This window comes from Bacillus sp. FSL P4-0290 (assembly GCF_037975435.1).
Classification (GTDB): domain Bacteria; phylum Bacillota; class Bacilli; order Bacillales; family Bacillaceae; genus Bacillus; species Bacillus subtilis.
Window position 1 is genome coordinate 2,977,778 of sequence record NZ_CP150253.1, and the last position, 57,671, is coordinate 3,035,448.

The window sequence follows — 57,671 nt, forward strand, 5'->3', positions numbered from 1 at the left end:
CGGCAGAAAAGCCGGAACTTTGTTTTATATTATAGAAAAAGTGAGGGTTTTCCATGTTCCATGTCGAAAAACAATCTGGAGATAAAGAAAAAGACTATCAGCTTCTGCTAAAACAGCTCGAAGCCATGACCGAAGACGAAACAGACCAAATAGCTAACTATGCAAATGCCTCAGCACTGCTGTATCATTCGCTGCCTGAAGTCAACTGGGCGGGTTTCTATTTTGCCAAAGAAGAGGATGGACAGCTTGTGTTAGGTCCGTTCCAAGGCCTGCCGGCATGTGTTCGGATTCCTTTCGGCAGAGGGGTTTGCGGCACAGCGTACGCAAACGGAAAAGTGGAACGTGTTGAGGATGTAAACGCGTTTCCGGGACATATCGCCTGCGATGCAGCGTCTCAATCAGAAATTGTGCTTCCGATTCGTGTAGACGGAAAAATTGTCGGCGTCTTGGACATCGACAGCCCAGTGAAAAACCGTTTCGACGAAATTGATGAAAAATACTTAACTCAATTTGCCGAAACGCTAGAAAAAGCGTTAGCGCAGTAATATAAAAGCCCAAAACTGATATCGTTTTGGGCTTTTTTTATTTTATTGAGTCATGAATCATCAAGCGGTTTTTCCCGCTCCGTTTCGCGCTGTAGAGCGCTTCGTCTGCCTCATGCACAAGCTCTTTCAGCGACTTTTTTGTTTCTGTCGTCCAGCAGGAGATACCGCAGGAAATGGTTACCCCGGGTTTCGTATTTTTTCTGACTGCATAAACCAGTCGCTCGGTAATCCGTTTCCCCACTGCAACCGGCACATTTGGCAAATAAATCGCCAGCTCCTCTCCTCCCCAGCGGGCACCGACATCATGCTTTCGGATGTTGCTTTTAATCACTGAAGCGACTTGAATTAAAATCTCGTCCCCAGTCTGATGGCCGTACGTATCATTTACATTCTTAAAATTATCAATATCAACAAGAATAAAAACACCCTTTTGGTGGATTTTCATGCTGTATTGAATTTTTTCATCTAAATACGCTCGTGAATACAGTTCAGTCAGCTGATCTGTTTTCACGAGATGCTCAAGGCGGTCGCGAAGCATTGAATTGGTTACAGCCAGTGTCGCGTGATGAATCAGCGCCTGAAACAGCTTGTACATTTCAAATGTAAAAGCGTACAGCTCCTGTTTCAATAAAACCGCAAAGCCTAAAAGCCGGTCGTTTTGAATCATCGGAGCAGCCATCAGCGAGCCGTACCCCGCCTTCCCAAAAACAGACTGGCCATTCCCGATGAAAACCCCTTTTTCACCTTCATACAGCTTTTCTTTCAGCTCATTATAAAAATCTGACGGCTTCGCTTCTTTAAAAAATGCTGTGCTGCCTGGGAGCAATGTTAGGTTTTCAAAATGGTCTATATGAAAAAATCCCACTTCTTCTGCCTGAAACGATTCTGCCATTCTCACAGCCAGATCATTCATTGTATCAGTCAATGTCAGCCGCTGATTCAGGCGTCGTGATGTTTCATTAATCAATTCCAAATTTGCGATGCTTGCTTTGGATTGTTCGTAGAGCTGGGCATTTTCAAACGCTTTTCCCGCGGCGTTTGCTAACAGCGACATTTCATCAAGGCAGGCATCAGTAAGAAAGCTGTCACCCGTTCCTTCAGCCTTCAACACCCCGTATGTGCCCTGCTGTCCTTTGATCGGAATATAGGCGACAGATTCATTTTTCCGCAAAATGTCTCCGGACAAATACACTTTGAGCGCAAAGGAATCGGATTTTTCCCCTTCCATATACAGCTCTTTTGCAGGAATCCCTAAACATTGGTCTTGATCGTGCGATATAAATAAAGAAAACTCAAAAAGAGAAAATGTGCTTGTCAAGCTTTCTAAAAGCTGCTTCAGCACATCTGTCTGATCAAGCAGTGAATGGAACAGCTCTGTCATTTTGTATATCTTTTTTTGGTAGATCGTTTTGTTATAGAGCCTTTCCTGTTTCATCGACTGGTTTAAAAATGAAGCAACCACGTCCGGAAGCCCTTCAGGAATCTCTTCATCCTGCCTGCATGCAAGATGGAAACGCCTGCCGGAGCCGTCCTCAATCAGATAACATGAAGCGTTTATTTTTGAAGCGGAAAAACGCGCTTCACCATCTGCCAGCTTTGTCACAAAGTCTGATGGTGACGGTGTAAGCGAAACACACAGGGTTGAAAAATAGGTTTGAATAGCCGAAGTCAGCCATATGAAAGAGTCGGTGAATGTGACTTTTTCAGATTTGGTTAATAAAAAATCGAGCATATGATAATGAAAGGCGGATAATTGATCTTTAGTTTGTTCTACCATGTTTTTATCACCTAAAAGTTTACCACTAATTTTTGTTTATTATATCATAAACGGTAAAGCAATAATGGAGGAATGGTTGACTTCAAAACAAATAAATTATATAATGACCTTTGTGTGAAATATTGCAGCCTTTTTGTTCAGCTTCTATGTTTTCATTTTGTTCCTTATCAATAAGGTGTATCGTGTAACTCTCTGCTGCTGGAGCGAGGATACATGAAAACAAAATGTGCATGGTCGAATAGAGCAGACGGTTTTTATTTTCCACAAAAATAAAACCAAAGGAGGAGTCACATTATGGCTCGCTATACAGGTCCATCTTGGAAACTGTCCCGCCGTCTAGGAATCTCTCTTAGCGGTACAGGAAAAGAATTAGAAAAACGCCCTTACGCTCCAGGTCCACACGGCCCAGGACAACGTAAAAAATTATCAGAATACGGTTTGCAATTGCAAGAAAAGCAAAAGCTTCGTCACATGTACGGTGTAAACGAACGTCAATTCCGCACTTTGTTTGACAAAGCTGGCAAACTAGCTGGTAAACACGGTGAAAACTTCATGATTCTTTTAGATTCTCGTCTTGATAACGTTGTGTACAAGCTAGGTTTAGCACGTACTCGCCGTCAAGCTCGCCAATTGGTTAACCACGGTCACATTCTTGTAGACGGAAGCCGCGTTGACATCCCGTCTTACCTAGTGAAACCTGGTCAAACAATCGGTGTTCGCGAAAAATCAAGAAACCTTTCTATCATCAAAGAATCTGTTGAAGTGAACAACTTCGTTCCTGAATACCTTACTTTCGACGCTGAAAAGCTTGAAGGTACTTTCACTCGTCTTCCTGAGCGTTCTGAACTTGCTCCGGAAATTAACGAAGCGCTTATCGTTGAGTTCTACTCTCGTTAATCGTTTTAAAAACCCCTGCCGCTATGCGGTCGGGGTTTTTTTATCGTCTGTTTCTTCATTCGCCTCTTGTTGGCCAACACTATCTTGCGCCTGCTGATCCCAGTAATCCTGTTGCAGCCGTTCTTTTGCAATCGTACACATGAGATTCACACTTTAGCGCTCCTTTCATTTAAAAGGTGGTGATTGGTCGTGTTTGCCCTATCTAATATACTCTTTTCCTTTCATTCCTATGCGGTAAACAAAAAGATCCTTTGCCTTCAGTGGCAAAGGATCTTTTTCTTATTTATACGTCACAAGGAAATATTTTTTCTTTCCGCGACGCAGAACAGTAAATTGATTTTCAATACGGTCTTCTGCTGATAGGGTATAATTTATTTCCGTCTGGCGTTCACCGTTAATGTAAACAGCTCCGTTTTGAATGTCTTCACGCGCTTGGCGTTTAGAAGGAGATAATTTAGATTGCACCAACACATCTACAAGTGAAAGCTCTTGGGTGCTGTCAACTTCCATAGAAGGAACATCTTTAAAGCCTACTTTTACGTCTTGAGCAGAAAGCTCTTTAATATTGCCGCTGAACAGCGCTTGGGAGATGTTGATGGCTTGCTCCAGCGCCTCGCGTCCGTGAACAAGCGATGTCACTTCTTCTGCCAGGCGTTTTTGCGCTTCACGTTTTTCTGGCGCCGTTTCTGTTTTTTCAGCGTATGCTTCAATTTCCTCTTTTGAAAGGAACGTAAAGTATTTCAAGTATTTGACAACGTCACGGTCGTCTGTGTTGATCCAGAATTGATAGAATTCATATGGCGATGTTTTTTCTTTATCAAGCCAGATCGCGCCGCCTTCCGTTTTTCCGAACTTCGTGCCGTCTGCTTTTGTGACAAGCGGAATCGTTAGGCCGAACGCTTTTGCTCCTTCTTCTTCTGATTTTCTGATCAGTTCAAGACCCGCTGTGATGTTGCCCCACTGATCGCTTCCGCCGATTTGCAGTTTACAGTTTTTGTCTCTGTAAAGATTTAAGAAATCATAAGATTGAAGAATCATGTAGCTGAATTCCGTGTACGAGATGCCAGATTCAATTCTTGAGCTGACCGTATCTTTTGCCAGCATGTAATTGATGCCGAAATTTTTACCAACGTCACGAAGGAAATCGATCACATTCATTTTGCCGATCCAGTCAAAGTTGTTCGCGATGACAGCTGGGTTTTCTGCTGCTTCAAAATCTAGAAATCTGGACAGCTGGTTTTTGATTTTTTGGGACCATTCGGATACGATATCAGCAGTGTTTAATGTACGCTCTGCTTTTTTTCCGCTTGGATCACCGATGAGGCCCGTCGCGCCGCCCACAAGCGCAATCGGATGATGCCCTGCAAGCTGAAAACGGCGAAGTGTTAAAATAGGCAGCAGGTGTCCGATATGCAAGCTGTCTGCTGTCGGATCAAAGCCTGAGTACAAGTGGATTTTTTCTTCATTCAGCTGTTTATTTAACCCTTCTTCATCTGTCATTTGCTGAATCAATCCGCGGAAGGATAAGTCTTCAAGTAAGTTTGTCATAAGATAAAGCTCCTTTTTTGATTAAAATAAAAAACGCCCCTTCGTTTACACGAAGGGACGATTGATTATCGCGGTACCACCCTACTAATAAGAGAATGCAAACATTCGTCTTATCACTTTGCCTGATAACGGATCAGGTCCGTTCTTTCACTACTGAAAGCCTGGCCGGCTTTGTTTGCAAAAGCGGTTCATGAGTGTATTCGATATATCCGTCTGTGCTGATTTTCACCGGCCATCAGCTCTCTGGAACGTAAGGATATTCTACTTGTCTCAATCTTTACCTTTTCATATGAAGCTATATCATTTTTAACATAAATAAAATCCTGTGTCAACGCCGCCTTTTAATCCTCCATTGTTGACAGATCTCCAGCCGGCAGATTAAGCTCCCATGCCTTCAGCACGCGCCTCATGATCTTTCCGCTTCGGGTTTTCGGAAGCTTATCTTTAAATTCGATCTCACGCGGAGCCGCATGGGCTGCAAGACCCTGCTTTACAAATAGGCGGATCTCTTCTTTCAGTTTATCAGACGGCTCAAATCCTTCCCTGAGTGCAATAAAGGCTTTAATGATTTCTCCACGCACCGGGTCAGGCTTTCCGATTACGCCTGCTTCTGCAATAGCCGGATGTTCGACAAGCTTGCTTTCCACTTCAAATGGGCCGACGCGCTCACCGGAGGTCATGATGACGTCATCAACTCTGCCTTGGAACCAAAAGTATCCCTCTTCATCCATGTAAGCAGAATCCCCAGACACATACCAGCCGCCCGGCATGAAATACGATTCATACTTTTCAGGGTTATTCCAAATGGTATGCATCATGGAAGGCCAGCCCTTTTTGATGGCGAGATTGCCCATTCGGTACGGGGGAAGCTCGTTGCCTTGATTGTCAACGATCGCTGCCTCCACTCCTGGAATCGGCTTACCCATTGAACCCGGTTTAATATCCATGCAAGGATAGTTGCAGATGAGCTGACTGCCCGTTTCGGTCATCCACCAGGTATCATGGATTCGTTTGTTAAAAACTTTATGTCCCCATCTGATGACTTCCGGATTTAGCGGCTCACCGACACTGAGCACATGCCGGAGTGAAGTTAGATCATATTTCGCAGCCATTTCATCTCCCGCTCCCATCAGCATCCGAAAAGCTGTCGGCGCGCTGTACCAGACATTGACGCCAAGCTGTTCAATCGTTCCATACCAGCTTTCCGGGCTGAAACGTCCGCCGACGATGACATTTGTCGCTCCGTTTAGCCACGGTGCAAAAATGCCGTATACCGTACCTGTCACCCAGCCTGGATCAGCCGTGCACCAATAAATGTCTTCTTCCTTTAAATCAAGGACCCACTTTCCTGTTTGATATTGCTGAATCATCGCTTCATGGACATGCAGCACGCCCTTTGGCGTACCAGTGGAACCTGATGTATAGTGAAGCAGAAAGCCGTCTTTTTTATCCATCCATTCGATATCCAGTCTTGTGCTTTCCTGTTTCGCTGCTTCATCATAATTGATGATATTCGTGCCGCTCTCAGCCTCTCCCCCGACTACGAAGACATGCTGCAAGTGAGGCAGTTTGTCTACCGGTATTCTCTCCAGCAGCTCAGGTGTTGTGACAACAACCTTTGCCTCACTGTTTTCAAGCCGGTCTTTCACCGCTCCCTCCATAAATGCTTCGAACAGCGGCCCGGCGATGGCGCCAATTTTGATTGCGCCAAGCATAATAAAATAAAGCTCGGGTGATCTCGGCATAAAAATAAAAACGCGGTCCCCTTTTTCCACATTTCCATACCGTCTCAGCACATTCCCGGCTCTGTTTGATTCTTCCTTCATTTCTTTAAACGTGTATTTTTCATCCCTTTTTGCGTCTTTATAATAAAGCGCTACTTTGTTTTTTCGAAACGATTCGGCATGGCGGTCAATCGCTTCATACGCCGCATTCAGTTTCCCTGTCTCATGCCAAGAGAAATGTTTCTCCGCCTCGGCCCAATCAAAATGCCGGTACGTTTCTTCATAGTTTTTTAAGTTATGATCCCCCTCTATTGCTGGTAACGCTTTCAAATTCATGCCCAAACATCCCCCTTTGCTGAAGTTGTCACAATTATTATAGTATATATTCATATTCTTCTCAATTTTTAAAATATAAACCATGTTGAAAACGCTTTATAATTTGGTATTCTTAAAGAAGGCATGTATTTTTATAAGAATTGATGGGACGGTGAATTAGTGGAACATCATAAAACATACCATTCAGCAAACATCAAAACAGCAACCGGCTCTATACTGATAGAAGGGCCTGTCTCTCCAGAGGATTTGGCAGGTTATGAGTTTCATAAAGATTTAACCGCATTTCGCCCGCCTCGCGAGCAGCATGAAGCGCTAGTCGACATTGCAGGCCTTCCCGAAGGGCGCATTATTATTGCCAGAGACGGCCGAACCATTGTCGGCTATGTCACGTATTTATATCCTGACCCGCTCGAAAGATGGTCTGAAGGAAATATGGAGGATTTGATTGAGCTCGGAGCCATCGAAGTAGCGCCGGACTATCGGGGATGCGCTGTCGGAAAGACGCTCCTGACCGTCAGCATGATGGATGAACAAATGGAAAACTACATTGTGATGACGACAGAATATTACTGGCATTGGGATTTAAAAGGGATGAACAAAGATGTGTGGGAATACAGAAAGATCATGGAAAAGATGATGAATGCAGGCGGATTGGTCTGGTTTGCAACGGATGAGCCGGAGATCAGCTCCCACCCTGCAAACTGTCTGATGGCCCGCATTGGAAAAAACGTCAGCCAAGAATCAATTGAGCAATTTGACAGGCTCCGTTTTTATCATCGTTATATGTATTAACTGACACTGGCAAAGGGGAAAAAATAATGATTGTTGAGCAAATCATGAAAAGAGATGTCATTACATTAACGAAGACAGATACGCTTGAAACAGCCATATGCAAACTGAAGGAATTCCATATCAGACATCTGCCTGTTGTAGATGAAGAACGACACGTGATCGGCATGATTACAGACAGAGACATGAAACAGGCCAGCCCGAGTATTTTTGAAGAAAACAAACGAAGCCTATTTCTCACACGAAGCGTAGATTCAATTATGAAAAAGGATGTTGTCTGCGCCCATCCGTTAGATTTTGTCGAAGAAATATCAGCCGTGTTCTACGAGCATGGCATCGGCTGCCTTCCAGTGGTGCACCATCAAAAATTAATAGGCATTTTAACAAAAACCGATTTGCTGCGGACGTTTGTCAAATTGACAGGCGCTGACCAGCCGGGATCGCAAATTGAGATAAAAGTAAACGACATCACCAAAAGCCTCGCTGAGATCAGCAGTCTTTGCCAAGACCTTCAAGTGAAAATATTAAGCGTGCTTGTTTATCCGCATGACGATCCCGGTGTAAAAGTGCTTGTCTTCCGTGTAAAAACGATGAATCCGCTGCCGTTTTTGCAGGCATTACAAAGAAATGGACACCACGTCGTATGGCCGTCAGAGCAAAGGGATCTGCTATGAGAGACAGTGTATTTATCTATTCTCCATCCTACCAAACCTATATGTTTCATCAGGAGCATCCCTTTAATCAGCAGCGGGTTCTGTTAACATATGATTTGCTTAAGACGATCAATGCCTTTGATGATGGAGACATTGTCACCCCCAGACTCGCTTCAGAAGAGGAGCTTTCCCTTGTCCACACGGACGATTACATTCAGGCCGTAAAGCTTGCGGGCGCCGGAAAGCTTCCCGCTGAAGAAGGAGAAAGCTACGGGCTCGGCACTGAAGACACACCCGTCTTTGCCGGCATGCACGAAGCGGCATCACTCTTGGTCGGCGGCACTTTAACGGCCGCAGACTGGGTCATGTCAGGACAAGCCCTGCATGCGGCAAACCTTGGTGGAGGGCTTCATCATGGCTTTCGCGGGAGAGCATCAGGATTCTGCATATACAACGACAGCGCTGTGGCGATTCAATATATCCAGAAAAAATATAGCGCCAGAGTGCTTTATATTGATACGGACGCCCACCACGGGGACGGTGTGCAATTTACATTTTACGATAATCCTGACGTATGCACGCTGTCCATTCATGAAACAGGAAGGTATTTATTCCCTGGAACCGGCCAGATCCAAGAAAAAGGCAGCGGAAAAGGATATGGCTATTCCTTTAATATCCCGCTTGACGCTTTTACAGAGGATGATTCTTTTCTTGAGGCTTACCGGACAGCAGCTTCAGAAGTCGCCGCGTATTTCGAGCCTGATGTCATTATCAGCCAAAACGGCGCCGATGCCCATTACTACGACCCGCTGACGCATTTATCAGCAACAATCAATATATACGAAGAAATCCCCCGTCTTGCACACACTTTGGCTCATCAATATTGCGGAGGGAAATGGATTGCAGTCGGAGGGGGCGGATATGATATTTGGCGTGTCGTGCCCCGCGCCTGGGCCAGAATATGGCTTGAAATGAAGGGAATTGATCCGGGACACGAGATCCCGCCGGAATGGATTGCTAAATGGCAAAAACAATGCCCCGTGGCCCTTCCGTCGAGCTGGAGCGATCCGGCTGATTTATATCCTCCGATTCCCCGCAAGCCTGAAATTACAGAAAAAAATGCCCAAACTGTCAGCAAAGCATTATATGCGATACGTTCTGAACAGCAAAGAACAAAGTAAAAAACGACCTTTACGAAGAGGTCGTTTTTGATTTTTTAATCACTATTTCCACACGCCGATTTTCCTTCATGTGTTCATTTGTCTTGTTATCCTTTACTGGCTTTGTATCCGCATAACCGACAGCAATAAAGCGCTTGGAGGGAAGCTTCTCTTTAGACGTGAAGTATTGAATAACCCCACTTGCCCGTGCTGCTGATAGCTCCCAGTTCGACGGGTATCGGTATGTCGAAATGTTTCGGCTGTCTGTATGCCCCTCCACCTGAATGTCATTTGGAATGGTTTGAAGAAGAACGGCAATTTGGTGAAGAAGTGTTTCGGCATTTTTCAGCACCTTTGCCTCACCTGTATCAAACAGCACAGCCTCCTGAAGAACGAGCACGACACCGCGTTCATCCCGTTTGGCTGTCATTTGGGCCTTCAAATGATTGTCTTTTATATATGTATTTACTTTCTTGAGAAGCTGATCCTGCTGATCCTCTTGCTTCTTCGTATCAGATGGGGATGTATTCTTTTTTTCTATGGATGTTTGGTCCGGCTGAAGCCCGTTGCCTTCCTTCTGGATCGAGTCCACTGCCGCTTTAAATTTTTGCAGATCAATTTGGGACATCGAAAAGAGTAAAATAAAGAACACAAGGATCAAGGTGATCAAATCTGTAAAGGTTACCATCCAGCTGGATGAAGATTGACTGTTTTTTCCGCTTCCATTCCTTCTTTCAAAACGTTCTCTTCTAAGCTTCATGTACAGATCCCTTTTTTGTTTTTACTTGTTTTGGCTGCTTCTGCCATTCTTCCCGTGAGCTGAAAACGACCAGCTGGCTTTCAAGGTTGCGCGGGTTTTTTCCGGATTGAACACCGATAATCCCTTCCACCATTACCTGCTTGATGAAAATTTCACTTTCTGTTTTCTCTTCAAGCTTAGCCGCGATCGGGTTGAAGACCATATTTGCCAGTAATGAACCATATAAAGTCGTCAGAAGCGCAATGGCCATGTTTGGTCCGAGCATATGCGGGTCGTTTAAGTTTTTGAGCATCAGCACAAGCCCGACGAGTGTTCCGATCATTCCCCATGCCGGAGCGAATTCTCCCGCTTTTTCAAAAACTCGCCGCCCTTTTCGGTGCCGTTCCTCCATTGCTGCGATTTCTGAATCCATGACGAGCCGAATCGTTTCTTCATCCCAGCCGTCAATCGCTAAAAGCAGCCCTTTTTTCAAGAATGGATCTTTGATTTCCCGAGCCTGATCGTCCAATGATAAAAGCCCGTGTTTTCGCGCGTGATCGGAAAGGGAAACAAAGGTTTTCACAAGATCTTTCACATTGTCTTCCTGGCGGATGAATGCCTGCTTTAACACAGAGGGCACTTTTTTCAGCTCTCTTGGCGGAAAACTGATAAAAACAGCGGCGCAAAGTCCCCCTGTTACGATGAAGAAAGAGGTCAGATCAAGAAAAGAGCGGAAACCGCTTACTCCCGATCCTGAAATAATCCCGATAACAATAATAATCGTTCCTAACACAAATCCAACAGGTGTAAGATAATCAAAACGTTTCATCATTTCTCCCCATGAAAAAAGCAAGAATTCACCATAAAGGTGAAGCTTGCTCTTTGTTTTTCTTATGACTTGGTTGACTTTCTTAGCTCTATACGGTGCGGCAGTTCGACGATATGCTCTTCAACCGGCTCTTTATTCATGAGCTTCGTCAGCAATCTCATCGCAACGGCGCCAATATCATATGTCGGCTGAACAACTGTTGAAAGCTGCGGACGAACCATGAGGCTTAATCTTGTATTATCAAAGCCGATAATGTCGAGATCCTCCGGAATGGATAAGCCCTGATCCTGAGCAGCATGGATAATGCCGAGTGCCATTTCATCAGTTGCAGAAAGAATGGCTGTCGGTTTTTTATCCAGGCTCATCAGATGCTGCAGTGCTTCGAGTCCGGAATCATATGTGTAATCCCCTTCAGCTACAAATTGTTCATTAAACGGAAGGTTCGCTTCTTCAAGCGCACGTTTGTAGCCTTGGAGTTTTTTCGAACGGTTGATCGGTTCTGTCATTGGTCCGGAAACGAACGCGATGTCTGTATGTCCTTTATCAACCAAAAGCTTCACAGCATCATAAATCGCCTGTTCGTAATCGATAGCGACTGACGGTGTTTCCTCCTGCTCTTCTACAGAAGCGGCAAGTACAATCGGCACTGGGGAACGCTTAAATTCCGCCACATGCTCGTCCGTAATGTTTCCGCCCATAAACACGATGCCGTCCACTTGTTTGCCGAGCATTGTGTTTAACAAGTGCAGCTCTTTCTCCATGTTTTGGTCAGAGTTGCTCAAAATAATATTGTATTTATACATTGTCGCGATATCTTCAATTCCGCGTGCAAGCTCTGAATAGAAAATGCTTGAGATATCGGGAATGATGACACCTACAGTTGTTGTTTTTTTACTTGCCAGTCCTCTTGCCACCGCGTTTGGACGGTAACCGAGACGTTCAATGGCTTCCAAGACTTTTTTCCTCGTTGTCGGTTTTACATTCGGGTTGCCGTTCACGACACGGGAAACGGTTGCCATGCTTACATTAGCTTCTCTCGCTACATCGTAGATCGTAATATTGCTCATCCTAAAACCACTCCTTTTACTGGATACACTTATCCTTATCTATAGCATAAACACTTTATGTAGAGAAATGTCATAATGTCCGAATTTATGTCGTTTATGATTTGTAAGCGTAAGTCAGTAGTGTACATTATTTTTCATTATTCATCAAATTTAATTACTTCTCATGAAATTATACACGTTTTTATAGATGATGAAAACGTATACTTGGTTTTTATAACTAAATAAACGAGAAAGCATAAAAAAAGGCCGCAGGCGCGGCCTTTTGGATTGTTCAATTAAGCGTTGACTTTCACCATTGGCTTCAGTTCATTCAGCCATTTTTCGAATTCAGGAATCGCCATTTGCTGAGCAGAGTCAGAAAGTGCGACTGACGGATCAGGGTGAACCTCAGCCATTACGCCATCTGCACCGATCGCTAAAGCGGCTTTAGCTGTCGGAAGCAAGAGGTCACGGCGGCCTGTTGAATGCGTAACATCAACAAAGACTGGCAAATGCGTTTCTTGTTTCAAAATCGGCACAGCTGAAATATCCAGCGTGTTTCTCGTTGCTGTTTCATATGTTCTGATTCCGCGCTCACAAAGGATAATTTGGTCATTTCCTTGTGACATGATGTATTCAGCAGCATTGATGAATTCAGAGATCGTTGCAGCAAGACCGCGCTTCAGAAGCACTGGCTTTTTCACTGCGCCGGCCGCTTTCAGCAATTCGAAGTTTTGCATGTTGCGCGCTCCGATTTGAATGACATCAATGTAGTCCAGCGCTTCTTCGATATGAGCCGGAGTTACGATTTCACTGATAACCGCCAGATCAAATTCATCCGCTACACGTTTTAAAATTTGAAGGCCTTCAACACCAAGCCCTTGGAAATCGTATGGGCTCGTACGAGGCTTAAAGGCTCCACCGCGCAAAATTTTAATCCCTTGTTTTTTCGCAGCTGCAGCGACTTCAGCTACCTGCTCATAGCTCTCTACCGCACATGGGCCGACAATGAATCTTTGCTGGCCGTCTCCGATTTTTTCGCCTTTGATATCAACAATTGTATCTTCAGGTTTTTTCTTGCGGGAGACAAGCAGCGCTTTGCTGTGATCTTCTTCCTGAAGCTCTAAACCGGCTTTGAATATCTCTTTAAAAATGTGCTGGATGGTTGAATTTTCGAACGGCCCGTCATTGTTTTCAATGATATTGTTTAACATTGTGCGTTCTCTGACAGGGTCAAATCGGTTGACACCCTGTGCTTCCTTCGCTTTACCGATCTCTTTTACAACATTTCCGCGTTCGTTGATTAGTTTTAAAATTTGTAGGTTTAATTCGTCTGCTTTCTGCCTTAAAAGCTCTAACTCTGTGTTGCTCATTTTTTTCATCCTTTCCCTGCACATTCATTTTTTATTTTGTAGTTATCATGCATCTTACTATAAGTAATTCCAAATAGAAATACTGAAATACAAAAAATTTTATAAAAACTCTACTTTATTACCCAAACGCTTTTAAGTGATAAAGTAATCTATGAAGCTATCCTACATGATGTGAGGGCAATGTTCAAGGGTTTTTTACAAAAAAAGCGCCAGATGATATCTGGACGCTTTTTTCTATGACAAATGCTGCTCAATAGCGGCTTCTGTAATTTGTGAATGTGAGGTATGCCATTTCACTTCACCGTTCTGGATGATGAATATCTGAGGGCTTTCATGCTTGACCCCGTATGTTTCTGCAATGAAATTTGACAGCGGCCGGGCTTCTTGTACTTGAAGATAGTAAGCCGGCACATCCTCATGCTGATTTGCAAAGGCATCAAACTCATGAAATGCTGCCTGGCTGATCGGGCATGTGGTGCTGTGTTTAAAGAAGACGAAAGCGCCTTCCTGTTCTGCAATCCGTTTAAATTCTTCCTCAGATTGAATAAGCTGTTTAGCCATGACTCAAGCTCTTCCTTCCCTGCTCAGCGATTCAACTGCTCAGCCTGTTTTTGTGCATCTTTCAGTTCGTCTTTTACATCTTCTTTCGTCTGGAGGACTTGATCTTTTGTTTCATCGGCTGCCTGCATCGCTTCTTCCCTCATATCTTGCATTGCAGTCGATGAATCCGTTTTGTCAGATTTGGAACGGTCTCTTAAATCCTTTACCTTGTTCATGATCTGCCCAGACTGATCCGCTACAAGCTGTGTGATGTTGGAAGTTTTGTCTTTTGCGATGCTGACATATTGCGTGCCTTTTTCCTTCGCATCTGCCGTCATTTTATCAGTTTTGTCCCGTAAAGCAACAGCCTGGCTGCCGAGATCGTCGCGAAGTTCTTTGCCTGATTTAGGCGCTAGAAAAAGAGCTGTAGTGGCACCGATGATTCCCCCGATTAAAGTTCCGATTAAAAAATCTTTACTATTAATTCCATCTTTGCTCATCATTATTCCTCCTCTTAGTATTTTTTTCTCTTACAGGGCTGATTTTTTCTTTTGCTTCCATTTCTCCCAAATTTCCATTGCTGCTTGACTCCATGTGACAACTTGATTGATCTTATCTTGATTTTCTCTAACTGATGCCGATACAGACCCTGCCGCTTGTTTCATGGATGTATTGAACTGCTGTACAGAAGCTCCCACTCCTTGAACAGCATGAACGACCGTATTCAGCTTTTCTGATTTTTCCTGAATATCTTCAGCCAGGCGGTTGGTCTTATGTAAAAGCTCGGCTGTTTCAGTTGTGATGCCCTTCATTTGTCCCTCCAGCCCTTCAAGAGTGGATGCGACGTTTTTTAGTGTCAGCTGCAGTGACTTCAATGTTTTAGACAAGTAGATCACTAATACGAGAAATGCAACTGCGATGAGTGCAACGCTCAAATAAAGAATAATAATCATCTCAAACCTCCTTGCTGCAGGATATACTGCTGTTTACCCGTTTTCTTCAATCATAAACATGTGTACTGGGCTGTATACATACTATTCTCCGTTATGTAAGAAAATCCTTTAATAAGCTTTTCCATCAGATAAATAAAAAGCAGTGAGATCACTGCTTTTTATTATGCCATGACGTTTTCGTAGGCTCTCATATATTTTTGGATATCTCCTGCTCCCATGAAGATGAGAACGGCTTTATCATGAGCTTTTAAAACAGATGTGTCATCTTCTTCAATCAGCTTGGCATTATGAATTTTTCCCTGGAGATCGCCGATCGTCAGCTTTCCGGCATTCTCACGGGCTGAGCCGAAAATATCGCATAAATACACACAGTCAGCGCCGCTCAGGCTTTCTGCAAATTCGTCAAGGAACTGCTGCGTCCGTGTAAATGTATGAGGCTGGAATACCGCGACAATTTCCCGATCAGGATATTTCTGTCTTGCCGCCTCAATTGTCACTTTTATTTCTGTCGGATGATGAGCATAGTCATCGATCAGCACTTGATCCCCAAGCTGCTTCTCATTGAATCTGCGTTTGACGCCCCCAAAGGATTTGAGAGCATGCTTAATGATGCTGGAATCAATTTCTTCATAATGGCATAACGCAATGACCGCCAATGAGTTTAATACATTGTGGTGGCCGTACGCAGGAATATAAAACGTATCATAGAACGTATTGCGGACAAAGACATCAAAAGTTGTCCCTTCCGTGCTTTTTACGATGTTTCTGGCTTGAAAATCATTTTCTTCCCCCGTGCCGTAATACACAACCGGGACGTTCGCATGGATTTTCGGCAGATGCTCATCGTCTCCGCAGGCAATAATGCCTTTGTTGACTTGAAGAGCCATCTCTTGGAAAGCGTCAAATACATCGTCAATGCTTGAGAAGTAATCAGGGTGATCAAAATCAATATTCGTCATAATCGCATAATCTGGCTGATAGCTTAAGAAATGGCGGCGGTATTCGCACGCTTCAAACACAAAGTATTCGCTGTTTTCATTTCCCTGGCCTGTTCCGTCTCCGATTAAGAAAGACGTCGGTTTTGCGTTTTGGATCACGTGAGCCAGCAGACCCGTAGTCGACGTTTTGCCGTGTGCGCCCGTAACGGCAACACTCGTGAATTTTTTCATGTAGTCGCCTAAAAACTTATGATAACGTATCACCGGAATTCCCTCAGACATCGCTTTTTCTATTTCAGGATGCGTGTCTGGGAATGCGTTTCCGGCGATGACTGTCATGCCGGGTTTAATATTTTCCGCGCTAAAAGGAAGAATCGTAATATTTCTTTTTTCAAGCGCTGTTTGCGTAAAAATAAATTTTTCGATATCCGATCCTTGGACAGTATATCCATTATCATGAAGTATTTGGGCAAGCGGACTCATACCGGTCCCTTTTATTCCAACAAAATGATAAACAGTCATAATTGTACCTCCAACAAACGTCTATCTGTTCCCCAGTATATGACGCTCATTTCAATTTGCGACCGCGGCGGCTGAAAAGCCTCCCTTAGCGGCGTATTTTATATGTTTTGTTATGTTTAGTATCAGGTTATTTCTTTCCGATTAAACCCAGATATCAAGATTTGTCTATGCACAGCTGCTGTAAAGCGGCATAGCTGTTAAATGCTCTAAACACTATCATACCATGTTTGGTGTGAAAATGAACCCATATTATTCGTTTATTAAATCACTTGCTGTGATCAGCACCTCCCGAGGCTTGCTTCCTTTTGCCTCAGAGATCATGCCTTCCGCTTCCATCATGTCGATCAGCCTTGCCGCACGATTGTAACCGATTCTGAATCTTCTTTGCAGGCTTGAAGTGCTCGCACTGTTTTGCTCTACAACAAACTCACACGCTTCGTAAAACAGTTCGTCCTCTTCTTTCAGGGCAGATCCTTGTCTTACGAGCTCTTCTTGTTCAAATAAATAGGTCGGCGGCATTTGGCTTCTGACGTGGGAAACGACGCGGTCGATTTCCCGGTCTGACACAAAGTTACCTTGCAGACGAACCGGTTTTCCCGAGCCGTTTTCCAAAAAGAGCATATCCCCTTTTCCGAGAAGCTTTTCTGCACCGGCTATATCAATAATTGTTCGGGAATCAACCTGGCTTGAGACAGAAAAGGCGATTCTCGTTGGGATATTCGCCTTAATCAGACCCGTAATGACATCGACTGACGGACGCTGAGTGGCGACGAGAAGATGGATACCGCACGCTCTGGCTTTTTGGGCGATCCGCGCAATGCTTTCTTCCACATCGTTTGGAGCCACCATCATCAAATCTGCAAGCTCATCAATAATGACAACTAAATACGGCAGCTTTTCACCCATTTGGTGTTCAGCGGTTAATTGATTAAAGCGGTCAATGTCGCGGACACCTGAATGGGCAAAAAGCTCATAGCGGCGCTCCATTTCCTCAACGACCCATTTTAAAGCAGCTGTAGCCGCTTTGGCGTCAGTAATGACCGGGCTGACGAGGTGAGGAATTTTATTGTAAGGGGCCAGCTCTACCATTTTCGGATCAATCAGCAGCACCTTTACCTCACTCGGGTCAGCTTTATAAAGCAGGCTTACTAATATTGTATTGATGCATACGCTTTTTCCGGAGCCTGTAGCGCCGGCAATCAAGCCATGCGGCATTTTCTTCAAGTCGATAACAACAGGATTTCCCGAAATATCTAATCCCAGCGCAGCTGTGAGCGGTGACTTGCTTGTCCTGAAAGCTGAGCTGCGAATCATTTGGCGCAAATCAACCACCTTGCTCGTGCGGTTCGGCACTTCAATTCCGATCGTGTTTTTCCCCGGAATCGGCGCTTCAATCCGAATATCTCTCGCTGAGAGACTGAGTTTAATATCATCGGACAAGTTGGTGATTTTATTCACCTTTACACCTGGTTCAGGATGCACTTCAAATCTCGTGACAGACGGACCCTGGGTTACATGGACCACATTGGCGCGGACATTGAAGTTTTTCAAGGTTAAATCAAGAAGCTGACGCTGTTCTTCGATCCACGCAGTATCATCTTGAACCTGCGCTGGCGGGACATCAAGCAGTGCAACATTCGGAAATACATAGCTGCCGCGGCGCTCCTCTGCTTTTTGCTGTTTATGCGTATCTCTTTTCAGCATCATCACATTAAAAGGAACGGATGGTCCTTTTTGAGAAGATGCGCTTTGTTCGGTGCTTTTCTCCTGTACACCAGGCCTTTTTTTCGGCTCTTCTGAAGCTTCGCGAGGTTTGTCTGCGCGAATTCCCTGCCGGTTTTCAAGAGTTGCAGAAAACGATTTGGAACCCTGCTCCTTGTGTTCAGTTTTCCCAAGCTCTGTATGGCTGTCTGGCTGAATATCTATCTTCGTTTCCTGAGCCTCTCCCAGGATGTCATAATGATTATTTATTATGCTGTCTGATGGCTCTTCTGATTCTTTTGCCACAGTTTCTGCTTGAGCCAGAGCCTCTGATGAATACTCATGATCAGTAAATAAAGGCTCTTCCTGACGAATTTCCATTTGTTCTTCTTGAACGAACGGGGACTCAGCACCTTCTTCCGCGTTTTCATGATGATTGTATACTGGGCTGTCTGACGGCTCTTTTGCTTTTTCATCCTCAGATACTGCCTCTGTCTGAGATTCAGGAGCTGTTTGCTCTTCATCAAGTTCAGCGGAGAAAACAGGCTCTTCAAATTTCTCTGACTGCTGCTCCCTTTGTTCTTCCTCAGCCGTTGCAGGCTCTTCGCGGCCTACTTCACTGTCTGAAAGCCCTTCAGCCGCCGTATCTGTGAGCATCTCAGGCGGTGTTTGCTCTTCGGCTTGTTCAGCTGGGAAGAAAGGCTCCTCTTTTTCCGGCTGTTGAACGCCTGACTCAAATGGCACTTTGTTACCTGACGGCTCGGCTGGCCGTTTCGCCAGCGCCTCATCATGCTCCGTATCCTTTCTGTTTAAAACGCCAGAAGGCTGTTTTTCAAATTGGGTATCCGGGAAGAAAGGACTTTCTTTTTTGGAATGCGCCTGTGTGTCTGATGCAGGATAGCCGCGTTCACGTTCGATCTCTTCTGACAGCAGTGTTACCTTCTCTTTTACCGATTTATCCGGTTCGTTCAATGTTTCAGAAGGCTTTTTCGGCACATCCTTTTTAACAGATGGTTTTTGATTGAATCCATAGACAGGCGAAGGGATATTTGTCGGTTTAAACGGTTTCTTCGCCGGCTCTGCTGCTTGATATGTATGCTGCTCTTCTTCATTTCTGGGACGCTCTCTGTAAGGTGCAGCACTTGGACGAGGCGCGGATTTCGGTTCGTCCGATGGTGTGCGGCGCCTTCTCATGTCATGATTTTTGTATCCGTCAGGCACGACTGGAAAACGGAATTTGCCTTTTGGATATTCATAATATATTTTAGGATCTTCCAATCTTTTTAATTGTCCTTCAGGATGATGTACTTCTTGTTGCTGCGGAATTTGAGCGGGTTTTGTCTCCCGTTCAGCATCCTCTTCGCTTTCGCCTAAAAACAAATCAAAAAATTTATGAAGCCAACTCATAATTTATCTCTAACTCCCTTATAGTTTTCTGGGACGGTTTTTAGTATACCACTGCTGGTCGGCCCAGAAAAGATTAAGCTATCAGCAGAAACAAAGCCGCTAAACAAGGGCTTAGCGGCTTTTCACATGATTCGTTTTTTTTGGCGGATTTATGGGAGTCTAAAACTGAAATGCGTCTCCCGCCTCATAGTCTCCTTCTAACACAAGGATTCCTTTTTCAGCAGGGGCATCCGGCAAATCAAGCTCTTTCGCTGAGCAGATCATCCCGCTTGACGGAACGCCACGAAGCTCTGCATCCTTAATGACAAGTCCGCTAGGCATCACAGCACCGACTTTGGCAACGACAACTTTTTGGCCTTGGTCAACGTTAGGCGCGCCGCAGACGATCTGAAGCGTTTCTTCTCCTACGTTGACTTTACATACGCTTAATTTATCCGCATTCGGATGTTTTTCTTTTGATTCTACATAACCCACAACAAACTTCGGAGATAAATCAACGACTAATGTTTCTTCAACGCCGTTTCTGTTTAAAATCTCATTCACATCTTGCACGAATGTTTCTGAGAGCGCAACAGGGCCGTTTTCATCAATGGTCAAGTAAGAAGACGCATTGAAAATGTTGAAGCCCGTTGTTTCTTTTGTTTCGTTATTGAAAATTTTGACGACATCGCCGTGTTTTTCATAGCCTAATTGTTCGCGTGTCACATCTTGAAGAGAGATCAGGAGCGTGTCTCCCACACCTTCTTTATTATAAAAAGCGTTCATAAGTAAAAATCCTTTCTAATCCTTTTTCGGACGGCTTTTCGCCAGGATAAACACCGGTTCCAGCTTTCCTTCATTGTACAAAAATGATAGGGCGGTAATCGGGACGGTGCCGCCTGCAAAGAAGCTCATCGACATTTGTCCTAGAATATCATACCCCGATTCATTTCGGATGTCAGCAAGAATCAAAACGTCCTGATGAGGAACAGAGATCGCCAGCTCCCCTTCTGCATGCTGCTTATATTCATTTAAGATCGCTTCGTTCAAAATCCGGCTTGCGTCGTATCCGTCGTTTGCCCTGAAGAAATAAAAGTAATTGCCGGCAACCGTATCCTCTTTGACAACCGTCGGCAGGGAACGGAGATTAAATGCGGCCGTCTCTCTGATCCGCTCTTTTGTCCAGTTTTCTTTCTCAAGCATGCGCTGGTCAATTAAACGGTAGGTTTTCCCGAGATCAAGCGCGTAATAAATTCTTGTCTCTGCGGTATGATCGTCATAAATGAGCGGGATATCTTCACTGGACTTGTCCGGGAAGGAAGTCGAGCGGATGACCGGATAAATGCGAGTTTCTTTCCCGGTCATTTCCTGAGCCTTCCCTTCCATTGCCGTCATCGCTTCGGAGACATAGTACACGATCTCATCAATGGCTTCGTCTTTTTTCAGTTCCCATTTTGCAATAATCGGCGGCAAATCGAGTGTAATCCCTTTTTTAGTCGTTTGATCCTCAACACGGAGGGTGTCTTTTTCTCTGTCAAACAGAAAGGAGCGATTCTCGTGCTGAAGGCGCTGTTTCAGTATATCTGACAGCTTCCTTGAGGTCATTTTCAAACCGATGTCCTCCTTTACGCTTTAGCGAGAGAGTCTGTTAAAAACTGTTCAATTTCTTCTTTTGTTTTGCGGTCTTTGCTCACAAAACGATTTACTTCTTTTCCTTCATTAAACACCACAAAGCTTGGGATTCCGTAAATTTCCCACTCTGCACATGTATCAATGAATTTGTCACGGTCTACGTAGTAGTAGGTGAATTCAGGGAAATTCGCTTCCAGTTCAGGCAGGAAAGGCTCTACAAAACGGCAATCCGGGCACCAATCGGCTGAAAACATAAATACAGACCAATCATCCTTTACCGCTTTTTCCAGCTCTTGAGTTGCTTCAATTTTTTTCATTTCATATCCCTCCAGTTGTTTATGTTCTTACATGTTTTTTATCGATACTCGTCCATTTGGATCATACCAAACTGCTTGAGGCAAAACCACTTATATGCAACGAATGAATATGTAAGATTGGCTTTCCCATTATCATTATCATATTTTATTTGCATTATCAAGCTCGTTTCGTTTAACATCGTGTACATGAGGGTAAAATTTACAGATGGACATACATAAGGAGGGATTTTTATATGGAGTTTATCGTCTATTTAGCAGGAGAAATCCACAGCAATTGGCGCGAGGAAATTAAAGAGAAAACAAAATCACTGAAGCTCCCGATTACGTTTGTTGGCCCGATGGAGAATCATGACCGCTCAGACAATATTGGTGAAGAAATTATGGGCGTACAGCCAAATGCCGTTTTAAAGGATGACAAAGCCTCTGACATCAACAACTTCAGAACCGCCGTCCTGATGAATAAAGCAGACTTTGTGATCGCCCTGTTTGGCGAAAAGTACAAACAGTGGAACACGGCAATGGATGCATCATATGCGATCGCAAAAGGAAAACCCCTGATTATCATCCGGCCGGAATCGCTCCACCATCCTTTAAAAGAGCTTTCCAATAAAGCGAATATTACGGTTGAAACCGTTAACCAAGCCATTAAGGCCCTTTCCTATCTATTTGAAACAGAATAAGAAAAAAGCTTGTCGATCCGGGCTTACTGCTCGTTCAACAAGCTTTTATGAAACCTACATATTTTCTTTAATCGCATCCACCGTCTGCTTATCGCAGGCTGTTACAAGTTTGATGAGCATTTCTTTAGCAGCAGCATAATCATCAATATGAATGATAGAAGCGTTTGTATGAATATAGCGGGAACATATTCCGATAACCGCTGACGGCACACCGCTGTTCGAAATATGAACCTTGCCTGCGTCTGTTCCCCCGCCGGATACAAAATATTGATATGGAATATCATGCGTTTCAGCCATATCAAGAACGAATTCCCTCATTCCGCGATGCATGACTGTCGTTCTGTCAAGAATGCGCAGCAAAAAGCCTTTTCCAAGCTGGCCGAATTCATTTTTGTCTCCGCTCATATCGTTTGCCGGGCTGGCGTCAAGGGCGAAAAACAAGTCCGGTTTAATCATATGAGAAGCCGTCTGCGCGCCCCTTAGCCCTACTTCTTCCTGAACCGTTGCACCCGCATAGAGTGTATTCGGAAGCTCTTTACCGTGTAATTCCTTCAGAAGTTCAATGCTTAAGCCGCATCCATATCTGTTATCCCATGCTTTTGATAAAATTTTCTTTTCATTCGCCATCGTCGTAAACGGACAAACAGGCACGATCTGCTGTCCCGGTCTAATGCCGATTTTGATGGCGTCTTCCTTATCATCCGCTCCAATGTCGATCATCATGTTTTTGATATCCATCGGTCGGTTTCGCTGCGCATCTGTCAATAAATGCGGCGGTATGCTTGAAATCACACCCGGAACCGGCCCGTTATCTGTTTGAATTTCAACCCGCTGCGCAAGCAAAACCTGGCTCCACCAGCCTCCGAGCGTCTGGAATCTGAGCAGCCCGTTGTCTGTAATGGATGTCACCATGAAGCCGACTTCGTCCATGTGCCCGGCTACCATAATTCTCGGTGCGTCCTCTGCGCCTCGTCTGACTCCGAAAACACTTCCCAGTCTGTCCTGAACGATGTCATCGGCATATTTGGCTAGCTCCTGCTTCATAAAAGCACGAACCTGATGCTCATTGCCCGGCGCGCCGGGAAGCTGCGTCAGTGTTTGGAAAAGCGCTTTCGTTTCTTGATTCATGTTTTCCCCTCATTTCTATGTAGTCCTTTTATTTTATTAGAAACAATGAAGTTTTCCAAGCACCCTGACCCAATCTGCTCGATCAGCCGCGTATTGCTTAACAGGATTTGGCTGTTTCTGTATAATGAAAAGTACGATCAACCAGGAGGTGCTTTATTTTGAAATTGCGTCATCTTCTTTTAGGAGCAGGACTTGGAATTTGTACGGCTGTCGTTGTGAAACAATATGTGATGAAGCCTTATATTTCTTCAGAAAAAGCGCTTCGAATTGTAAAATCTGCTTTTAAGCAGCGGGGCCCGATTGACGGATCATGGATTTACACCCAGCCGGAGCCTTACAATATTAACGGAGAAACGGTACAGGTATACAAAACCGGCATTACACGATCAGCTTTCGGAGAATTAGAACAGTATGAAGTCATGGTGGATGCGAAAACGGGAGAAATTGTTGATGTCATTGATACGATCGCCTCTTAACACCGGACAAGCAAAAAATAGAAGCCGCTGCCCACGCAGCGGCTCTTTTTTATTATATCGCGCGAATCGGTTTGTATACCGGATACCACATCGCATCCTGCACTGCCTGTATAATGTCTTCAGGCTCTTCCGTAGCGACGCCTTCCTTCATTGCGGTTTTTGCAACTTCAACAGCAACGGTTGCCGAAACAGTGCGCAAATCTTCAACTTTTGGAAGCATCGGCGCGCCAGGCACCCCGACATTGACCATACCTGCGATTGCCCGGGCACATGCTTCAAACATGCCGTCGGTAATTAATTTTGATTTGGTAACAATCGTTCCAAGACCGAGACCAGGGAAGACAAGCGCGTTGTTTGCCTGCCCGATATGATACGTAACTCCGTTATATTCAACTGGCGGGAACGGGCTTCCTGTCGTGATCAGCGCACGGCCTTCTGTCCATTCGATTAAATCCTCCGGCTTTGCTTCAGAAAGAGTTGTCGGATTTGACATTGGCAAAATCGCCGGCCGTTTCACATGTGACGCCATTTCTTTTACAATTTCTTCAGTGAAAGCGCCGGAAACCGTAGATGTGCCGATCAGGATCGTCGGTTTCGCCTGCCGGACCACTTCAAGAAGATCAATGCCTCCGCCGTCTCCGTTCCGCTGATAATCCTTCACTTCATCAGCCGAACGGGCATACGGCTTTTGGAAATCAAGAAGCTGATCCATATCATCTGTTAACAGCCCGTTTCTGTCTATGCACCAGAAGCGCTTGTATGATTCTTCTTCACTCAGTCCCTCGCGCACCAATGCTTCCCGCAGCTGTTCGGCAATTCCGATTCCTGCCGTTCCCGCTCCGAATATAACAACTCTGTGATCTCTCAGCGGAACTTTAGACGCTTTTGCACAGGATAAGACTGCGGCCAAAGAAACAGCGCCAGTTCCTTGGATATCATCATTGAAGGTACACACTTTATCTTTATAGCGTTTCAAAATGCTTCGCGCGTTTTTCGCCCCGAAATCCTCCCAATGCAGCAATGCATTCGGAAATGTTTCTCTCGCCAGCGCAACGTAGTCGTCAATAAATTGGTCATAGCGTTCCCCGCGCACTCTGGAATGCTGGTTGCCGACATAAAGCGGGTCGTTCAAGAGGCTCTCCTGATTTGTCCCCGCATCTAAAACAACAGCCAACACTCTGCTCGGATCAATGCCTGCAGCCGCTGTATAAACCGCCAGCTTGCCAATAGAAATCGCGATTCCTCCGACGCCCCAGTCACCGATTCCTAAAATTCCTTCCGCATCAGTTGCAACAATTAAATCAATCGTATCACTTTGATCTTTATACTGTTTAAATGCTTCTTTCATACCGTCCGGGTCATCGATTGACAGATAGAGCCCTCGTGGTTTTCTGTATTCATGGCTGTATCTCTGGATTGCCGTTCCGACTGTCGGTGTGTAGACAATCGGGAGCATTTCCCCTAAATGGTCATTTAACAGGCGATAAAACAGCGTTTCATTCCGATCGTGCAGCGCCGTTAAATAGACATTTTTGCTCAAATCGTCAGGCTGTGCGGAATATTGTTCATACGCTCTTTTCGCCTGATCATCAATTGTTAATACCTTGGGCGGCAGAAAGCCTTTTAAACCAAGTTCTTTTCTTTCTTCCTCAGTAAAAGCAACACCTTTGTTCAAAAAAGGAACAGAGAGCACTTCAAGGCCTCTTAATGTTGTTTGAATGTCTCCTTCGTTTGTTACTCTGAATTGTTTCACCCTGCCTCTTCCTTTCTGAGCATAATTAGTACTAGGTTTGCATTATTAGCCGGAAAACATGCAGGGTAAACATAAAAATATGCTATCGCTTCATTCGCTTAACTGACTTTTTGATGCTTCCGTCCTCCTCCCATTGAAGGGCGCGATACTCGGCATCATGGTAAAAAATAAACCAAGCATCTTTTTCTGCTGCGAACGCCTGCCATTTCTGCTTTTGCGGGATAGAGGTCATCGGATAATCATCGTAAGCCAGCACCCATAGCGGATTGCGGTGGGCATGTGTCGGCATCAGATCTGCCATATGTACGGCAGTTTCACCCGCATCCTCGCATATCAGGACACTGTGTCCGTCGCTATGGCCTCCGGTGTGATGCATTGTAATACCCTCTGTGATCGTTAAGGTGTCTTCAAAGGTTTTGACTTGGCCAGCTACAGCCTCCCAATTTTCTTTCCAATACGTATTTTTCGACCTGATATTCGGATGGCGCATTTCGTCCCATTCAACAGCTGATGTATAAATCACTGCATTCGGAAAGACAGAGACGAGCCGTTCACCTTCATATTCCGTTAAACCGCATGCATGATCAAAATGAAGGTGTGTCATTGCGATCACATCTATATCGGCAACCGTTAATCCGAGTGCTGCTAACGATGGTTTCACATTCGACTCTTGTGTCACGCCATAGTTTCGTTTTTGTTTATCAGTCAGCTTGCCGTACCCAATTCCGGCGTCAACGATGATATTGAGCCCATCCTTTTGAATCAAAATAGGGTCTGTTCTTAGTTCAATCTGGTTTTTTTCATTGACTGGATATTTTTTAGACCAAAGCGGCTTTGGCACAACGCCGAACATGGCGCCTCCGTCCATATGCGTCACGCCTCCGTCAAGCCAGGTCAACGTGATGTTTCCAATTTTCATTGTTTCCATTTTCATCCCCCCTGTCATCATGGTAGCAAACGGCCCATAAAAAAAACAGACTCCTGTCAGAGTCTGTCTTTACGTTCTCCATTCAACCTCAGCCCGATAGATCGGCTGGCCGAGTGCAGAGAATTTTTCTTCATATTCTGTCATAATATTGCCTTCCAGATTGCTGTTATGCAAATCGAGACTGACGTATGTCAGCAGGAGGCCGTACTCAGAGAAGCTCTTCAAAGAGTACTCAAATAAACCTCGGTTGTCCGTTTTAAAATGAATCGATCCGCCTTTGCCCATTACTTCTTCATATTTTTTGAGGAAGTGGGAATATGTCAGGCGGCGTTTTTCATGCCGTTTCTTCGGCCAAGGATCAGAAAAGTTCAAGTAGACCCGTTTCACTTCCCCCGGCTCAAACACATCCGTCAGCGTGTCCGCATCTATATTCAGAAGCTTTACATTCTGCGCTTCGCTGTCTTTTACTTTTTGGACGGCTGTCACGATGACGCTTTTAAATAACTCAATACCAATATAATTGATGTCGGGATTTTGTTTGGCCATACCAGAAATAAATTGGCCTTTTCCTGTACCAACCTCGATATGGATCGGATTGTCGTTACCAAACACTGTGTTCCATTTCCCTTTATAATCAGCAGGATTGCTGATGGCAATATCTGCGTTTTCAGCCAAAAAGTCATCAGCCCAAGGCTTGTGGCGCATTCTCATATGATTGACACCTCTATCTATTATTTCGACTAACAACATACCATGAATTAAAAAGACCCGCAAGCTCGTTTTTCCAGTGTATCTCTCTTAAGGCCGAGCGCATAAAAAAAGAGGGTCCCGTCTGCTGGAACACTCCTTTCCCATGTATAAAAACGCTCTGTTTTGAACAATTTAACCCGTATGATACTGAAGGGATGTGTACCGTTATGGGTTTACATTATGAGCATCAAGTTCATTTATTGAAGGATATATTGACTGACCATCAATTGGACTGCTGCGGAACAGTCGCAGAGTACGAGCAGCTTGAGCGTGTGATTAAATCACTGATGGCAAACACCGAGCTTGATTCAAATTTCAAAAACGTGCTTGAAGATGTTTACCGCTACAGCCAATCAGGAATATCGTCCAAATCCATCGACTCACACATACAAGAGCATCAGAACAGCCTGTCTCAATGGGTAGAGCAAATGGATTCGTATTCCTGATTAATCAACAATTCGTTTCATGAGGATATGCAGCTCTTCCATTGCATCATGAAATTCCTTATCATTGCCTTTTGCTTTATGCCAGGCAATGAAAGTAATTGTTTCAGATAACACATACCAAGCCATTCGCAACCGAAGGCTTTCTGTCAGCTCTATGCCGTACATGCTCAGCCAGCTCTCCCAAGCTGGCTTTTCGACGTAGTGGTACAGCAAAGGCCCGAGGTCCATCGCCGGATCAGCGATCATGGCGCCGTCCCAGTCAATTAAATACAGCTGGTTGTCTTCAGACAATAGCCAGTTATTATGATTGACATCACAATGGCAAACGACTTTCTCACCGAAATGCACTTCATGCAGGTGTTCTTCCAAATACTTGATCCCTTCTTGAATCAGCGGCGAAGATTGCTGCACAGCAAATACAGCCTGCTTCAGCTGAGACAAAAGAGCCCCCGGGTTCAGCGGTTCTTTTCCAAGTCTCTTCAGCATGTCCAGCAAGGCTTTTGATGTGTGTATTTTACGAAGCAATTCAGCAACGGGCCGTCCGCTCATGTCTTTAGGCTTCAGCTCTCTGCCGGTCATCCAGTGCTGGGCCGTAATGACGTCCCCATTTTCCATCCGTTTTGTCCAAACCAGCTTCGGAACAATGCCTTCGGCGGATAAAACAGCTAAAAAAGGTGAGCTATTACGTTTTAAAAAAAGCTGCTGCCCGTTATGTTTCGCATAATATGCATCTCCTGTAGCTCCTCCGGCGGGGAAGATCTCCCAATCGCTACCTAGTAATTGTCCCAACCAGTTCATATCAATGTTCAACCCATCATTTCTTAAAATATTTTAGAATTAAGGCTAATCGTCTCTAGTCTATCCAGCGAATGCCTTTTTCGTACGAATCGTATAAAAATAAAAAAGACAGCTATTGAGAGTCTCATATGCTAATCAATAGCCGTCCTTTAAATTTTAGCGCTATAGCACAAACTTCGTCAAGCAAAACTCTTAATATCTGATGCTAAATATAAGATAACCGTTCCGATGCCGTTTACTGCAACCGTTTTCTTGATTTCTGCCGGGTCTTCCTGAAATCCTGATGGATCACATAAAAGCCGATAAGGTATGTCGTTTGGCAGCCTCCACTCGACGGAGTCTGGACTCGCGTGATGGATAACAATGATATCTTTCCATTGGTCAACCTCGTCAAGATCATAAAGCCTGTATGCGATAAGGTGTTCTTTTAGCGTCAAGCATTCAAGATGGCGCCGGATGTCTGCAGCGGACCTAAGACGGAATGCAGGATGCGCTTTTCTCAGCGAGATCAGCCTGCGGATATAGTGAACATCTTCTTTGAATGTTTCACGGCGATCCCAGTCGAGCTGGTTGATGCTGTCACTGGATTGATAGCTGTTTTCCACTCCCTGCTTCGTCCGGAAAAATTCCTGGCCGCTGTGAATAAACGGCACCCCTTGGGCAAGCAAAATAATCGCGGCTGCAAGCCTTTGCCTGCTTCGCTTTCGGCTGTCATTTTCTTGAGGAAGCGCAAAGCTCATTTTATCCCAAAAGGTGTGATTGTCGTGTGATTCGACATAATTGATGGACTGGCTTGGTTCCGGAACAATCGGTGCTAATGCCTTCCATCCGGAAGACCCGGCAATTCCATGCATCACAGCTTGTGCTGATTCACCGCTGCCGAGCGCAAACCCTGCTGCCTTAAGGTGAAAGGTGTTCCCTTTTACAGCGTCACGAAACATATCATTAAAAAAGCCGATGCCCGGCATTCTTGGCGCGTTCGCCAAAGCAGCTTTCTGTTCATGCGGCAGCGGTGTAGCCAGATCCCACCCTTCTCCAAAAAGCAGGATTCCGGGCTTTGCCTTAGTTGCTTTCTCTTTCATATAAAGCACGGTGTCAATATCTAAAATCCCGAGGAGATCAAAGCGGAAGCCGTCAACATTGTATTCTTCAAGCCAATAGACCACGCAATCCGCAATGAATTTTCTTGCCATCCTTCTTTCTGATGCAATATCATTGCCAACGCCGGTGCCGTTTGATGGCATCCCACATTCGTCGTGCCGGAAAAAATAACCGGGCACTGTCTTTTCAAAGGGGGAATTCTCCCTCTTATACACATGGTTAAAAACAACATCCAGAATGACTCGCAGACCGTGCTGATGCAGGGTATTGATCATTTGTTTCAGCTCTGTTTTTCTCGTTTGAGGATCATGAGGATTTGAGGCATAGCTTCCCTCCGGGGCAAAGAAATGAAGCGGGTTATATCCCCAATTGTATGCATCAAGCGGCTTCTCTTCATCAACTCCGGCAAAATCATTCACCGGCAGAAGCTCCACATGTGTCACACCAAGCTCTTTTACATACGTCAGTCCCGAAGAACTGCCATTTGCGGTTTGTGTATCAGTTTCCTTTAATGCTAAGTATTTTCCCTTGTTTATCATGCCGCTGTTTTCATGGATGGAGAAGTCGCGAAGGTGCGTCTCATAGATGACGGCATCCACAGGGTGTGAGAATGGTTTAAGAGGAGCAGTCCATTTCATTTGATCCGGGCGCAAGACGACGCCCTTCTCTCCATTTACAGTCACAGCCTTGGCATACGGGTCAACTGTTTCCATCCATTCTAAATTGTTGCAGATGCAAAACAAATACTCATACCCGTGAAGGTCACCCGTGACCGTAACAGCATAGACACCCTTTTCCAAGCGATTCATTTGGAATGTGCGCCCGCTTTTATTGGGGTGTGAAAGCTTGACAGCAGCTGAGGTTGCAGCAGGCGCCCATACTTTAAATACGGTATGATCCGCGGTATAAACGGCGCCCAGCTCTCCGTCATAATAAAATTCGTCATCAAACGCAGCCGTCCGGATGACAGCGCCAATTTGGAGATCCGTTTTGTGGCCGCTGGATGCTCTGACGCAATGGATTTTTCCAAATGTCACAGGATGGTCGGATACGCAGACGTACTTGTATTTTGCTTCAAGGGAGTATTCCTCCCTGACAGCCAGAGGAAAAACTGTTGTTTCTGTCTCAAGCCGAAACGGCGGTGTCATGATTTCCTTTTGTTCAGCAGGAATCAGAACAGTAATGATATTCATATCATCGACATACGCTTCGAAGCTGCGGCGGATGCTGACCATCGGAAGCTCTCTCCTCCAAACACGTTTATGTTTTGATCCTTAGGGGTGAAGGACTAGATGCCAGACGAAACGGGGTAGTGCCCATGATTTCTCCGTCAGCATGGAACGGGATTTTGTCCTTCGTGTAAAATGTAATGTCCTTCGCTTTAAACATCGTAACGCCATCCATCTTTGTATGTTTTCCAAATGCCATGAGACATAAAAGCCAATATTTTTTCAAAAACGGCTGGTTTTCAACGATTACGATATCAAATGTCTTCTCGCGCGGATTTGCTAGGGGCGCCGCCTTCATGCCTCCCCCGTAAAACGGATGGTTGGATACAACGGCAAACCAGACATCATGAAATTCGCGCGTCTCGTCTTCCGTCGTACAAGCTAACGTAAACGGCTTAAAGGTTGCCGAAGCGTGCAAATGAGAAAGCGGATACACAAGAAATCGAAGGCGGAGAAAAAGAAAAACCCGTCTCAACGGAAATTCCATCGCCTTTTTATTGACATATGCGTCAAACCCGATCCCGATGTGATTCATAAAATAAAGAATCTGTGATTTATCCTGAAGGAAATTGACGCTCCCTAAATGAAAGGTTCTTGTTAACGGGCGCTTTACCTTCTTGATTTCCTGTATCAGATCGATTTTTTTAATAGAGAACCCTCGCGAAAAATCATTATACGCGCCCGCCGGCACAAAGCTCAGCTCAATATCGTCAACATCTTTCAGCCCGTTGACAACTTCATGCATGGTTCCGTCTCCGCCAATGACGATCAGGCGCTTCAGCTTATATTCCTGTATCGTTGAAATCTGTCTGGCGAGCACCTCGGCGTGTCCCGGATGTTCAGTTAAAAATGAACGGTGCTCAACCTTTCGTTTGATCAATTCTTTTTGAATGGACTTCCAAACACGCAGGCCGTTTCGATGTCCTGCTGTCGGATTAATAATAAAAAACCAATGGCTCATCTTTCTCACCTGCTTATGTTATGAGAAAACCGCTCAAATCGTTCTCTTTTACTCCAGCCACTCCTGTCTGCGATAGGAGTCAGACATGCAGTAAGACAATAGAGCCTTTGCAGCCTTTACCTGATGATGTTTGATCGGAGCAGTGTTTTTCTTCTGCCGCTCAATCCATTCTTCCGCGCTCCGCTTATCCGCTATTTCTAAGCCGTATGGCGGCTCCGGGTAATCGATGTACGACGTTCTGCTCAGAAGCAATTTTCGAACCGGAATCTCAGCCTGTTTTTCCTTTACGATCTTTGACACAACCGAGTCCGTACGAAACAGGCTAAGCCCTGGATTTAACACTGATGCAGTCTGAGAGGCTGTTTTCTTGTCCCAAAAACGATTTTTAGACCCTATGTAGACACTGTCTTCCTCAGCCTCTAAAAAAGAAACGCAATAAATTTCCAGAGGAGAAATAATCACAATGCTTAATTCAACCGCCGCCTGCTGAATTTTCAGCACAGGCTTATACATAATAAAATAAGAATCAGGCAGCTGCTGGGTCAGATAACGCAAAATGCGGTCCTGCTTCACTTGGTTTGAGAGTTGAGATATTTCTGAAAGAGTAGAGCTTGCCCATTTGAGCTGAAAATCATATAAATGCCTTTTATAAAAAGAAGCAAGCGCCACCCTGCTCTTCGGGAGCCTTACATGAATATCTTCTTCGTCCTCAAACCATTGGTGTCTCTCTTCTTGTATATCGGCTTTTATCTCTTCTTTTCTTCTTTTCAATGAAAATTTTTTTCGTTTCTGCACCGGTTCCGGTTCTTCAGCACTGGCTTGCCTTTCTTCATGCTGGCGCTCCGCTGCTTCTACTAGTGAAAGCCAGCGCTCTTTTTTCAGACGTACAAACTGGTTGATATAATGGTACGGATCAAGCTCATATCTCGATATATAATCATGAATTTTGATGATTTGTGCCATGTTTGTTTCTCCACTCCGCAATGAATTAAGATAATTGAAATTTGAATATTTCCTCGTATTTTGGTGATTGGTTCAAGTGTATTTGAAAGAGCGAAAATCGTTCAGCCATCATCGAAACCTCGCCGCTTTCAAACGGAACATGAGCTGGAAATCCATTTTCGCCTGTCCATTTTCTTGCCAGCGTCATATGAGGATGATACGGTCTTTTTTCCACTTGAAAGCCGGCCTGAAGGACAGCCTGCTTCGTATGTTCCCGCAGTCTATCAAGCGTTTTGTTTTTCTTTGGCTCCAGATGTAAAACGCGCGGCCTTCTGCGGTCGCCGAATACATCTATCTTGTCAAACTCAATTGAAAATGGGTCAATTTCTGAAGCAATCTCTGCTAGCGAACCTTCAAGCTTCTTTATTTGTGTCTCATCCGCCGCTCCGAGAAAAATTAACGTGATATGATAGTCAAGCGGGTGCACCCATTTTTGAAACGTCAATACCGGTTCGTTTTTCGCAGCCTGGTAGATCGGATTTGCAATTCCCTCAGGTATGGGAACGCCGATGAAATAATGAGGCCGTATATCTGGCATCCGTCTGACACTCCCTTCTTTGACAGCTATTATTTTATCAATAAAGAGGCTGTGCGGATAGAGGAACAGTGTATGAAAACACTCTCGCACAAACGTTTATTATGTTAGGATATTATATGACACTTGTTTTATTCAGAAAGGAATGACAATGTTGAAAATCGTTGCAAACACAGCTGATCTGATAGGAGATACACCGCTAGTGAGATTGAATCGGCTTCAGCCGGAAAATGCGGCACAAGTCTATTTAAAGCTTGAATTTTTCAATCCGAGCGGCAGTGTGAAAGACAGAGCCGCTTATCAAATGATCATAGAAGCTGAACAAAACGGTTTACTCAAGCCGGGATCAGTTATTATAGAGCCGACAAGCGGAAATACCGGAATCGGGCTCGCCATGAATGCGGCAGCACGCGGATATAAAGCAATTTTAGTTATGCCTGATACAATGACGAAGGAACGGATCAACCTGCTTAAAGCTTACGGCGCAGAGGTTGTATTAACTCCCGGAGAGGAAAGAATGCCGGGCAGCATCAAAAAAGCGAAGGAGCTTGCCGAACAAATTCCGAACAGCTATATTCCAATGCAGTTCGATAACACTGCCAATCCTGATGCGCACCGGAAAACAACAGCGCCTGAAATCGCCCGGGCAATAGAGGAAATCGGAAAACCGCTCGGCGCTTTTGTAGCCTCCTCTGGAACGGGCGGAACCATTACCGGAACAGGTGAGGCGCTCAAAGAGCTTTTTCCGGATATCACGGTCCATGTTGTTGAGCCAGCGGGTTCGCCTGTATTATCCGGCGGAAAACCTGGCGCTCATAAACTTGTAGGAACGAGCCCAGGCTTTATACCGCCGATTTTAAATGAAGACGTTTATGATGAAATTATCAAAATCTCTGATGAAGACGCGTATACGACGACAAGACGGCTTGCTGCTGAAGAAGGAATTCTTGTCGGTCCTTCATCAGGCGCTGCCTGCTTCGCGGCAATCGAAACAGCGAAACGCCTCTCTCCTGACAAAGTTGTGGTCTGCATGACAGCTGATACAGGAGAACGGTACTTATCAACTGATTTATGGTCATTTATTTAAAAAAAGGACTGGCTTCAGCAGAAGCCGGTCCTTTTATTTTGCAAGCTCGTAAATGGCCTGAGCATATAACGCTGTCGATCTCAGCAGGTCATCAATTTCGATATATTCATCCTTTTGGTGTGCGCTGTCAGGGCGTCCGGGGAACAGCGGGCCGAACGCGACACCGGCTTTTAAGGACCTCGCATATGTCCCCCCGCCGATTGAGATTAAGTCAGCTTTTTTACCCAGCTGGCCTTCATAAACCTTTTGCAGGGTTTTGACTAACGGATGATCTGCGGACACGTGATGCGGCTTGCTGTCTTTGAATTCTCCCAGCTCAAATTCTGATGCACTTTCGAATGCATCGCGGATCACTTTGCTTTCCGCTGTCACAGGATAGCGGATATTGATCCCGAGCTCGCCTCCCTGCCCTTCTTTATAGCGCAGTGTTCCGACATTTAATGTCAGCTCACCGCTGATTTCATCCCCACAGTCGATGTCCAGTTTTTTTCCTCTTGTATCACCTGAGAACTTATCTGTCACAACTTGCACAAACCGCTTTCCTGCATCGTCAAGCTCAGTCTGCTGGAGAAATTCGCACAATAAAATGCCGGCATTGATCCCATTGTTCGGTTCCATTGCATGGCAGGAAAGACCGTACATACGCAAAATGAGCTGTCTGTTCTCTATTGCAGCTTCCCCTTTTTGATCCGTCGTGCGGAGCATGTCTTTAAATGAAGACAGAATCTCTTCATTTTTCGGCCCTTCAATGACAGCTTCCGCAGCGTCGGGCACCATGTTTAAGCGAAGGCCTGATTGAAACGAGACAAGCACTGCCTTTGGTTCTGCTTGATTTGGGCGGTGCGGAATAAGTAAAGAAGCATCGATGATCCCTTTTTCCGCATTAATGATTGGAAAATCGGCGTCAGGCGCAAAGCCCATTGTTGGCATTTCTTCATGCTTGAAATAATGCTCTACGCATCTCCAATCGCTTTCTTCATCTGTTCCGATAATCATTCTGACTCGCTTGGACAGGGGCAAATTCATGTCTTTCACGATTTTCAGCGCGTAGAATGCCGCCATTGTCGGGCCTTTGTCATCAATGGCGCCCCTTGCATAAATCCGTCCGTTGCGGATTTCAGCTGAAAATGGATCACTCGTCCACCCATCTCCCGGCGGCACGACGTCAACATGGCAAAGTACGCCGATAATGTCATCGCCCTCCCCCCATTCAATATGACCTGCGAAGCCGTCAAGATTTTTTGTTGTAAAGCCTTCTTTTTCTCCAAGCTCCAGCAATGAAGTCAGGCTGGCATTTACCCCTTCTCCAAACGGTTTACCGGGTCCAGCGGTTGTTTCGTCCATGACACTGTTGATTCTCAAAAATTCCTGCGTATCACGAATTAAATCCTCTTTTTTTCTGATCACTTCAACTTCCCAGTTCATAATGATCCCCTTTCCGCAAGAAATGACTTGCAAAAACCAAATAAAACGAATAATATTAATGGTGTTTTGTTAAAACGTTCGTAATTGGAGGATACTATGTTTCATCTAAAAGAGCAGCAAACATCCATAAAGCAAGAAATCATAGCAGGGCTGACGACCTTTTTCACAATGGTCTATATCGTCGTGGTCAATCCGGTCATTCTGGCTAACGCCGGGGTTCCTTTCGACCAGGTGTTCACCGCAACGATTATTGCCTCCATTGTCGGAACGCTGTGGATGGCCCTGGCAGCAAATTATCCGATTGCTATTGCGCCCGGCATGGGCTTGAACGCTTATTTAGCCTTTCATGTCGTAAGCGCAAGCGATGGCGGCATCACGTACGCAACAGCTTTCAGCGCAGTATTTACAGCAGGGGTTCTCTTCATTATTCTATCGTTAACGCCTTTAAGAAAACAACTTATAGAAGCGATTCCAAACAATTTAAAATACGGGATCACAACAGGGATCGGGCTGTTTATTGCTTTTATCGGTTTGCGTCAAGCGGGCATTGTGGCAGCTGATGAGTCAAACCTGGTCACTCTCGGCAATCTGCATTCACCTGGTGTTATCTTAACGCTGGTTGGCCTTTTGATCAGCGTGGTCCTGATGGTGCTGAATGTAAGCGGCGCTTTATTTATCGGAATGGCAGCTACCGCTTTAATCGCCTTTTTCACCGGTCAGCTCCATTTTCCAAAGGGATTTATGTCGCTTCCTCATTTGCCGGAAGGATTGATGATCTCAAATCCATTTACCGCTTTTGGCGATGTCATTCATCACGGCCTGTACGCTGTCGTCTTTTCTTTTCTATTAGTCACCATTTTTGATACGACAGGCACGATGATCGGAGTTGCCGAGCAAGCCGGGCTGATGAAGAACAACAAGCTGCCGAACGTGCGAAAAGCGCTGCTTGCTGATTCAACCGCGACGACAGTAGGAGCTGTTTTCGGCACAAGTCCGACGACTGCATTTATCGAGTCTTCCGCCGGTGTCGCAGCCGGGGGAAGAACGGGGCTTACGGCTTTGACTGTGGCTGTGATGTTTGCGGCTTCAATGTTTTTCAGTCCGCTTGTCAGCGCCTTGTCCGGTATAGCCGCCATCACCTCGCCTGCTTTGATTATCGTCGGCAGCCTGATGATGGGCTCAGTTTCCAATATGAACTGGAAAGAGATGGACGAGGCATTTCCTGCGTTTCTCGTCATTCTAGCCATGCCTTTGACATCCAGCATTTCTACAGGAATTGCGCTTGGCTTTATTTCATATCCGATCGTAAAAGCGGCGCGGGGAAAATGGAGAGAGATTCATCCGCTCGTCATCGTTTTCGCCATTCTGTTTTTCATCCAGCTGTTTATTTTATAATGCATACAGAAAAACCCAAACGTCGCCGTTTGGGTTTTTTTATGTAAACAATAAAGAGACAGCGGCCGCTAAAAAACAACAGGCGGCAAACGCATAGTGCAGGATGTTGATACAGCTTTTTCTGGCCCGATAATATTCATCACTTTCCTTATCGGTGCCAATTAAAAAAGGGGCATCCATGACCTTGTCAAAAATAAGCGTCAGGATATAACGGCAAACCCCTGTATATACCAGCAGCGCAATCACCTTCAGCCAAATTGGGGAAACAAATATGAGAACGGTGAAAGCTGACAATAGCATGTACATCTGCCTCGCATACTCGCCATTCCTCAGCATGACTTTAAAAAACAATTCCTTATAGCCTGTGCAGATCGTTCGCCTTTTAAATATCCTTTTTGAATTTCGGTATAATAACGGTTTTCTTCTCATCCTGTCTTTTACTTTTGGCATTCCCGCCTCCTGACTCATCATCATCACAAGTCCTGCAAGGGCAAGCCTGCTTTTTTTCTCTTCAGTCACCTCAGCTTCAAAAGCCGTGAACGAAGCCGTCTTTTTCAAACTGCGGATAACTGAGAAAAGCAAAAATAAAATGCCAAAAAGCGCAATCAAATGCCGCTCAGTAAAAACAATCAGGATAGCAGAACCAGTAAAAAGAATAGCTCTGACAAGGATATCGCCAATCCATCTCGAAATAGAGCGCGGCTTTCTGATCCTGTCTTGCTTTAAGGATAAAAAGAATATATGAAGGCCAAACAAATAACACAATAGAGCAGTGCTTTCTGCGAATGTGATGTGAACAGAATGACTGATAAGGGGAAGGACAATAAAAAAGAGAAGCAGCCATTTAGCCAGCGTGACCAGAAAAGAATACAAAAGCGCGTACCGTTTGAGCTGATAGATGATTTCCTTCTTTTGCAGCAAAAACACTTTGTCCGCTTCCATTAAAAATGTACGAATCGAGCCTGTAAACATGATCAGCCCACACACAGCGTACAGCCATCTCCACTCCGCCACTTCAGACCACTCATAAAGAAGACCTCTTCCATTCATCAAATCAATATACTGATAGATGACAAAAGCAATCGCCGGCAAAACAATATAGAGAGCGACTGTCCAGTCAATGACCGCATGCAACACTTTAAACTGATACTTGTAATAGTCAAACAGCCTTCGAAAAAAGAGCGTACGCCCGTTCATGGCCGATCACCTTGAACTGCCTTATAAAAACAGTCAAGCAATGACTGCCCCTCTAATCCGGTCTTGTCCTGAATATCTTTTAACGTGCCTTGGAGAAATAATGAACCTTTCTCAATCATATAAAACCGGTCACAGATTTTTTCCGCGGTATCGAGTACATGCGTGCACATAAGAATTCCGGCTCCGCGTTCTTTTTCAGCCTTAAGCATGTCCACAAAGCGTTTGGTCGATATCGGATCAAGGCCGATAAACGGTTCATCAATCACATACATATCCGGCTTAGAGAGAAAGGCCTGGATAAGCATTAGTTTTTGCTGCATGCCTTTTGAAAAGGTGACAGGCAGCTCATGTTTAACCTGATCAAGCGAAAACGTCTGCAGCAGGCTTTGGGCCCGATGCGCAAATTCACTCTCTTCAATGCCGTGGAGTGTGCTGATCAGATCCAAATGCTCCCACAGCGTCAGTTCTTCGTAAAAGGACGGATACTCCGGAATATATGCAAATGAACAGTCGTTCCAGGCAATATGCCCTTTAAAATCTTCTGAAAGGCCGAGTATCGCCTTGATTGCGGTGCTTTTTCCGGCGCCGTTAGCTCCGATCAGTCCAACTAGTTCCCCTTTTCTGACTTCCAGAAAAACATCGGTGAGCACTTTTTTTCGGCTTGTATACCCGGCCTGTTCTATTGAAGCTTCAAGCAAATTTGTCAAAACTCTCCCACCTCCAAAATTTACTACGAAACAGAATAAAAAAAGTTTCTTTAACCATAATAATATTGAGCCGAAATACATAGTAATCCAACAAGGATGGCTGCCCAACGCGAATTGGAAAAAATTAATAGGAGTTATCCCTAGATTCATCACTGCAATATCGTGTATAATGAGGGCGAATTATTATAACAATTACAGATGTCTGCCTTTGTTGCTATTTCGTACGCAGTTGATAGTCGTGAGTTGTGGTTAGTCAAGTCCATCCGATCTTATGATAGGGAGTGGTTTTTTGAAACCTTCAACAAACCGTATGCTAACTCGAATCAAATCAGTTTACATGTTTATCCAAGAAAAAGGTCTTGTGACAACACAGGAACTGGTTGACGAATTCGGCATTACACCTAGAACGATTCAAAGAGACTTAAATGTGTTGGCATATAATGATCTTGTTCATAGTCCAAGCCGTGGCAAGTGGGAGACAACGAGAAAGAAAGTAAAGATTACCTCATAAATTGAAAAATTACATAGGGCCGCCTGAGAGCGGCCCGATAGATAATAGGGCGAAGAAACTGCTGAGCCTTGTTTTTGTGTGCTTATAAATAAAACCCCGCATTCGGTATGCGGGGTTTTTGTCATGCTTGCGGCTCATTGAGCAAATGAAGCTCTTCCTCTGTCAGCTCACGGTATTCTCCGGGTGCCAGAGCGGGATCTAGGGAAACGCGTCCCATCGAAAGCCGCTTCAGATAAACCACTTCATTGCCGACTGCCTTTGCCATTTGCTTGACCTGATGGTATTTTCCTTCTGTAATTGTCAGGTATATCACGGTATTGCCACTGTCGTTTGTTTTGATTTCCGCTTTTGCCGACTTTGTTTTATAGCCGCCCTCTATGTAGACACCCGTTTCCAAATCGGAGATGTCTTCCCGAGAAATCTGTGATTTTAAATGGACTTCATACGTTTTTGGAACATGCTTTTTAGGAGAAAGGAGCCGATGTGCGAGCTGCCCGTCATTTGTGAGCAGCAAAAAGCCCTCTGTATCTTTATCAAGCCTGCCGGCTGGAAATGGCTCAAATCTCATCTCCTCCGGCGTCAGCAGATCGACCACTGTTTGCTGCCGGCTGTCCTCAGTCGCCGACAGCACGCCCTGCGGTTTATTCATCATAAGATAAATGAACTCTCGATAATCAACCGGTTCCCCGTATACGGTCACCTCCTGTGTATCAGGATCAACGTGCGCCTTTACATCTTTGGCAGGTTTGCCGTCGATCATCACGGCTCCAGCCTTCACAACGGCTTTGACTTCTTTTCTGGAACCATACCCGCTGTTGGCAAGCAGCTTATCAAGTCTCATTCCCAATCTCTCCTTTATAAAAGAAAGCCCGCAGCATGCGAGCCCTCAGTTTCATCATATCTAGTTCATCAGCCTGCATGTCTGCCTTTCTTTAAGAAACCTGGCAAACGGCGGCCTAAAATTTTCTGTAAAAATCCTAATCGGTAGCCGCAATACAGGTAGACAGCTCCGCCAACAGCGGCCGCGATCACCACAACAATCGCAGCTTGCAGCTGGCCATCCTGATAGGAAATAAAGAAGCCTAATACCCACTGCACGATTTTCACGGCAATACCCATAATGGCTGATAAGACAAGCATCAAAACAGTTCGTTTAACTAGTATCTTATACGAATAGCCTGCATGGCGCTTAATCATGATAAACCCATATAAAAGGGAAGCGATATATCCAAGCGCCGTCGCTAAAATCGCTCCGTCAGCCTGCATCAGCTTGATCAGCGGAACATTCAGCACAAGCTTGATCACGACGCCGATCACAAGGCTGACAACCGCAAATTTTTGCTTATTGATGCCCTGCAGAATGGCTGCGTTGACTGTAAACAAAGAGAACAGAATTGCGACTGGCGAATACCATAGCAAAATGTTTGCCCCCAGTTCAGGGTGAAGGCTCTCTGACCCGTAAAAGAACGTATACGTCGGTCCTGACAATAGAGAGATCCCAACAACAGCCGGAATAATTAAAAACAGGATCGTCTGCATCGTTTGATTAATCTGCTGATTTAACAGCTTATAGTTTCCGCTTGTAAACGATTCAGTAATCGTTGGAATTAATGTCAGTCCGAAAGCAGTTGCTAGGGAAACCGGGATCATCACGAGCTTCTGAACATACAGGGTTAGAATCGCAAGCATGTCTTGGCTGATGGCTTGATGACCGGCTTCAATCATCGCTTTGTTAAACGTATTTGTATCAATATAGTTATACAAAGGGATGGCTAGTCCGACAAAAACGTACGGAGCAGCATAGCTGAACAGCTCGAAAAACATTTTTTTGTAGCTTAGGTTTGCTGTCGGACCCGTATTCGGCATCATCGCCAGCAGGCTGCCCTTCCGTTTGTTCCAATAAATATAAAGCACGACCAGCCCTCCGAAGGCACCGATCAGCGCTGCGAAGGTTGCATAGCCCACAGCGATGACAAGGCCGCCGTTGAAAACCTTCAAAATCAAGAATGTCGCACTCAATAGAAAGATGATGCGGACAATCTGTTCAACGACTTGGGAAACAGCTGTCGGACCCATCATTTGGTGCCCTTGAAAGAATCCGCGGACAAGGCTCATAATCGGTACGACCAAAAGCGCTAAGCTGACCATGCGGATGACATAAACGACATGATCAATTGTCAAGCCGTTATTATCCTTGCCTCCCAGCGATATTTCCGCAAACATCGGAGCCGATAGATACAGAATGAAAAAGGCTATCATTCCTGTGACGAGCATAACCGACATGCCCGCCTTGAGCATTTTCCTGCTTGTCTCATAATCCCCTTTTGAATTATATTTGGAAACAAATTTAGAAACAGCGGCCGGAAAGCCCATCGTAGCAATATTCAAAAATAAAGTGTATTGGTTGTATCCGTATTGAAATAATGCACCGCCTGTCGCCCCGACCATAATGCTGAAGGGAATTAAATAGACCATCCCCAGAATCCGCGATATATATGTACCGAGCGTTAATACAAACGTGCCTCTTAACAGTTTGCTTGACATGTTTCTTCATCACCATTTTCTACGAAGATTCAACTTTTCTATTTTACCACAACTGGGCATTTAGACGGTAATAAATACAAAAGCAATCCTGTGAACATTCATGTCCGCGGCAAAAGACGTTTAAGGAGCGGCTTTCTTTCGCTATAATAGTACTGCGGACGGGGTGTCCGCACACGAAATGAAAAGAAAGTTGATGATAAAGATGAAACAATATGACGTAATCGTAATCGGCGGAGGCCCTTCAGGCTTGATGGCTGCGATTGCAGCAGGAGAACAGGGCGCTGGCGTGTTGCTGATAGATAAAGGAAATAAATTAGGACGGAAACTCGCGATTTCCGGGGGCGGCCGCTGTAATGTGACGAACCGCCTTCCTGTGGAAGAAATTATCAAGCACATCCCCGGCAACGGGCGTTTTTTATACAGCGCGTTTTCTGAATTTAATAATGAAGACATTATCAAGTTTTTTGAAAACCTCGGCATTCAATTGAAGGAAGAGGATCACGGCCGGATGTTTCCTGTGACCGACAAAGCCCAAAGTGTCGTTGACGCGCTGTTAAACAGGCTGAAGCAGCTCCGCGTAACAATCAGAACGAACGAGAAAATTAAATCTGTTATATATGAAGATGGACAGGCAGCAGGGATTGTGACGAATAATGGCGAAATGATCCATAGCCAGGCAGTCATTATCGCTGTAGGCGGTAAAAGCGTGCCTCATACCGGAAGCACGGGAGACGGCTATGAATGGGCTGAAGCCGCGGGCCATACCATAACAGAGCTGTTTCCGACAGAGGTTCCAGTCACTTCTGGCGAACCGTTCATTAAGCAAAAAACACTTCAGGGCTTATCACTAAGAGATGTAGCCGTTAGTGTGTTAAATAAAAAAGGCAAACCGATTATCACACATAAAATGGACATGCTGTTTACCCATTTCGGCCTCTCAGGACCTGCCATTCTCAGATGCAGCCAATTTGTCGTAAAAGAGCTGAAAAAACAGCCTCAAGTGCCGATCAGAATCGACTTGTATCCGGATATCAATGAAGAAACGCTTTTCCAAAAGATGTATAAAGAACTGAAGGAAGCACCGAAAAAAACCATTAAAAACGTGCTGAAGCCTTGGATGCAGGAGCGCTATCTCCTATTCCTGCTCGAAAAAAACGGCATCTCTCCGAACGTATCGTTTTCTGAGCTGCCGAAGGATCCTTTCAGACAATTTGTAAGGGACTGCAAGCAGTTTACTGTCCTCGCAAATGGCACACTGTCGCTTGATAAGGCATTTGTCACGGGAGGCGGGGTATCTGTAAAAGAAATTGACCCGAAAAAGATGGCTTCTAAAAAAATGGAGGGGCTTTATTTTTGCGGTGAAATTCTGGATATCCACGGCTACACAGGCGGATACAATATTACCTCCGCCCTTGTCACAGGCAGGCTTGCAGGGCTAAATGCCGGGCAATACGCCCGTTCTTAATCATTACTCTTTAAATCTCTTGCCGCCAAACTCACATTTGAACATTCCCCGCATTCATGTTAGGGTGAGACTTGTTTTGTTTCACCTGATTGCGGGGTAATTTTAAGAGAGGAATGAGCTGCCATCGTACGACCATACTAAGCCTGCGAGCAAGATATAGGCGTACACAAAAAATTAGAGGGTGAGAAATGTTGAAACATATATCTAGTGTATTTTGGATTGTGATTGCAATCACAGCTGCAGCTGTATTATGGGGTGTTATTTCTCCTGACAGCCTGCAAAATGTGTCTCAATCGGCACAAGCATTTATTACCGATTCATTTGGTTGGTATTATCTTTTAGTTGTCTCTTTGTTTGTCGGGTTTTGTCTCTTTTTGATTTTCAGCCCGATCGGAAAAATCAAACTCGGAAAGCCTGATGAAAAACCGGAATTCGGGTTATTATCATGGTTTGCCATGCTGTTCAGCGCAGGCATGGGAATCGGCTTAGTATTCTACGGTGCGGCTGAACCGATCAGCCATTACGCAATTAGCTCTCCATCAGGTGAAACAGAAACCCCCCAAGCCTTCAGAGATGCACTCCGCTATACGTTTTTCCACTGGGGTTTGCACGCTTGGGCCATTTATGCCATTGTGGCATTATGCATTGCCTATTTCCAATTCCGCAAAGGCGCACCCGGGTTAATCAGCAGCACACTGTCACCGATTATCGGGGATAAAGTAAACGGACCGATCGGAAAGGCCATTGACTGTATTGCAGTTTTCGCCACTGTTGTCGGGGTGTCAACAAGTCTTGGTCTTGGCGCAACCCAAATTAACGGCGGTTTGAATTACCTGTTCGGCATTCCGAATGCATTTATCGTCCAATTGGTTTTAATCATTATTGTGACAGTGCTCTTTTTACTTTCTGCGTGGAGCGGACTCGGAAAAGGAATTAAGTATTTAAGCAACACAAACATGGTATTGGCCGGATTGTTAATGTTGTTTATGCTCGTTGTCGGGCCTACAGTGCTGATAATGAACTCATTTACAGATTCTATCGGACAATACATTCAAAATATCGTTCAAATGAGCTTCAGACTGACACCGAATGATCCTGAAAAACGCGAATGGATTAACAGCTGGACGATTTTCTATTGGGCATGGTGGATTTCCTGGTCTCCATTTGTCGGCATTTTCATCGCCCGTGTATCCAGAGGCCGGACGATCCGCGAATTTTTAATCGGCGTCTTGGTGACACCTTGTATTTTGACATTTCTATGGTTCTCCATTTTCGGCGTATCAGCCATGGATCTCCAGCAAAAAGGCGCGTTCAATGTAGCAAAGCTGTCCACTGAAACGATGCTGTTCGGAACACTTGATCACTATCCGCTGACAATGGTGACATCGATCCTTGCATTGATTCTGATCGCAGTATTCTTTATCACGTCTGCTGATTCAGCTACATTCGTGCTGGGCATGCAGACGTCGTACGGTTCTTTAAATCCGGCGAATTCTGTGAAACTCAGCTGGGGTATCATTCAGTCCGCCATGGCGGCTGTGCTCCTATATTCCGGAGGGCTTGCCGCTTTGCAGAACACAGCGATTCTGGTAGCGCTGCCGTTTTCTATCGTTATCCTGCTGATGATTGCCTCTCTCTATCAATCGCTCTCAAAAGAAAGAAGAGAGATCAAAAAAGCGGAGAAACTCGATAAACCGAGAAGTCCAAGAGTGAAAAAAGCATATTAACAAAAAAGATCTTTCCGCGCCTGCGGGAAGATCTTTTTATTTGCGATATAAAATAAGGGCGGAAAAACAGTAAAGCTGCTCGCCGTCTGGGTCGCACGCCGCCGAAACCGTATATTTGATATCAATCAGCTGCTCCTCCGATATCCCTTTTAAAAATGAATTGATTTCCGTCTGTAAGTCTTTTTCATGCTCTTCATCAAATACCGCTACCTTCAGCATTTTATCCGCTCTCCTTTCTCTATCAATCTATTCCGTTTGGAACAGCGTTATGATAGAGAAATGATGATTATCTCGTTTCCGGATAAAAAGCTTTCCGTATATGGGATTTCCTCTGTGGCTCGCCGCCGTGCTGCTCCACTTTCAGCAGCACGGCATAAACAATGCGCATATGACAGTAGCTGATAAGGCTGACGCTGAAAAAAGGGACAATGCCCGGCAGGTACGCAAGCAAGAAAAAGAGAGCAACAGTCAGCGCAAGCATAGCAAGCGTATATTGCAAATACGCCACACTGAGCAAGAGCGAAAATTTCACATACAGACGTTTTTTCCAGTCAAAATGGACAAGCAGCGGAAACACATAAAAAAGCATGGATACGAACAAAAAGCCAAATATCATAATGGCGAAGCGCAGGATGTGCAGAAGGAAATGACTTGGATAGATGAAGGCCAAATCAATATAAATGATCACTCCGATGAGCGCCAGTACAGCGCCGAGCAGATTTGAACGAAAAAATTCACCCTTATATTCCTGCCAAAACGTTTTGAGCACCGGAACGTTGTCCTGCCCCTGGATCCACTTCCGCATGACAGCGAATAAAGCCGCGGTCGCGGGCATGATGCCAAACACGCCGAGACCGAGTAACGTAAAAAACAGCCACAGCAAGTTTGTATACGCAAATCTCATAATCCATTCGCAAAAACGCAGCATCCGTCCCAGTGAGCCATCATGTTCCATGGCGCCCCTCCTTTTTTGCATTATACATTCTGCATCTGAAAAAGCTCTTTCATGCCGATCGGCTTCTTTTCGGCAACCGAGCGCCACATTCCCTCACCAACCGCGATGGAGTAGGCTCCAGCTTCAGCCCCGGCTAAAATATCATAGCGGCGCAGCGGGTCTTTTCCTAAAAAAAGATCCTCAAGCAAAAGCGGATCACCTCCGCCATGCCCCCCTTCATTTTTGACCACTTGTATCGTCTGCTTTGATTCAAAAAGCGGATAGTAATCGATTGTCTGCTCAGGAAAAGCAAACGGAATTCTGGAAGGTTCGTGAAATTCATTTGATTCAATACGCCCTTTTGTGCCGTTGATCGTCAGCCGGTAGCCTTCATACGGGGCCGAAAAAATAATCGAGTAGCTTAACAGTGCGCCGCCATCATATTTGACTGCCGCCACGTACGTATCCTCGATGTCAATTTCCTCGTCAAAAATACACGCGTCAGGCCTGTATGCAGTATATAAGCTGGACTGGTCTCCTGCTTCGAGATGATCATCCTTTATAGAAGCTTTAGAGGAACGGGGATGCCACCTTGAATAGTAGTGGCATTTTTCTTTGACCCGGCACGTCCCGCAAAAACGCCCGTCTTCTTCCGGCAAGGGGTTCCACTCACTGTCCGGCCCATAGTAATTCAAGGCGCCATAAGCAAATACCTCTTCCGGATTTTGGCCGAGCCACCAATTGACGAGATCAAAGTGATGTGTTGATTTATGGACAGAAAGGCCCCCGGAAAACTGTCTCGACCTGTTCCAGCGTTTAAAATAGCTGGCGCCATGATACGTATCAATATACCAATTTAAATCAACGGAGGTGACCCTGCCTATTTTTCCGTCCAGAATCATTTCTTTTATTTTCCGATGAAACGGGCTGTAGCGATAGTTAAACGCGACGGTGACTTTTCCTTCGCTTTTGGCCTCCGCTTCAAGCACCCGATTCGCATCCTGCACTGTTGTCACCATTGGTTTTTCAGTAATCACATCTGTATTCCACTGAAGACTTTTTACAATATATGTGACATGCGTATCGTCCCTGCCTGCCACAATGACGATATCAGGCTTTGACACGCGCATCATCTCATCAAAAGCATCTTCGCTAAACTCGGGCACGTGGGCCAGCTCGGGAAATTTCTTCTTGCAAACGGCAAAACGTTTCGGATCGGCATCCAGCAATCCCGTAATCTCATAATGAGTTGAAAACCGCTCCAACAGCGGTTTGATAAACATACTGAATGCTCTGCTGCTCAATCCGCAAAAGACGATGTTCTTCAATATCCTCACCTCTATCGGGCTTCAGTTAGTTGAGAAATCAGCTGCAGCGCTTCCTCTGTTTTTTCAGCATACACAGGGATAAACGCCGCCATATCGCGATTCAATTGAAAAGAATAGCCGTTCAGCTGTTTTTTCCCTTTTTCGATCTGAACGGCATAGATCGTTTTTTCTCCTGTTTTTTTATTAACAGTTGTATAAGGAGATGTTTTTTCAGGAGGCAATCCGTTTAACGGCTGAAAATTTTCCGGATCATCGTAAGCTTGAAACATGTCTTCAGGCACGATAAAAACATCCCCCTCATGGGCGGTAATTTCAGTCAGCAGTTTTTCCTGAAAAGCTGGAAAGATATCGACCTTCCCGGCATTCTGCTCGGCGGCCTTTTTTATTTTTTCCTGTACGCCAGCCTGCATATCAGAAAAGAGAATGACATGCATTCCGTCCGGCCTGCTTGAGCATGATGCCAAAAAGAGCACTGAGACGATCACACACAAAGCCGTACGTATCTTTTTTGTCATTTCCCCGCTGACCTAAAAAGAGTCTCCAGCTCTGTCATAGCTAAAATAAACGCGCCGGCTCCGTGCAGATCGTTTGTGCTTCTTTCGCGGCTGACATAATAGTCATAAAAACCGGCTGACGTTCCGACACATATGTCTTTGACGAGAAACGCTCCGTCTTCTGATGTTTCGGTTTTATGCTGAATCAAGCCTTGATACGCTTTTAGTAGTGTTGTTTCGTAAGCTCTGTCTAAATAGCCTTTATTGATTCCCTTCGCAAATGCGTACATGTACAGGCAGGACCCTGAGCTTTCCAGCCAGTTATCAGACCTGTCTCCCTTATCAACGATCTGATACCATAGCCCCGTCTCTTTGTCTTGATAACGGCAGATGCTTTCCATCATGTCCTGCAGCGTGTTTTTCCACACATGACGGTTTGGATGCTTCTTCGGCAGCTCTTCAATCATGTCAGCAAGAGACATGACATACCAGCCGATGGAACGTGCCCAAAATTCCGGTGAACAGCCTGTCTCTTCATTGGCCCAAGGCATTTTTTTCGCTTCATCCCAGGCGTGATAAAAAAGTCCGGTTTTTGCATCCTTCGTATGCTTTCTCATCAATGACTCCTGCAGCACGACCTGATCAAACAGCTCCGGCTCCTGCTTCAGATTGGCATATTTCAGTGCGAACGGCCCCCCCATGTATAAGCCATCAAGCCACATTTGGTAAGGATAACCGTCTTTGTGCCAAAAACCGCCCTCAGACGTCCGGTTCAGTGTTCCATATAAGCCGCGCAGCCTTTTTGCCGCTTTGACATACCGTTCATCCTTCGTCTGCTCGTATAATGGAAAAAGAATGAGACCCGCTTGAATGGCATCCAGTTCATCTCTTTTAAATAATAGATTGCCATAATCATCGATTAAGAGATCTGCATAAGCCTTCGCATACTCAAAATACCGCTTTTCCCCGGTTGCTTCCCGCAGCCGCAATACACCGCATAAGAAAACACCCTGATGGTAGTGCCAGCGGTTTGCAGGAGGCAGCTCCTCGACTGTGTACGTATTCATAATGGTTTTTGCCAATGCCTCCGCGTACGTAAGAGGCGATTTTACAGCGATTGATTGATCCATTGATCCCATCCCTTTCTTAATAAATTCCTTCCTCGCCAAATTTCTTCGCTAAACGATTCGCTAGCATGACCAAAATCAGCCCGACCGCCGCTTTAAATACGCCGACTGCTGTACTGTAGCTGAATTGGCCCTGTTTCAGCCCTGCAGTATAAACATACGTATCAAAAATTTCCGCCACTTCCCTGTTAGTCGCATTTAACAGCAAATACACATGCTCGAAGCCAAGCTCCAGCGTGTCTCCGATTTTCAAAATCAGCAAAACGACGATAACGCTTTTAATGGCGGGCAGCGTAATATGCCACATTTGCCGCAGCCGTCCCGCTCCGTCCATTTTCGCCGCTTCATACAGCTGGGGGTCAACCGCTGTAATGGCCGCCAGATAAATGATCGTCGACCAGCCTGCTTCCCTCCAGATAACCTGCAGAATATACAGGGGCCGGAACCATTCTTCGTTCAGCAGAAAATTGATTTTTTCACCGCCAAAAAACACAATCAGTTCATTAATCAAGCCTCCGTCTACCGTTAAAAGCACAAACGAAAGCGATACAACAATGACCCAAGACATAAAATGCGGGATATAAATCAGCGTCTGAACAAATTTTTTAAAGAGAGCAATCCGCACTTCGTTCAATAAAAGCGCCAGCAGTATCGGCACCGGGAAAAATATGGCCAGGTTCAAAGCAAATAACACGAGCGTGTTTTTTAACAAGAGAAAAAATGTAGGCTCAGTAAACAGCCTGATAAAATGCTTCAGCCCCACCCACTCACTGCCCAAAATGCCGAGGAACGGCTGATAATCCTGAAACGCAATCACAATTCCCCACATCGGGACATACTTAAAAAGCAAAAAATAAATACACCCCGGCAAAATCATCAAGTACAAATATTTTTGCTGAATCAGCTTACTTAGTAAGCGCTTTCTTTTTTCTTTTTTAAAAATGACTGTATCAACAGCCGGCGCTTGCGCTTCTGCTGTTTTCATTTTTTCCCAGCCTCCTTTCACGGGTTCTTGCATTCACTGTAGCGCAGAGGTAAAAGTCCGTCTACAATCATATGATCACATCCTGTTTTATCCCTTTATAATCAAGGGTTCAGGAGGTCCACCTGAAAAAAAGACACCGATATTAGAAAATGATTATTGACAATATCTATCAATCTTTGGATTAATTGTATTAAGGTGAAGTGGATGTTATGAAATGGGGGGTTTTATGAAAAGAAGCCAATACAAGTTTTACTACAAACTGATCACGTTTTTCTGCCTGCTCAGCACCATTCCGGTTATTTTGGTCGGATTGTTTTCGTACGAGCACTCTCAGAAAACGGCTATTTCCAACGTTTCAGAGGAAAAATTCGACACACTCCAGCAGACCCAGCAAAGCATCGAGCATATATTGAAAACCGTCGATCACTCTTTAACCCACTATGTGAGTTCGCCGCCTCTCCTTCGCACATTGTCCGAGCCTTTGCACTCAGACCAATTTCAAATCTATAACCAAGTGAACCAAGAGCTCAATTATCTGCAAAGCTTTGATACCGATCTGTCCAACATGACGTTAGTCAGTTATACGAAAAAATGGTACATGAACAATTCCGGTTTGTACCGTTTGAATACAGACACTCTTCATGAAGCAGCCTCAGCGTACACGAAACAAAAAGCGAGCCGCTCCTATTGGACGCTTGAGGAAAACAATCATTTGATTTCAACCAAAGAAGGCACATCAGAAAACTGCCGCTACAATATCAATTTAATTAAGCAGCTTCCTTTGAACAGCACAAATACAAAGGGATTGGCCGCCGCAAGCATCCCGAGCTGTTCGCTTGTCAAAAATATGCCCGGCTATTCAAACGCCAACAACCTGTTTATCATCGATGAAAAAGGCCTCATCATCCTTCATAACAATATGTCTGACGTTGGTGAATCTCTTCATAACGACGGCTTTGTCCAAAAAGTGCTGGCGCAAACGGCCAATAGCGGACAGTTTGAAACAGTGATTGACCGGATTCATTATAAAGTCACCTATCAAAAATCTGACTATAATGCATGGACTTATTTTTCTCTCGTTTCCCTGCCTGAGTTAAAAAAAGAAGCCAAATCAATCGGATGGATCACTTTTACAGTATGCCTCATTTTGTTAACGCTTTCATTGTTGTTCTCTTGGCTTGGCTCCCGCCATTTTTACAAGCCGATCAGGGTGCTTTACGAATCATTCGCAAGACATGGAGCCATACAAGAGAAACAACAGCCTCCTCAAAATGAATTTGAGTTAATTGAACAGAGCTTTAAGCAGCTGAAGGACCGAAATGACGACCTTGAGGAAACGATGAAGCAGCAAGCCACTCATCTGCAGCAATATTTTATGGTCAGGCTTATGCTTGGAAAACTGACGGATGAGGAGGTTGATAACCGTTTTGAAAGCCTCGGCTTAAAGCAAAATTGGCGGCACCTTGCCCTGCTTGTGCTCCAAATTGACACACTGAATCATACGCCTTATGAGAAAAAAGATATGGATCTGCTTTTGTTTGCCGTCAACAGCCTGATTGAGCGATGCATCCCGACGGACAAACATCTTGCCCCCGCCGTAGTTGACAAACAGCAGGCGACGATTTTGATCAACCAAAGCGGGACAAAAGAAGAATTCATGGCTGAGCTGAATGAGACTGCAAGGATGATTCAGGAAAAAGCGGAAGCTGAGCTGCATCTGTCTGTCAGCATCGGCATCAGCCAGCCGTTTGATGTGCTGACAAAAGCGAAAACAGCCTATGCGGAAGGCTCAGAAGCGTTGAAATACCGGCTTAAAGCGGAAAACAAGTCGATCATTTTTTACGAAGACCTTGACCAGAAAAAAACCTTCAAAACCCATTTTCCAAAGCAGCTTCAGCATGAGCTGTTTGATGCTGTCAAAGCAGGAGACAAGGAGAAAGCGGATAAATGCCTGCACGCGATTTTGCAAGCCATTTTCACCCAGAACACCAACCCGTATCAATTTCAAATCGCCATCGCCCGTTTTTTGAACCATGTGATTGAGCTGATGCATGTGCTCGGGATCGAATTGTTTGAGCTTGAAGAAAACAAAATGCTGTATGACCAAATTTTTGAGCTGAAAACGTTCGAGGATACCGAAAACTGGCTAAAGAATGAGTTTATTGATCCGATGACAGACAAAGTGAACGCCCGCGCGGATGCCCAGTACAAAAATATTTCCGACAACATCATTCATATCATCCATCATGAGTTTGAATCCGAATTGACACTGGACGAAATCGCACGCAGGCTGCATTACAACCCAAATTATTTAAGCAGTATTTTCAAAAAAGAAATGGGAATTTCATTCAGCGAGTATGTCTCAAGCTACCGACACCATATGGCGAAAAGCTGGCTTGCCGAAACCGACATGGCGGTCAAGGACATTGCCGAAAAGCTGAAATATAAAAACTCCCAAAACTTCATCAGATCATTTAAGAAGCTGGAAGGGATTACACCGGGAAACTACCGCCAGCAAAAAAGAAGCATGTAAAAAACCCAAAACCGCTTGCGCGTTTTGGGTTTTTCCAATGTTATTTTGCTTGTTTAAACGCTTCTTCGTATTCCTGAATAATTTGTTTTCCTCCGCTTGACTCCCATTTTTCCACTTCTTTATCGAACTGGCTTTCTGTGATGTCTCCAATCATATATTTGTAGGTCGCGTCATCAATGATTTTCTTCAGTTCGTCACCCCGTTCCGACTCCGATGCGGAATACAGGCTTTCAGCCGGGTTTGAGACGATAATCTTTTCATTGTCCTCGGTCAGCTCCTCGTACGCCGTCCGAAGCGGATCTCCAGTGTTTTTTAAGTAGGCTTTATCAATGGCAATTAAAGCGGACAGCGGCTGAATATCAGTCTGCCAGTCTTTTACCTGGCTTTCTTTGCGTGTAAACGTTTTGTCCTCACCTTTGTTGTAATGAACGCCGTCAATGCCATAAGTCATCAGGCTATAGACATCTTCTTCGGCAATTCGGTCAAAAAACGCCAAGATCCGTTTAAGCTCAGCTTCCGTTTTCACACTCGTTTTCGGGAAAGCAAACACGCCGTTATGGCCTCCTGATGCCCATACCCGCTCTTTCCCATCTGGGCCTTTTATGCGGTTGATGATCTCGAGCTTCATCGATTTATCAGAGGCATGGTCGCGCAGATTGACCGCATCTACCATATTGCCAATATAAATGCCGGCTTTTCCTTGAGAAAACAGCTCCTGCTGCTGGGTTTTGCTTGTGACGGGAAAATCCTTATTCATATACCCGTTATCACGCAGCTTTTTCATATAGTTCATCGTGTCTTTGTATTCCTGTGTCATGAAATCAGGCGTGAATTTGCCGCCCGATTCCTTCCAATCTGTCGGCATGCCTTCATACGAGCCAATCGTTTTAAACGCGCCGTAAATCAAGTCATTACGGTCTGCCAGCCCGATCGTATCATCTTTCCCATCCTTGTCCGGGTCGTCCTCCGTAAATGCTTTGGCCACTTCATAAAGCTCATCCAACGTTTTCGGGGTTTTCAAATTTAAATTGTCCAGCCAGTCCTTCCGAATGACGATCCCCTGTCTGGAAAGCGGGCGCTCTCTGTATATCCCGTAGAGCTTGCCGTCAATTGTCACATTTTTATTAATGAGTTTGTTCATTTTGTTTAAGTTGGGATAATCCTTGATATAATCGCCGATTTCCCAAAACATTCCTGACCGAAAGGCATTCATGACTGACGAATTTTTAATATCCTGGATGGTCACGATTTGCGGAAGATTCCCGGCTGCAAGCGCTGCATTCAGCCTGTCTTCTTTCACCGCGTCTGGAACCCAGGTGATGTCGAGTTCTGTATTTGTCAGCTTTTCAATTTCTTTAATCGCCCTGTCTTTCGGCGGCTGCTGGTGATACAAAATCGCCATCCAAGACAGCTTTACCTTTGAATCTGGGCCAGCTTTGCCTTCAGCCGAAGACTGATCAGTTCCTTTACAGCCCGCCAGCACTCCGCCGAGTGCCAGTACAAGCACAATCAAAAGCACCCTCCATTTGTTTCCCATCGTACCCCTCCGTTTCATATTTCTTTATCCTTTGACAGATCCCAGCAAAGCTCCTTTTGCAAAATGCTTTTGTATAAACGGATAGACAAGCAGAACAGGGATGGTCGCCACCACTATGACCGCCATTTTAATGGTTTGCTCAGGCGGCGGGCTGCCCGACCCCATTTCAGACATATCCCCCTGCATACCGCTTGATACAATGACGATTTGGCGCAGAAGAACCTGAATCGGCCATTTTGCTGAATCATTTAAGTACAAGATCGCTGTCATATACGTGTTCCAATACGTGACCGCATAAAATAGTGAAATCGTTGCGATCGCAGGAAGAGACAGCGGCAGCACAATTTTAAAGAATATGCCCAGATCATTGCACCCATCAATTTTCGCGGACTCTTCCAGGCTTGATGGGATATTTTGAAAGAAGTTTTTCAGAATGATCAGGTTAAAGGCATTAATGGCTGTCGGCAAAATAAGCGCCCAGTAAGAATCGAGCAATCCAAGCGATTTGACCACAAGGAAAGTCGGAATCATGCCGCCGCTAAACAGCATCGTAAATACGACGAGAAACATGAGCGGCTGCCGGCCGATTAAATCACGGCGGGATAACCCGTAAGCCATCAGTGACGAAAGAAACATGCTGACCGCAGTGCCTATCACTGTCACAAACACAGAAACAAGCAAACTCTTATAAATAATATCTGTTGAAAAAATGTAGCGATAAGCATCTAGCGAAAAAGTGGTCGGTATTAAAATAAATGTTTTCGACACGACTTCTTCTACTGTGGCGAAGGATGCTGCGATGACATGAATGAACGGAAGTACGCATATTAAAGCGAACATCAGCAAGAAACCATAAATCAACATATCAAACAGACGGTTTTTCAGTGAATGTGCGATAGCTCCCACCTCTCTTTGTAAGCGTTATCATATTTTGGAAACCGAGCTCAGCATGTGACGATATCGTGTCTAAAATGTAGCAAATCTGTGATTGCCATGTCTATAATCATTTGAACAGTGTCCCCGGCCGGGCGGGGGCTGCCGCGAATTGAGACCGATAACAAAAGAAAAAGAGCATAATCTTAGAAAATGATTATGCTCCGTTCTCCTCCTCGTTCAGAAGTTCAGCCGTATTGATTTGTGGCGAAAACCCAAGTTCATTCACGGCAGATTCAATGGACCATGGCCGGCCCGGATTATCAGAGACGGCGTAATAAGTGCCGTACCGGATATTGGTCTCAATGGCGGCTTTGAAAATCGACAGCAGATCGGGGTGAGAAAGCAGTGTCTTTTTCGTCCGTTCTTTTTCATGCAGCGTATCCATTTCATCTGTGACGACTGTTCCGATTCGCAGGTTGATTACTGATAGCTTATTTTCCAAATAAAACAAATGGCCGATCTGTTCAGAGGTCAGCTTTAATACACCGTACAAGTTTTTTGACAGCGGATAATCGCTTGTTGTGATTTCCCGTCCTAAGAGCGAGCGCCCGTCTTTTTCGTAGACATCTGTGACATGATTACTGCTGGCGAACACGAGCTTTTGAATGCCGAGCTCCGCTGCCGCACGGCACAGATAATAGCTTGCCCTATAGAAAACATCCGTCATTTTTTCAAACTCAGCGATGTCCATAATATCGTATTTGATTTTAACAGCGAGTAAATTCAAGATGACATCCGTATCTTTTGGAATCTTCTTCAACAGCTCCTCATAATTTGCCGCGTCAGCCTGAATGGAAGAGGCTTTGCCATCGAAATGATCTTTATCAAGCACTGTCACTTCATAGTCTGAAATAAGCCCTTCAGCAAGCAGTCTCCCAATCACACCATTTCCGCCGGCGATCAGCACTTTTTTCACTATGTTCACTCCCCTTTTTTATAGATTGCCCATTTTCGGCGGGGCTGACACTTTTTTGGCACTCACATTCTTAGGCTTATTCAAAAGTCACCGGCAGCTCCTCAAGCGCCCGAAATCCAAAAAGCGGCCGATACCGCCATTCAAAATCCGCGAGCTTAAGGCTGGGCATTCGCTGCAGAAGGGTGTTAATCGCAATTTGCGCTTCTAATCGTGCCAGCGAGGACCCTAAGCAAACATGATGGCCATGCCCGAATGAAAGGTGCGGATTAGGACTTCTCGTAATATCGAAGACATCGGGGTTCGTGAATATGCTAGGGTCTCGATTAGCCGCTCCTAACAAAAGATAGATTTGCTCTCCTTGACGGATCGTCACCCCGCAGATGTCAATATCCTCTGACGCAACTCTGGCTGTCATTTGCGTGGGGCTTTCATAGCGTAAACATTCCTCGACTGCGGTACCAATAAGATCTGGATTTTCTCTCAGTTTCAAAATCTGTTCTGGATGCTGCAGCAGACAAAGGACTGAATTGCTGATGAGATTGACCGTTGTCTCATGTCCGGCGATCGCCAGCAATATGCACGTAGATGCCGCCTCCTCTTCCGTCAGCTTATCCTTTTCTCTCCCCTTCAAGAGCATGCTGATCATATCCTGTTGAGGGTGGCGTTTTCTCTTTTGAATCAGCTCTTTGAAATATGCCATAGCCTGCACAGCCATAATATTGCCCTCTGTTAATGCCTTTCTTGACCGGGTAAAATCAATCGTTTGAATGAGACTCCCAGCCCACTCCTTTAATTGCTCCCTATCTTCCTCCGGTACACCTATAATGTTAGCTATGACAAAGCTTGCTAAAGGAAAAGCAAAGTCCGAAATGACCTCCATCTTTTTTTTACCTTGCACTTGATCAAGCAAATGATGGACAGTTTCAATGATATACGGCTGATAACTCTCTGTCGCTCTCGGCGTAAACGCTCCGCTGGCAAGCGTCCGCAATCGTCTATGATCAGGCTGGTTCTGAAACAGCATCATTTGATTTTGCACATGTGAAAGGTCCTGATATTTGGTTGAGCTCTCAGGCAGCGGGGTGCGGACTTTGAATCTCGCATCTTTCAAAATAGCAGCCGTTTCTTCATATCCTGTGACATACCAGCCCGGATATTTTAAGAAACTCCCTTTATAGATAGGATGAACAGCTCGCAATGTGTCGTAAAAAGAATATGGGTTTTTCAAAAACTCAGAAGATGCAGTTGATGATGCAATTGTCACGTGATTTTCTCCTTTCTGTTCAAAAATAAAAGCAATCGACATCATACCGATTGCTTTTATTGATTCTTTCAGCTTTTCGCACTTAAACTGGCCTTCATTTCTTCGACTGATTCAACTTCAAAGCCTAAATCACTCAGCATTTTATGATCCTCCGTCTCCTCTTGCCCGGCAGTTGTTAAGTAGTCTCCGACAAAAATGGAGTTTGCGGCGTAAAGCCCTAATGGCTGCAATGAGCGGAGATTGACCTCTCTTCCTCCGGAAATGCGAATTTCTTTTGATGGATTGATAAAACGGAACAGCGCCAGCACTTTTAAACAATACAGCGGGTTTAATTCGTTGACGCCTTCTAACGGCGTGCCATCAATTG

At 45.0% G+C, this 57,671-nt stretch carries 56 protein-coding genes and 1 other annotated feature (1 of these 57 cut by a window edge); of the genes, 14 read left to right on the plus strand and 42 right to left on the minus strand.

Annotated elements, in window-relative coordinates; genetic code table 11:
• Window positions 1-53 precede the first annotated feature (53 nt).
• Window positions 54-545 carry a GAF domain-containing protein gene (locus MKY10_RS15655; protein WP_014477664.1) on the plus strand — a complete coding sequence of 164 codons (492 nt, stop codon included), beginning with the start codon at window positions 54-56 and terminating at the stop codon, window positions 543-545.
• Window positions 546-582: 37 nt separating this feature from the next.
• On the opposite strand, the gene MKY10_RS15660 is transcribed toward MKY10_RS15655, so the two are convergent.
• Complete coding sequence (locus MKY10_RS15660; protein ID WP_015251450.1) at window positions 583-2,322, minus strand: diguanylate cyclase; 1,740 nt, start codon at window positions 2,320-2,322, stop codon at window positions 583-585.
• A gap of 294 nt (window positions 2,323-2,616) precedes the next feature.
• Here MKY10_RS15660 and rpsD point away from each other — a divergent pair, with 294 nt between their 5' ends.
• Window positions 2,617-3,219, plus strand: a complete 603-nt coding sequence (gene rpsD / locus MKY10_RS15665; protein WP_003229304.1) for a 30S ribosomal protein S4 — start codon at window positions 2,617-2,619, stop codon at window positions 3,217-3,219.
• Window positions 3,220-3,240: 21 nt separating this feature from the next.
• On the opposite strand, the gene MKY10_RS15670 is transcribed toward rpsD, so the two are convergent.
• The 3 genes from MKY10_RS15670 to acsA form a co-directional block, all read right to left on the minus strand.
• Window positions 3,241-3,369, minus strand: a complete 129-nt coding sequence (locus tag MKY10_RS15670; protein WP_044052478.1) for a hypothetical protein — start codon at window positions 3,367-3,369, stop codon at window positions 3,241-3,243.
• 129 nt (window positions 3,370-3,498) lie between these two features.
• Window positions 3,499-4,767 carry a tyrosine--tRNA ligase gene (gene tyrS, locus MKY10_RS15675; protein WP_015251449.1) on the minus strand — a complete coding sequence of 423 codons (1,269 nt, stop codon included), beginning with the start codon at window positions 4,765-4,767 and terminating at the stop codon, window positions 3,499-3,501.
• 50 nt (window positions 4,768-4,817) lie between these two features.
• Window positions 4,818-5,054: a binding site (T-box leader), on the minus strand.
• Window positions 5,055-5,108: 54 nt separating this feature from the next.
• Window positions 5,109-6,827, minus strand: coding sequence for an acetate--CoA ligase (gene acsA, locus MKY10_RS15680; RefSeq protein WP_004399030.1), 1,719 nt, complete (start codon window positions 6,825-6,827; stop codon window positions 5,109-5,111).
• Window positions 6,828-6,986: 159 nt separating this feature from the next.
• On the opposite strand from acsA, the gene acuA reads away from it, so the two are divergent.
• From acuA to MKY10_RS15695, 3 genes are read left to right on the plus strand one after another with little or no spacing between them, the layout of a single operon-like run.
• Window positions 6,987-7,619 (plus strand): acetoin utilization protein acetyltransferase AcuA, encoded by a 633-nt coding sequence (gene acuA / locus MKY10_RS15685; RefSeq protein ID WP_029726417.1) that lies wholly within the window; start codon window positions 6,987-6,989, stop codon window positions 7,617-7,619.
• Between the two features lie 26 nt (window positions 7,620-7,645).
• Window positions 7,646-8,290, plus strand: a complete 645-nt coding sequence (locus MKY10_RS15690) for an acetoin utilization AcuB family protein (protein WP_003229294.1) — start codon at window positions 7,646-7,648, stop codon at window positions 8,288-8,290.
• Window positions 8,287-9,450: an acetoin utilization protein AcuC gene (locus tag MKY10_RS15695; protein WP_015251447.1), complete on the plus strand. Its 1,164-nt coding sequence runs from the start codon at window positions 8,287-8,289 to the stop codon at window positions 9,448-9,450. The genes MKY10_RS15690 and MKY10_RS15695 overlap by 4 nt, the downstream gene beginning before the upstream one ends.
• A gap of 10 nt (window positions 9,451-9,460) precedes the next feature.
• On the opposite strand, the gene motS is transcribed toward MKY10_RS15695, so the two are convergent.
• The 13 genes from motS to MKY10_RS15760 all read right to left on the minus strand — a co-directional run bounded on the left by motS (window position 9,461) and on the right by MKY10_RS15760 (window position 21,560).
• Complete coding sequence (gene motS / locus MKY10_RS15700) at window positions 9,461-10,189, minus strand: flagellar motor protein MotS (protein WP_003229290.1); 729 nt, start codon at window positions 10,187-10,189, stop codon at window positions 9,461-9,463.
• Entirely contained in the window at window positions 10,179-10,997 is an 819-nt protein-coding gene (motP, locus tag MKY10_RS15705; RefSeq protein WP_015251446.1) for a flagellar motor protein MotP, read from the minus strand. Before motP ends, motS begins: the two co-directional genes overlap by 11 nt.
• A gap of 62 nt (window positions 10,998-11,059) precedes the next feature.
• On the minus strand, window positions 11,060-12,064 hold the full coding sequence (ccpA, locus tag MKY10_RS15710) for a catabolite control protein A (protein ID WP_017695488.1): 1,005 nt from the start codon (window positions 12,062-12,064) through the stop codon (window positions 11,060-11,062).
• Between the two features lie 275 nt (window positions 12,065-12,339).
• Entirely contained in the window at window positions 12,340-13,416 is a 1,077-nt protein-coding gene (locus tag MKY10_RS15715; protein WP_003223454.1) for a bifunctional 3-deoxy-7-phosphoheptulonate synthase/chorismate mutase, read from the minus strand.
• 234 nt (window positions 13,417-13,650) lie between these two features.
• Entirely contained in the window at window positions 13,651-13,977 is a 327-nt protein-coding gene (ytxJ, locus tag MKY10_RS15720; protein WP_014480571.1) for a bacillithiol system redox-active protein YtxJ, read from the minus strand.
• 23 nt (window positions 13,978-14,000) lie between these two features.
• The gene (locus MKY10_RS15725; protein ID WP_004398549.1) at window positions 14,001-14,456 is read right to left on the minus strand and encodes a YtxH domain-containing protein; all 456 of its coding nucleotides are present in this window, start codon (window positions 14,454-14,456) and stop codon (window positions 14,001-14,003) included.
• 30 nt (window positions 14,457-14,486) lie between these two features.
• The gene (locus MKY10_RS15730) at window positions 14,487-14,909 is read right to left on the minus strand and encodes a DUF948 domain-containing protein (RefSeq protein ID WP_003229276.1); all 423 of its coding nucleotides are present in this window, start codon (window positions 14,907-14,909) and stop codon (window positions 14,487-14,489) included.
• Between the two features lie 161 nt (window positions 14,910-15,070).
• Window positions 15,071-16,369 carry a UDP-N-acetylmuramate--L-alanine ligase gene (murC, locus tag MKY10_RS15735; protein WP_003229274.1) on the minus strand — a complete coding sequence of 433 codons (1,299 nt, stop codon included), beginning with the start codon at window positions 16,367-16,369 and terminating at the stop codon, window positions 15,071-15,073.
• Window positions 16,370-16,618: 249 nt separating this feature from the next.
• On the minus strand, window positions 16,619-19,477 hold the full coding sequence (gene sftA / locus MKY10_RS15740) for a DNA translocase SftA (protein WP_015251444.1): 2,859 nt from the start codon (window positions 19,475-19,477) through the stop codon (window positions 16,619-16,621).
• A gap of 159 nt (window positions 19,478-19,636) precedes the next feature.
• Window positions 19,637-20,242: a YtpR family tRNA-binding protein gene (ytpR, locus tag MKY10_RS15745; RefSeq protein ID WP_003229269.1), complete on the minus strand. Its 606-nt coding sequence runs from the start codon at window positions 20,240-20,242 to the stop codon at window positions 19,637-19,639.
• Window positions 20,243-20,257: 15 nt separating this feature from the next.
• A complete protein-coding gene (locus tag MKY10_RS15750) occupies window positions 20,258-21,067 on the minus strand; it encodes a DUF1444 domain-containing protein (protein ID WP_009967991.1) in 810 nt (269 codons plus the stop codon).
• Window positions 21,068-21,081: 14 nt separating this feature from the next.
• Complete coding sequence (locus MKY10_RS15755; RefSeq protein WP_015251443.1) at window positions 21,082-21,405, minus strand: thioredoxin family protein; 324 nt, start codon at window positions 21,403-21,405, stop codon at window positions 21,082-21,084.
• A 38-nt stretch (window positions 21,406-21,443) separates the two neighbouring features.
• Window positions 21,444-21,560: a hypothetical protein gene (locus tag MKY10_RS15760; RefSeq protein ID WP_004399150.1), complete on the minus strand. Its 117-nt coding sequence runs from the start codon at window positions 21,558-21,560 to the stop codon at window positions 21,444-21,446.
• 78 nt (window positions 21,561-21,638) lie between these two features.
• Here MKY10_RS15760 and MKY10_RS15765 point away from each other — a divergent pair, with 78 nt between their 5' ends.
• Window positions 21,639-22,085: a YtoQ family protein gene (locus MKY10_RS15765; protein WP_003229263.1), complete on the plus strand. Its 447-nt coding sequence runs from the start codon at window positions 21,639-21,641 to the stop codon at window positions 22,083-22,085.
• A 54-nt stretch (window positions 22,086-22,139) separates the two neighbouring features.
• On the opposite strand, the gene MKY10_RS15770 is transcribed toward MKY10_RS15765, so the two are convergent.
• Entirely contained in the window at window positions 22,140-23,213 is a 1,074-nt protein-coding gene (locus tag MKY10_RS15770; protein WP_015251442.1) for a M42 family metallopeptidase, read from the minus strand.
• Between the two features lie 158 nt (window positions 23,214-23,371).
• Here MKY10_RS15770 and MKY10_RS15775 point away from each other — a divergent pair, with 158 nt between their 5' ends.
• Window positions 23,372-23,689: a PepSY domain-containing protein gene (locus MKY10_RS15775; RefSeq protein WP_014477682.1), complete on the plus strand. Its 318-nt coding sequence runs from the start codon at window positions 23,372-23,374 to the stop codon at window positions 23,687-23,689.
• A 52-nt stretch (window positions 23,690-23,741) separates the two neighbouring features.
• Here the strand turns inward: MKY10_RS15775 and MKY10_RS15780 are convergent, their stop codons facing one another.
• The 3 genes from MKY10_RS15780 to trmB all read right to left on the minus strand — a co-directional run bounded on the left by MKY10_RS15780 (window position 23,742) and on the right by trmB (window position 27,081).
• Window positions 23,742-25,442, minus strand: a complete 1,701-nt coding sequence (locus tag MKY10_RS15780; RefSeq protein WP_003229258.1) for an NAD-dependent malic enzyme — start codon at window positions 25,440-25,442, stop codon at window positions 23,742-23,744.
• Between the two features lie 82 nt (window positions 25,443-25,524).
• Window positions 25,525-26,370 (minus strand): MBL fold metallo-hydrolase, encoded by an 846-nt coding sequence (locus tag MKY10_RS15785; protein ID WP_038427838.1) that lies wholly within the window; start codon window positions 26,368-26,370, stop codon window positions 25,525-25,527.
• 69 nt (window positions 26,371-26,439) lie between these two features.
• Window positions 26,440-27,081: a tRNA (guanosine(46)-N7)-methyltransferase TrmB gene (gene trmB / locus MKY10_RS15790; protein ID WP_004398646.1), complete on the minus strand. Its 642-nt coding sequence runs from the start codon at window positions 27,079-27,081 to the stop codon at window positions 26,440-26,442.
• 206 nt (window positions 27,082-27,287) lie between these two features.
• Between trmB and MKY10_RS15795 the strand changes: the two genes are divergently transcribed.
• Window positions 27,288-27,566 carry a YtzH-like family protein gene (locus MKY10_RS15795; protein WP_003237926.1) on the plus strand — a complete coding sequence of 93 codons (279 nt, stop codon included), beginning with the start codon at window positions 27,288-27,290 and terminating at the stop codon, window positions 27,564-27,566.
• On the opposite strand, the gene MKY10_RS15800 is transcribed toward MKY10_RS15795, so the two are convergent.
• From MKY10_RS15800 to thpR, 5 genes are all read right to left on the minus strand, one after another.
• Entirely contained in the window at window positions 27,567-28,364 is a 798-nt protein-coding gene (locus MKY10_RS15800; protein WP_009967993.1) for a phosphotransferase family protein, read from the minus strand.
• Window positions 28,365-28,543: 179 nt separating this feature from the next.
• Window positions 28,544-30,700, minus strand: coding sequence for a type I pullulanase (gene pulA / locus MKY10_RS15805; protein WP_015251439.1), 2,157 nt, complete (start codon window positions 30,698-30,700; stop codon window positions 28,544-28,546).
• Window positions 30,701-30,725: 25 nt separating this feature from the next.
• Window positions 30,726-31,655, minus strand: coding sequence for a diacylglycerol kinase family lipid kinase (locus tag MKY10_RS15810; protein ID WP_003229243.1), 930 nt, complete (start codon window positions 31,653-31,655; stop codon window positions 30,726-30,728).
• A gap of 48 nt (window positions 31,656-31,703) precedes the next feature.
• The gene (locus tag MKY10_RS15815; RefSeq protein ID WP_003229241.1) at window positions 31,704-32,618 is read right to left on the minus strand and encodes a hypothetical protein; all 915 of its coding nucleotides are present in this window, start codon (window positions 32,616-32,618) and stop codon (window positions 31,704-31,706) included.
• Window positions 32,619-32,643: 25 nt separating this feature from the next.
• Window positions 32,644-33,195, minus strand: a complete 552-nt coding sequence (gene thpR / locus MKY10_RS15820; RefSeq protein ID WP_029726422.1) for an RNA 2',3'-cyclic phosphodiesterase — start codon at window positions 33,193-33,195, stop codon at window positions 32,644-32,646.
• Window positions 33,196-33,343: 148 nt separating this feature from the next.
• On the opposite strand from thpR, the gene cysK reads away from it, so the two are divergent.
• Window positions 33,344-34,279 carry a cysteine synthase A gene (cysK, locus tag MKY10_RS15825; RefSeq protein WP_003229237.1) on the plus strand — a complete coding sequence of 312 codons (936 nt, stop codon included), beginning with the start codon at window positions 33,344-33,346 and terminating at the stop codon, window positions 34,277-34,279.
• A gap of 33 nt (window positions 34,280-34,312) precedes the next feature.
• Here the strand turns inward: cysK and pepV are convergent, their stop codons facing one another.
• Window positions 34,313-35,704, minus strand: coding sequence for a dipeptidase PepV (gene pepV, locus MKY10_RS15830; RefSeq protein ID WP_015251436.1), 1,392 nt, complete (start codon window positions 35,702-35,704; stop codon window positions 34,313-34,315).
• A gap of 96 nt (window positions 35,705-35,800) precedes the next feature.
• On the opposite strand from pepV, the gene pbuO reads away from it, so the two are divergent.
• Entirely contained in the window at window positions 35,801-37,099 is a 1,299-nt protein-coding gene (gene pbuO / locus MKY10_RS15835) for a hypoxanthine/guanine permease PbuO (protein WP_014480583.1), read from the plus strand.
• Between the two features lie 39 nt (window positions 37,100-37,138).
• On the opposite strand, the gene MKY10_RS15840 is transcribed toward pbuO, so the two are convergent.
• Entirely contained in the window at window positions 37,139-38,296 is a 1,158-nt protein-coding gene (locus tag MKY10_RS15840; RefSeq protein ID WP_048655280.1) for an ABC transporter permease, read from the minus strand.
• Entirely contained in the window at window positions 38,293-39,003 is a 711-nt protein-coding gene (locus tag MKY10_RS15845) for an ABC transporter ATP-binding protein (protein ID WP_015251433.1), read from the minus strand. The genes MKY10_RS15840 and MKY10_RS15845 overlap by 4 nt, the downstream gene beginning before the upstream one ends.
• A gap of 289 nt (window positions 39,004-39,292) precedes the next feature.
• Here MKY10_RS15845 and MKY10_RS15850 point away from each other — a divergent pair, with 289 nt between their 5' ends.
• Window positions 39,293-39,514 carry a DeoR family transcriptional regulator gene (locus tag MKY10_RS15850; RefSeq protein WP_003152337.1) on the plus strand — a complete coding sequence of 74 codons (222 nt, stop codon included), beginning with the start codon at window positions 39,293-39,295 and terminating at the stop codon, window positions 39,512-39,514.
• A 121-nt stretch (window positions 39,515-39,635) separates the two neighbouring features.
• Here MKY10_RS15850 and MKY10_RS15855 read toward each other — a convergent pair whose 3' ends face one another.
• Together MKY10_RS15855 and murJ are read right to left on the minus strand one after the other, a co-directional pair.
• Complete coding sequence (locus MKY10_RS15855) at window positions 39,636-40,355, minus strand: pseudouridine synthase (protein WP_048655246.1); 720 nt, start codon at window positions 40,353-40,355, stop codon at window positions 39,636-39,638.
• A gap of 68 nt (window positions 40,356-40,423) precedes the next feature.
• A complete protein-coding gene (gene murJ / locus MKY10_RS15860) occupies window positions 40,424-42,058 on the minus strand; it encodes a lipid II flippase MurJ (protein ID WP_015251430.1) in 1,635 nt (544 codons plus the stop codon).
• Window positions 42,059-42,260: 202 nt separating this feature from the next.
• On the opposite strand from murJ, the gene MKY10_RS15865 reads away from it, so the two are divergent.
• Window positions 42,261-43,523 (plus strand): NAD(P)/FAD-dependent oxidoreductase, encoded by a 1,263-nt coding sequence (locus tag MKY10_RS15865; protein WP_072173641.1) that lies wholly within the window; start codon window positions 42,261-42,263, stop codon window positions 43,521-43,523.
• A gap of 188 nt (window positions 43,524-43,711) precedes the next feature.
• A complete protein-coding gene (gene opuD / locus MKY10_RS15870; RefSeq protein ID WP_048655245.1) occupies window positions 43,712-45,250 on the plus strand; it encodes a glycine betaine transporter OpuD in 1,539 nt (512 codons plus the stop codon).
• Between the two features lie 36 nt (window positions 45,251-45,286).
• On the opposite strand, the gene MKY10_RS15875 is transcribed toward opuD, so the two are convergent.
• The 6 genes from MKY10_RS15875 to rmgP form a co-directional block, all read right to left on the minus strand.
• Complete coding sequence (locus MKY10_RS15875) at window positions 45,287-45,469, minus strand: sporulation protein Cse60 (protein ID WP_003223398.1); 183 nt, start codon at window positions 45,467-45,469, stop codon at window positions 45,287-45,289.
• Between the two features lie 67 nt (window positions 45,470-45,536).
• Window positions 45,537-46,205 carry a YesL family protein gene (locus tag MKY10_RS15880; RefSeq protein WP_015251427.1) on the minus strand — a complete coding sequence of 223 codons (669 nt, stop codon included), beginning with the start codon at window positions 46,203-46,205 and terminating at the stop codon, window positions 45,537-45,539.
• 20 nt (window positions 46,206-46,225) lie between these two features.
• Window positions 46,226-47,512 carry a Gfo/Idh/MocA family oxidoreductase gene (locus MKY10_RS15885; protein WP_015251426.1) on the minus strand — a complete coding sequence of 429 codons (1,287 nt, stop codon included), beginning with the start codon at window positions 47,510-47,512 and terminating at the stop codon, window positions 46,226-46,228.
• Between the two features lie 11 nt (window positions 47,513-47,523).
• Window positions 47,524-48,027: a rhamnogalaturonan transport/degradation protein RmgS gene (gene rmgS, locus MKY10_RS15890; RefSeq protein ID WP_080019509.1), complete on the minus strand. Its 504-nt coding sequence runs from the start codon at window positions 48,025-48,027 to the stop codon at window positions 47,524-47,526.
• Window positions 48,024-49,145 carry an unsaturated rhamnogalacturonyl hydrolase gene (gene rmgQ, locus MKY10_RS15895; RefSeq protein ID WP_154300195.1) on the minus strand — a complete coding sequence of 374 codons (1,122 nt, stop codon included), beginning with the start codon at window positions 49,143-49,145 and terminating at the stop codon, window positions 48,024-48,026. The genes rmgS and rmgQ overlap by 4 nt, the downstream gene beginning before the upstream one ends.
• A gap of 7 nt (window positions 49,146-49,152) precedes the next feature.
• The gene (rmgP, locus tag MKY10_RS15900; protein WP_015251423.1) at window positions 49,153-50,118 is read right to left on the minus strand and encodes a polygalacturonan/rhamnogalacturonan ABC transporter permease; all 966 of its coding nucleotides are present in this window, start codon (window positions 50,116-50,118) and stop codon (window positions 49,153-49,155) included.
• Between the two features lie 214 nt (window positions 50,119-50,332).
• Here rmgP and MKY10_RS15905 point away from each other — a divergent pair, with 214 nt between their 5' ends.
• Complete coding sequence (locus MKY10_RS15905) at window positions 50,333-52,651, plus strand: helix-turn-helix domain-containing protein (protein WP_080348124.1); 2,319 nt, start codon at window positions 50,333-50,335, stop codon at window positions 52,649-52,651.
• A 40-nt stretch (window positions 52,652-52,691) separates the two neighbouring features.
• Here MKY10_RS15905 and MKY10_RS15910 read toward each other — a convergent pair whose 3' ends face one another.
• The 5 genes from MKY10_RS15910 to bioB all read right to left on the minus strand — a co-directional run.
• Complete coding sequence (locus tag MKY10_RS15910; protein WP_044052476.1) at window positions 52,692-54,188, minus strand: extracellular solute-binding protein; 1,497 nt, start codon at window positions 54,186-54,188, stop codon at window positions 52,692-52,694.
• Window positions 54,189-54,212: 24 nt separating this feature from the next.
• Window positions 54,213-55,073, minus strand: coding sequence for a carbohydrate ABC transporter permease (locus MKY10_RS15915; RefSeq protein WP_015251420.1), 861 nt, complete (start codon window positions 55,071-55,073; stop codon window positions 54,213-54,215).
• 205 nt (window positions 55,074-55,278) lie between these two features.
• Window positions 55,279-56,040 (minus strand): NAD(P)-dependent oxidoreductase, encoded by a 762-nt coding sequence (locus MKY10_RS15920; RefSeq protein ID WP_041351158.1) that lies wholly within the window; start codon window positions 56,038-56,040, stop codon window positions 55,279-55,281.
• Between the two features lie 76 nt (window positions 56,041-56,116).
• The gene (bioI, locus tag MKY10_RS15925; protein ID WP_015251418.1) at window positions 56,117-57,304 is read right to left on the minus strand and encodes a biotin biosynthesis cytochrome P450; all 1,188 of its coding nucleotides are present in this window, start codon (window positions 57,302-57,304) and stop codon (window positions 56,117-56,119) included.
• A gap of 68 nt (window positions 57,305-57,372) precedes the next feature.
• Window positions 57,373-57,671: the 3' end of a biotin synthase BioB gene (bioB, locus tag MKY10_RS15930; RefSeq protein WP_015251417.1), read on the minus strand. Its footprint extends 709 nt past the window's final position; the window shows 299 of its 1,008 coding nt (coding positions 710-1,008); the start codon falls outside the window, past its right edge — the gene reads right to left on this strand; the stop codon is at window positions 57,373-57,375.

What these genes read in the sequence shown, in the direction of transcription:
- MKY10_RS15765 (WP_003229263.1), top strand. Translation starts at nt 21,639, where the DNA reads ATGGAGTTTATCGTCTATTTAGCAGGAGAAATCCACAGCAATTGGCGC.
- murJ (WP_015251430.1), bottom strand. Translation starts at nt 42,058, where the DNA reads ATGTCAAGCAAACTGTTAAGAGGCACGTTTGTATTAACGCTCGGTACA.
- MKY10_RS15810 (WP_003229243.1), bottom strand. Translation starts at nt 31,655, where the DNA reads ATGAGCCATTGGTTTTTTATTATTAATCCGACAGCAGGACATCGAAAC.
- ytpR (WP_003229269.1), bottom strand. Translation starts at nt 20,242, where the DNA reads ATGAACGCTTTTTATAATAAAGAAGGTGTGGGAGACACGCTCCTGATC.
- sftA (WP_015251444.1), bottom strand. Translation starts at nt 19,477, where the DNA reads ATGAGTTGGCTTCATAAATTTTTTGATTTGTTTTTAGGCGAAAGCGAA.
- MKY10_RS15855 (WP_048655246.1), bottom strand. Translation starts at nt 40,355, where the DNA reads ATGAGACTTGATAAGCTGCTTGCCAACAGCGGGTATGGTTCCAGAAAA.
- MKY10_RS15725 (WP_004398549.1), bottom strand. Translation starts at nt 14,456, where the DNA reads ATGAGCAAAGATGGAATTAATAGTAAAGATTTTTTAATCGGAACTTTA.
- MKY10_RS15785 (WP_038427838.1), bottom strand. Translation starts at nt 26,370, where the DNA reads ATGGAAACAATGAAAATTGGAAACATCACGTTGACCTGGCTTGACGGA.
- MKY10_RS15760 (WP_004399150.1), bottom strand. Translation starts at nt 21,560, where the DNA reads ATGCAAATAAAATATGATAATGATAATGGGAAAGCCAATCTTACATAT.
- tyrS (WP_015251449.1), bottom strand. Translation starts at nt 4,767, where the DNA reads ATGACAAACTTACTTGAAGACTTATCCTTCCGCGGATTGATTCAGCAA.
- motP (WP_015251446.1), bottom strand. Translation starts at nt 10,997, where the DNA reads ATGAAACGTTTTGATTATCTTACACCTGTTGGATTTGTGTTAGGAACG.
- MKY10_RS15730 (WP_003229276.1), bottom strand. Translation starts at nt 14,909, where the DNA reads ATGATTATTATTCTTTATTTGAGCGTTGCACTCATCGCAGTTGCATTT.
- MKY10_RS15815 (WP_003229241.1), bottom strand. Translation starts at nt 32,618, where the DNA reads ATGGCACAAATCATCAAAATTCATGATTATATATCGAGATATGAGCTT.
- rmgQ (WP_154300195.1), bottom strand. Translation starts at nt 49,145, where the DNA reads ATGGGATCAATGGATCAATCAATCGCTGTAAAATCGCCTCTTACGTAC.
- MKY10_RS15655 (WP_014477664.1), top strand. Translation starts at nt 54, where the DNA reads ATGTTCCATGTCGAAAAACAATCTGGAGATAAAGAAAAAGACTATCAG.
- motS (WP_003229290.1), bottom strand. Translation starts at nt 10,189, where the DNA reads ATGAAGCTTAGAAGAGAACGTTTTGAAAGAAGGAATGGAAGCGGAAAA.
- pulA (WP_015251439.1), bottom strand. Translation starts at nt 30,700, where the DNA reads ATGGTCAGCATCCGCCGCAGCTTCGAAGCGTATGTCGATGATATGAAT.
- murC (WP_003229274.1), bottom strand. Translation starts at nt 16,369, where the DNA reads ATGACTGTTTATCATTTTGTTGGAATAAAAGGGACCGGTATGAGTCCG.
- trmB (WP_004398646.1), bottom strand. Translation starts at nt 27,081, where the DNA reads ATGAGAATGCGCCACAAGCCTTGGGCTGATGACTTTTTGGCTGAAAAC.
- MKY10_RS15695 (WP_015251447.1), top strand. Translation starts at nt 8,287, where the DNA reads ATGAGAGACAGTGTATTTATCTATTCTCCATCCTACCAAACCTATATG.
- pbuO (WP_014480583.1), top strand. Translation starts at nt 35,801, where the DNA reads ATGTTTCATCTAAAAGAGCAGCAAACATCCATAAAGCAAGAAATCATA.
- MKY10_RS15905 (WP_080348124.1), top strand. Translation starts at nt 50,333, where the DNA reads ATGGGGGGTTTTATGAAAAGAAGCCAATACAAGTTTTACTACAAACTG.
- MKY10_RS15660 (WP_015251450.1), bottom strand. Translation starts at nt 2,322, where the DNA reads ATGGTAGAACAAACTAAAGATCAATTATCCGCCTTTCATTATCATATG.
- ccpA (WP_017695488.1), bottom strand. Translation starts at nt 12,064, where the DNA reads ATGAGCAATATTACGATCTACGATGTAGCGAGAGAAGCTAATGTAAGC.
- rpsD (WP_003229304.1), top strand. Translation starts at nt 2,617, where the DNA reads ATGGCTCGCTATACAGGTCCATCTTGGAAACTGTCCCGCCGTCTAGGA.
- MKY10_RS15690 (WP_003229294.1), top strand. Translation starts at nt 7,646, where the DNA reads ATGATTGTTGAGCAAATCATGAAAAGAGATGTCATTACATTAACGAAG.
- MKY10_RS15875 (WP_003223398.1), bottom strand. Translation starts at nt 45,469, where the DNA reads ATGCTGAAGGTAGCGGTATTTGATGAAGAGCATGAAAAAGACTTACAG.
- MKY10_RS15865 (WP_072173641.1), top strand. Translation starts at nt 42,261, where the DNA reads ATGAAACAATATGACGTAATCGTAATCGGCGGAGGCCCTTCAGGCTTG.
- MKY10_RS15755 (WP_015251443.1), bottom strand. Translation starts at nt 21,405, where the DNA reads ATGAAAAAAATTGAAGCAACTCAAGAGCTGGAAAAAGCGGTAAAGGAT.
- cysK (WP_003229237.1), top strand. Translation starts at nt 33,344, where the DNA reads ATGTTGAAAATCGTTGCAAACACAGCTGATCTGATAGGAGATACACCG.
- MKY10_RS15910 (WP_044052476.1), bottom strand. Translation starts at nt 54,188, where the DNA reads ATGGGAAACAAATGGAGGGTGCTTTTGATTGTGCTTGTACTGGCACTC.
- pepV (WP_015251436.1), bottom strand. Translation starts at nt 35,704, where the DNA reads ATGAACTGGGAAGTTGAAGTGATCAGAAAAAAAGAGGATTTAATTCGT.
- MKY10_RS15715 (WP_003223454.1), bottom strand. Translation starts at nt 13,416, where the DNA reads ATGAGCAACACAGAGTTAGAGCTTTTAAGGCAGAAAGCAGACGAATTA.
- rmgS (WP_080019509.1), bottom strand. Translation starts at nt 48,027, where the DNA reads ATGACAAAAAAGATACGTACGGCTTTGTGTGTGATCGTCTCAGTGCTC.
- MKY10_RS15800 (WP_009967993.1), bottom strand. Translation starts at nt 28,364, where the DNA reads ATGAACTGGTTGGGACAATTACTAGGTAGCGATTGGGAGATCTTCCCC.
- MKY10_RS15880 (WP_015251427.1), bottom strand. Translation starts at nt 46,205, where the DNA reads ATGGAACATGATGGCTCACTGGGACGGATGCTGCGTTTTTGCGAATGG.
- MKY10_RS15840 (WP_048655280.1), bottom strand. Translation starts at nt 38,296, where the DNA reads ATGAACGGGCGTACGCTCTTTTTTCGAAGGCTGTTTGACTATTACAAG.
- acsA (WP_004399030.1), bottom strand. Translation starts at nt 6,827, where the DNA reads ATGAATTTGAAAGCGTTACCAGCAATAGAGGGGGATCATAACTTAAAA.
- opuD (WP_048655245.1), top strand. Translation starts at nt 43,712, where the DNA reads ATGTTGAAACATATATCTAGTGTATTTTGGATTGTGATTGCAATCACA.
- rmgP (WP_015251423.1), bottom strand. Translation starts at nt 50,118, where the DNA reads ATGAAAACAGCAGAAGCGCAAGCGCCGGCTGTTGATACAGTCATTTTT.
- ytxJ (WP_014480571.1), bottom strand. Translation starts at nt 13,977, where the DNA reads ATGGCTAAACAGCTTATTCAATCTGAGGAAGAATTTAAACGGATTGCA.
- MKY10_RS15770 (WP_015251442.1), bottom strand. Translation starts at nt 23,213, where the DNA reads ATGAATCAAGAAACGAAAGCGCTTTTCCAAACACTGACGCAGCTTCCC.
- thpR (WP_029726422.1), bottom strand. Translation starts at nt 33,195, where the DNA reads ATGCCAGATATACGGCCTCATTATTTCATCGGCGTTCCCATACCTGAG.
- MKY10_RS15795 (WP_003237926.1), top strand. Translation starts at nt 27,288, where the DNA reads ATGGGTTTACATTATGAGCATCAAGTTCATTTATTGAAGGATATATTG.